The 54,798-nt window shown below is 69.2% G+C and carries 50 protein-coding genes; 24 read left to right on the top strand and 26 right to left on the bottom strand.

Annotation, left to right across the window (positions count from 1 at the left end; translation table 11 throughout):
* From AB0D57_RS31785 to AB0D57_RS31770, 4 genes are all read right to left on the bottom strand, one after another.
* Positions 1–437, bottom strand: a 437-nt coding sequence (locus AB0D57_RS31785; RefSeq protein ID WP_362080787.1) for a phosphoadenosine phosphosulfate reductase family protein, incomplete at its 3' end; no start/stop codon positions are given.
* Positions 434–985, bottom strand: a complete 552-nt coding sequence (gene cysC, locus AB0D57_RS31780) for an adenylyl-sulfate kinase (protein WP_362080784.1) — start codon at positions 983–985, stop codon at positions 434–436. The genes AB0D57_RS31785 and cysC, both read right to left, overlap by 4 nt.
* Before the next feature lie 132 nt (positions 986–1,117).
* A complete protein-coding gene (locus AB0D57_RS31775) occupies positions 1,118–1,939 on the bottom strand; it encodes a PaaX family transcriptional regulator C-terminal domain-containing protein (RefSeq protein ID WP_362080781.1) in 822 nt (273 codons plus the stop codon).
* Between the two features lie 15 nt (positions 1,940–1,954).
* Positions 1,955–3,604, bottom strand: a complete 1,650-nt coding sequence (locus AB0D57_RS31770; RefSeq protein ID WP_362080777.1) for an AMP-binding protein — start codon at positions 3,602–3,604, stop codon at positions 1,955–1,957.
* 185 nt (positions 3,605–3,789) lie between these two features.
* Between AB0D57_RS31770 and AB0D57_RS31765 the strand changes: the two genes are divergently transcribed.
* Positions 3,790–4,926, top strand: coding sequence for an acyl-CoA dehydrogenase family protein (locus tag AB0D57_RS31765; protein ID WP_362080774.1), 1,137 nt, complete (start codon positions 3,790–3,792; stop codon positions 4,924–4,926).
* Positions 4,923–5,321, top strand: a complete 399-nt coding sequence (locus AB0D57_RS31760) for a RidA family protein (RefSeq protein WP_362080771.1) — start codon at positions 4,923–4,925, stop codon at positions 5,319–5,321. Before AB0D57_RS31765 ends, AB0D57_RS31760 begins: the two co-directional genes overlap by 4 nt.
* Before the next feature lie 16 nt (positions 5,322–5,337).
* Here the strand turns inward: AB0D57_RS31760 and AB0D57_RS31755 are convergent, their stop codons facing one another.
* A complete protein-coding gene (locus AB0D57_RS31755; protein ID WP_362080768.1) occupies positions 5,338–5,532 on the bottom strand; it encodes a DUF5999 family protein in 195 nt (64 codons plus the stop codon).
* Positions 5,533–5,776: 244 nt separating this feature from the next.
* Here AB0D57_RS31755 and AB0D57_RS31750 point away from each other — a divergent pair, with 244 nt between their 5' ends.
* Positions 5,777–6,202 (top strand): DUF6299 family protein, encoded by a 426-nt coding sequence (locus AB0D57_RS31750; protein ID WP_362080765.1) that lies wholly within the window; start codon positions 5,777–5,779, stop codon positions 6,200–6,202.
* Between the two features lie 64 nt (positions 6,203–6,266).
* On the opposite strand, the gene AB0D57_RS31745 is transcribed toward AB0D57_RS31750, so the two are convergent.
* The gene (locus tag AB0D57_RS31745; protein ID WP_362080761.1) at positions 6,267–7,067 is read right to left on the bottom strand and encodes an ATP-binding cassette domain-containing protein; all 801 of its coding nucleotides are present in this window, start codon (positions 7,065–7,067) and stop codon (positions 6,267–6,269) included.
* A gap of 2 nt (positions 7,068–7,069) precedes the next feature.
* Complete coding sequence (leuA, locus tag AB0D57_RS31740; RefSeq protein WP_362080758.1) at positions 7,070–8,863, bottom strand: 2-isopropylmalate synthase; 1,794 nt, start codon at positions 8,861–8,863, stop codon at positions 7,070–7,072.
* A gap of 186 nt (positions 8,864–9,049) precedes the next feature.
* Between leuA and AB0D57_RS31735 the strand changes: the two genes are divergently transcribed.
* The gene (locus tag AB0D57_RS31735) at positions 9,050–9,739 is read left to right on the top strand and encodes a FadR/GntR family transcriptional regulator (RefSeq protein WP_362080755.1); all 690 of its coding nucleotides are present in this window, start codon (positions 9,050–9,052) and stop codon (positions 9,737–9,739) included.
* A 164-nt stretch (positions 9,740–9,903) separates the two neighbouring features.
* On the opposite strand, the gene AB0D57_RS31730 is transcribed toward AB0D57_RS31735, so the two are convergent.
* Entirely contained in the window at positions 9,904–10,626 is a 723-nt protein-coding gene (locus AB0D57_RS31730) for a family 43 glycosylhydrolase (RefSeq protein WP_362080752.1), read from the bottom strand.
* A gap of 137 nt (positions 10,627–10,763) precedes the next feature.
* Between AB0D57_RS31730 and AB0D57_RS31725 the strand changes: the two genes are divergently transcribed.
* Both AB0D57_RS31725 and AB0D57_RS31720 read left to right on the top strand, forming a co-directional pair.
* Complete coding sequence (locus tag AB0D57_RS31725; protein WP_362080749.1) at positions 10,764–11,303, top strand: tyrosine-type recombinase/integrase; 540 nt, start codon at positions 10,764–10,766, stop codon at positions 11,301–11,303.
* Positions 11,218–11,616: an integrase gene (locus AB0D57_RS31720; RefSeq protein WP_362080793.1), complete on the top strand. Its 399-nt coding sequence runs from the start codon at positions 11,218–11,220 to the stop codon at positions 11,614–11,616. The genes AB0D57_RS31725 and AB0D57_RS31720 overlap by 86 nt, the downstream gene beginning before the upstream one ends.
* A gap of 218 nt (positions 11,617–11,834) precedes the next feature.
* On the opposite strand, the gene AB0D57_RS31715 is transcribed toward AB0D57_RS31720, so the two are convergent.
* From AB0D57_RS31715 to AB0D57_RS31675, 9 genes are all read right to left on the bottom strand, one after another.
* Positions 11,835–12,266, bottom strand: coding sequence for a tyrosine-type recombinase/integrase (locus AB0D57_RS31715; protein WP_362080746.1), 432 nt, complete (start codon positions 12,264–12,266; stop codon positions 11,835–11,837).
* A gap of 8 nt (positions 12,267–12,274) precedes the next feature.
* Positions 12,275–12,625 carry a hypothetical protein gene (locus tag AB0D57_RS31710; RefSeq protein ID WP_362080743.1) on the bottom strand — a complete coding sequence of 117 codons (351 nt, stop codon included), beginning with the start codon at positions 12,623–12,625 and terminating at the stop codon, positions 12,275–12,277.
* Positions 12,626–13,078: 453 nt separating this feature from the next.
* Entirely contained in the window at positions 13,079–13,654 is a 576-nt protein-coding gene (locus tag AB0D57_RS31705; protein ID WP_362080740.1) for a helix-turn-helix domain-containing protein, read from the bottom strand.
* A gap of 32 nt (positions 13,655–13,686) precedes the next feature.
* The gene (locus tag AB0D57_RS31700) at positions 13,687–14,856 is read right to left on the bottom strand and encodes an aminotransferase class I/II-fold pyridoxal phosphate-dependent enzyme (RefSeq protein WP_362080736.1); all 1,170 of its coding nucleotides are present in this window, start codon (positions 14,854–14,856) and stop codon (positions 13,687–13,689) included.
* Positions 14,857–14,880: 24 nt separating this feature from the next.
* A complete protein-coding gene (locus AB0D57_RS31695) occupies positions 14,881–15,678 on the bottom strand; it encodes an SDR family oxidoreductase (RefSeq protein WP_362080733.1) in 798 nt (265 codons plus the stop codon).
* Positions 15,679–15,731: 53 nt separating this feature from the next.
* On the bottom strand, positions 15,732–16,736 hold the full coding sequence (locus AB0D57_RS31690; RefSeq protein WP_362080730.1) for a biotin-dependent carboxyltransferase family protein: 1,005 nt from the start codon (positions 16,734–16,736) through the stop codon (positions 15,732–15,734).
* Positions 16,733–17,461, bottom strand: a complete 729-nt coding sequence (locus tag AB0D57_RS31685; protein ID WP_362080727.1) for a carboxyltransferase domain-containing protein — start codon at positions 17,459–17,461, stop codon at positions 16,733–16,735. Before AB0D57_RS31685 ends, AB0D57_RS31690 begins: the two co-directional genes overlap by 4 nt.
* A gap of 22 nt (positions 17,462–17,483) precedes the next feature.
* Complete coding sequence (locus tag AB0D57_RS31680) at positions 17,484–18,299, bottom strand: 5-oxoprolinase subunit PxpA (RefSeq protein ID WP_362080724.1); 816 nt, start codon at positions 18,297–18,299, stop codon at positions 17,484–17,486.
* Between the two features lie 30 nt (positions 18,300–18,329).
* Positions 18,330–19,706 carry an MFS transporter gene (locus AB0D57_RS31675; protein ID WP_362080721.1) on the bottom strand — a complete coding sequence of 459 codons (1,377 nt, stop codon included), beginning with the start codon at positions 19,704–19,706 and terminating at the stop codon, positions 18,330–18,332.
* 1,008 nt (positions 19,707–20,714) lie between these two features.
* Here AB0D57_RS31675 and AB0D57_RS31670 point away from each other — a divergent pair.
* Genes AB0D57_RS31670 through gndA form a run of 5 tightly spaced genes read left to right on the top strand, consistent with a single transcriptional unit; the run spans position 20,715 to position 25,760 of the window.
* Positions 20,715–21,353, top strand: coding sequence for an RraA family protein (locus AB0D57_RS31670; protein ID WP_362080718.1), 639 nt, complete (start codon positions 20,715–20,717; stop codon positions 21,351–21,353).
* A complete protein-coding gene (locus AB0D57_RS31665; protein ID WP_362080715.1) occupies positions 21,350–22,417 on the top strand; it encodes a D-2-hydroxyacid dehydrogenase in 1,068 nt (355 codons plus the stop codon). The genes AB0D57_RS31670 and AB0D57_RS31665 overlap by 4 nt, the downstream gene beginning before the upstream one ends.
* Positions 22,418–22,437: 20 nt before the next feature.
* Positions 22,438–23,208, top strand: coding sequence for an SDR family oxidoreductase (locus AB0D57_RS31660; RefSeq protein WP_362080712.1), 771 nt, complete (start codon positions 22,438–22,440; stop codon positions 23,206–23,208).
* Between the two features lie 13 nt (positions 23,209–23,221).
* Positions 23,222–24,256: a zinc-binding dehydrogenase gene (locus AB0D57_RS31655; protein WP_362080709.1), complete on the top strand. Its 1,035-nt coding sequence runs from the start codon at positions 23,222–23,224 to the stop codon at positions 24,254–24,256.
* 52 nt (positions 24,257–24,308) lie between these two features.
* Positions 24,309–25,760 (top strand): NADP-dependent phosphogluconate dehydrogenase, encoded by a 1,452-nt coding sequence (gene gndA / locus AB0D57_RS31650; protein WP_362080705.1) that lies wholly within the window; start codon positions 24,309–24,311, stop codon positions 25,758–25,760.
* Positions 25,761–26,107: 347 nt separating this feature from the next.
* Here the strand turns inward: gndA and AB0D57_RS31645 are convergent, their stop codons facing one another.
* From AB0D57_RS31645 to AB0D57_RS31630, 4 genes are all read right to left on the bottom strand, one after another.
* Positions 26,108–28,480 carry a GH92 family glycosyl hydrolase gene (locus tag AB0D57_RS31645; protein WP_362080702.1) on the bottom strand — a complete coding sequence of 791 codons (2,373 nt, stop codon included), beginning with the start codon at positions 28,478–28,480 and terminating at the stop codon, positions 26,108–26,110.
* 169 nt (positions 28,481–28,649) lie between these two features.
* Complete coding sequence (locus tag AB0D57_RS31640) at positions 28,650–29,093, bottom strand: NPCBM/NEW2 domain-containing protein (protein ID WP_362080699.1); 444 nt, start codon at positions 29,091–29,093, stop codon at positions 28,650–28,652.
* Positions 29,090–31,294, bottom strand: coding sequence for a glycoside hydrolase family 97 catalytic domain-containing protein (locus AB0D57_RS31635; protein WP_362080696.1), 2,205 nt, complete (start codon positions 31,292–31,294; stop codon positions 29,090–29,092). The genes AB0D57_RS31640 and AB0D57_RS31635 overlap by 4 nt, the downstream gene beginning before the upstream one ends.
* A gap of 71 nt (positions 31,295–31,365) precedes the next feature.
* On the bottom strand, positions 31,366–34,491 hold the full coding sequence (locus AB0D57_RS31630) for a discoidin domain-containing protein (RefSeq protein WP_362080693.1): 3,126 nt from the start codon (positions 34,489–34,491) through the stop codon (positions 31,366–31,368).
* Between the two features lie 490 nt (positions 34,492–34,981).
* On the opposite strand from AB0D57_RS31630, the gene AB0D57_RS31625 reads away from it, so the two are divergent.
* From AB0D57_RS31625 to AB0D57_RS31605, 5 genes are read left to right on the top strand one after another with little or no spacing between them, the layout of a single operon-like run.
* Positions 34,982–36,313 (top strand): ABC transporter substrate-binding protein, encoded by a 1,332-nt coding sequence (locus AB0D57_RS31625; RefSeq protein ID WP_362080690.1) that lies wholly within the window; start codon positions 34,982–34,984, stop codon positions 36,311–36,313.
* Positions 36,310–37,260, top strand: a complete 951-nt coding sequence (locus tag AB0D57_RS31620; protein ID WP_362080687.1) for a sugar ABC transporter permease — start codon at positions 36,310–36,312, stop codon at positions 37,258–37,260. Before AB0D57_RS31625 ends, AB0D57_RS31620 begins: the two co-directional genes overlap by 4 nt.
* On the top strand, positions 37,260–38,132 hold the full coding sequence (locus AB0D57_RS31615) for a carbohydrate ABC transporter permease (RefSeq protein WP_362080683.1): 873 nt from the start codon (positions 37,260–37,262) through the stop codon (positions 38,130–38,132). Before AB0D57_RS31620 ends, AB0D57_RS31615 begins: the two co-directional genes overlap by 1 nt.
* Before the next feature lie 3 nt (positions 38,133–38,135).
* A complete protein-coding gene (locus AB0D57_RS31610; RefSeq protein WP_362080680.1) occupies positions 38,136–38,747 on the top strand; it encodes a hypothetical protein in 612 nt (203 codons plus the stop codon).
* An 8-nt stretch (positions 38,748–38,755) separates the two neighbouring features.
* Positions 38,756–40,888, top strand: coding sequence for a hypothetical protein (locus AB0D57_RS31605; protein ID WP_362080677.1), 2,133 nt, complete (start codon positions 38,756–38,758; stop codon positions 40,886–40,888).
* A 58-nt stretch (positions 40,889–40,946) separates the two neighbouring features.
* Here the strand turns inward: AB0D57_RS31605 and AB0D57_RS31600 are convergent, their stop codons facing one another.
* The 3 genes from AB0D57_RS31600 to AB0D57_RS31590 form a co-directional block, all read right to left on the bottom strand.
* Positions 40,947–41,975, bottom strand: coding sequence for a hypothetical protein (locus AB0D57_RS31600; protein WP_362080674.1), 1,029 nt, complete (start codon positions 41,973–41,975; stop codon positions 40,947–40,949).
* A gap of 156 nt (positions 41,976–42,131) precedes the next feature.
* Entirely contained in the window at positions 42,132–42,503 is a 372-nt protein-coding gene (locus tag AB0D57_RS31595; RefSeq protein ID WP_362080671.1) for a hypothetical protein, read from the bottom strand.
* A 101-nt stretch (positions 42,504–42,604) separates the two neighbouring features.
* Complete coding sequence (locus tag AB0D57_RS31590; RefSeq protein WP_362080668.1) at positions 42,605–43,984, bottom strand: glycoside hydrolase family 125 protein; 1,380 nt, start codon at positions 43,982–43,984, stop codon at positions 42,605–42,607.
* Between the two features lie 293 nt (positions 43,985–44,277).
* Here AB0D57_RS31590 and AB0D57_RS31585 point away from each other — a divergent pair, with 293 nt between their 5' ends.
* From AB0D57_RS31585 to AB0D57_RS31575, 3 genes are all read left to right on the top strand, one after another.
* Entirely contained in the window at positions 44,278–45,126 is an 849-nt protein-coding gene (locus tag AB0D57_RS31585; protein ID WP_362080790.1) for a sugar ABC transporter permease, read from the top strand.
* A 20-nt stretch (positions 45,127–45,146) separates the two neighbouring features.
* Positions 45,147–45,290, top strand: coding sequence for a hypothetical protein (locus tag AB0D57_RS31580; protein WP_362080665.1), 144 nt, complete (start codon positions 45,147–45,149; stop codon positions 45,288–45,290).
* A 92-nt stretch (positions 45,291–45,382) separates the two neighbouring features.
* The gene (locus AB0D57_RS31575) at positions 45,383–46,414 is read left to right on the top strand and encodes a LacI family DNA-binding transcriptional regulator (protein ID WP_362080662.1); all 1,032 of its coding nucleotides are present in this window, start codon (positions 45,383–45,385) and stop codon (positions 46,412–46,414) included.
* Positions 46,415–46,430: 16 nt separating this feature from the next.
* Here the strand turns inward: AB0D57_RS31575 and AB0D57_RS31570 are convergent, their stop codons facing one another.
* A complete protein-coding gene (locus AB0D57_RS31570) occupies positions 46,431–47,600 on the bottom strand; it encodes a glycoside hydrolase family 76 protein (RefSeq protein ID WP_362080659.1) in 1,170 nt (389 codons plus the stop codon).
* 241 nt (positions 47,601–47,841) lie between these two features.
* On the opposite strand from AB0D57_RS31570, the gene AB0D57_RS31565 reads away from it, so the two are divergent.
* From AB0D57_RS31565 to AB0D57_RS31555, 3 genes are read left to right on the top strand one after another with little or no spacing between them, the layout of a single operon-like run.
* Complete coding sequence (locus AB0D57_RS31565) at positions 47,842–49,455, top strand: alpha-galactosidase (protein ID WP_362080656.1); 1,614 nt, start codon at positions 47,842–47,844, stop codon at positions 49,453–49,455.
* Positions 49,456–49,475: 20 nt separating this feature from the next.
* The gene (locus tag AB0D57_RS31560; RefSeq protein ID WP_362080653.1) at positions 49,476–50,954 is read left to right on the top strand and encodes a glycoside hydrolase family 76 protein; all 1,479 of its coding nucleotides are present in this window, start codon (positions 49,476–49,478) and stop codon (positions 50,952–50,954) included.
* Positions 50,955–50,992: 38 nt separating this feature from the next.
* A complete protein-coding gene (locus AB0D57_RS31555; protein WP_362080649.1) occupies positions 50,993–52,591 on the top strand; it encodes an FG-GAP-like repeat-containing protein in 1,599 nt (532 codons plus the stop codon).
* Between the two features lie 251 nt (positions 52,592–52,842).
* On the opposite strand, the gene AB0D57_RS31550 is transcribed toward AB0D57_RS31555, so the two are convergent.
* Complete coding sequence (locus AB0D57_RS31550; protein WP_362080646.1) at positions 52,843–53,115, bottom strand: hypothetical protein; 273 nt, start codon at positions 53,113–53,115, stop codon at positions 52,843–52,845.
* Between the two features lie 4 nt (positions 53,116–53,119).
* On the opposite strand from AB0D57_RS31550, the gene AB0D57_RS31545 reads away from it, so the two are divergent.
* Both AB0D57_RS31545 and AB0D57_RS31540 read left to right on the top strand, forming a co-directional pair.
* Positions 53,120–53,464, top strand: coding sequence for a tyrosine-type recombinase/integrase (locus tag AB0D57_RS31545; RefSeq protein ID WP_362080642.1), 345 nt, complete (start codon positions 53,120–53,122; stop codon positions 53,462–53,464).
* Positions 53,465–54,119: 655 nt separating this feature from the next.
* Positions 54,120–54,716 (top strand): reverse transcriptase domain-containing protein, encoded by a 597-nt coding sequence (locus AB0D57_RS31540; protein WP_362080639.1) that lies wholly within the window; start codon positions 54,120–54,122, stop codon positions 54,714–54,716.
* Positions 54,717–54,798 lie beyond the last annotated feature (82 nt).

Here is a 54,798-nt window from a genome sequence, read left to right as displayed (position 1 = left end):
CGGCGGCCGCCGCCGAAGACGGCGTCGAAGCGCTCGGACTGGATTTTCTCGGTCAGTGGCACGGTCTGCAGGGGGTTGCGGGTGCCGTCGGGGCGCTCGCGCAGGACACCGCGGTCGATGTAGTCCTGTACGGAGGCGACATGCAGGCGCAGTCCGTGCTTTTCCACCGTGCGGTCGCGGTACTCGAGGACCTCGGGGAAGTTGTGTCCGGTGTCGACGTGCAGCAGCGTGAAGGGGATCGCCGCGGGGGCGAAGGCCTTCAGTGCCAGATGGAGCATGACGATGGAGTCCTTGCCGCCGGAGAAGAGGATCACCGGCCGTTCGAACTCGCCCGCGACCTCGCGGAAGATGTGGACGGCCTCGGACTCCAGCGCGTCCAGGTGTGACAGGGAGTACGGCTTTTCGGTGCCTTCGTGCACGGTGACGGCGGTCGTCATGCGAGACCCCTCTCGGTGAGCAGCGCATGCACCGAGGCAGCGGACTGCTCCGGGGTCTGCAGATGCGTCTCCAGCGTGAGTGCCGGGTCGAGCGGCGGCTCGTAGGGGTCGTCGACACCGGTGAGCCCGGTCAGCTGACCCGCGGCCTGGCGGGCGTACAGCCCCTTCACGTCCCGCTCGCTGCACACCTCGACCGGGGTGGCGACATGCACCTCGATGTACGGGGTTTTGCTCGCCTCGTGTCGCTTCGCGACGGCCTCGCGGCTGTCGGCGTACGGCGCGATGACCGGCACCACGGCGAGCACGCCGTTGCGCGCCAGTACTTCGGCGACCAGGCCGATGCGCTGGACGTTCGTGTTGCGGTCCTCGCGCGAGAAGCCGAGGCCCGCGGAGAGGAAGCGGCGGATCTCGTCGCCGTCGAGGACCTCCACACGGTGTCCCTCGGCCTTCAGGCGGCTCCCGAGCAGCCGGGCGATGGTCGTCTTGCCCGCGCTCGGCAGGCCCGTGAGCCAGACGGTGGCTCCCTGAGCCCTTGCCGTGGTGGTCATACGTGCGGTCCTCTTCCTGTCCTGGCGTGCGGCTGACGACGCTAGGCAAGAAACATGAGAAGAGGTGAGGAACAGCCTGAGGGTTCCCTTAGTGATGCATGATGTTGCCGGTCGGTCTTAAGGGCGGGCGAACTACGTGGGTACGTCCGTGAAACTCGCCCCCGCGTCCCGGAGCCGCTCGTGCAACGCCCGGAAGACGGCCGCCGAGCGGGCGCCCGGCCAGTCCTGGGGCAGCAGCGCGGCGGGCAGCCCGGGGTCGGTGTACGGCAGGTGGCGCCAGGAGTCCAGGGCGAGCAGATAGTCGCGGTACGCCTCCTCGGGCGGCGTGTCCGCGCGTCGCTCCCAGGCGTGCAGCACCCGCGCGTGCTGGTCGAGGAACGCCTCGTGCTCCTTGGCGATCGCCGCCAGGTCCCACCAGCGCGCGACCGCGTCCGCCGTCGCCGCGAAGCCCAGGTGCTCCGCGCGGAACAGCTCCACATACGGATCCAGGTGAAGCCGTGCCAGGGTGTGCCGGGCCTCCTCGTAGTGCCGCGCCGGGGCGAGCCACACCCCGGGGGCCGCCGTCCCGAAGCCGAGACCGGCGAGCCGCGAGCGCAGTACGTGCCGCTTCTGGCGCTCGGACTCCGGCACGGAGAAGACGGCGAGCACCCAGCCGTCGTCCTCGGCGGGCGGCGCCGTCGCGTACACCCGCCGGTCGCCGTCGTCGAGCAGCTGCCGCGCGTCCGGCGACAGCGCGTACCCCGCCGCGCCCGTCGCCGTGCGGGCCGGTTCGAGCAGTCCGCGGCGCTTGAGCCGCGACACCGACGAGCGTACGGAGGGCGCGTCGACGTCGACCGCGGCGAGGAGCCGGATCAACTCGGCCACCGGCACGGGGCCGGGCATGAAACGGCCGTACGCGCCGTAGAACGTGACGATGAGGGACCGGGGGGCGTGCTGCTCTGACACGTTGATCACTCTAGTGCGCGAAGATCACTTGGGGCCGCCGCCGGTGGACAAGTCGCCCTCCGGGGAGCGCAGCCGGAACCGCTGGAGCTTGCCCGTCGCGGTGCGCGGCAGCGCGTCCAGGAAGACGAACTCGCGGGGGCATTTGTACGGGGCCAGCTCGGACTTGAGGAACGCGCGCAGCGCTTCCGGATCCCGGTGCGCGCCCGGCCGCAGCACCGCGTACGCCACCACCACCTGCCCGCGCGCCTCGTCGAAGCGTCCCACGACCGCCGTCTCGACCACGTCCGGATGGCGCAGCAGAGCGTCCTCGACCTCGGGGCCCGCGATGTTGTACCCGGCGGAGACGATCATGTCGTCGGCGCGTGCGACATAGCGGAAGTAGCCGTCGGGGTCGCGTACATAGGTGTCGCCGGTGAGGTTCCAGCCGTCCCGCACGTACTCCCGTTGCCGCGGGTCGGCGAGATAGCGGCAGCCGACCGGGCCGCGCACGGCGAGCAGTCCGGGCTGGCCGTCCGGCACCGGTGTGCCGTCTGCGTCGACCACGCGCGCGTGCCACCCCGGGACGGGGACCCCCGTCGTACCGGGCCGGATCCGCTCGTCGGCCGCGGAGATGAAGATGTGCAGCAGTTCGGTGGCGCCGATGCCGTTGATGATGCGCAGCCCGGTGCGGGTGTGCCAGGCCTGCCAGGTCGCGGCCGGCAGGTTCTCGCCCGCGGACACACAGCGCCGCAGCGACGTCGTGTCGTACGCGTGCAGCTCCGCCAGCATCGCCCGGTAGGCGGTCGGCGCGGTGAACAGCACGGAGACGCGGTGTGCGGCGATCGCGGGCAGCAGGTGCCTGGGGCCTGCCTGTTCGAGCAGCAGGGTGCTGGCGCCGACGCGCATCGGGAAGACCACGAGACCGCCGAGTCCGAAGGTGAAACCCAGCGGAGGACTGCCGGTGAAGACGTCGTCCTCGTGCGGTCGCAACACATGCTTCGAGAACGTGTCCGCTATCGCCAGCACATCGCGATGGAAATGCATACAGCCTTTGGGCCGACCGGTGGTACCCGACGTGAACGCGATCAGCGCGACGTCGTCGCAGGCGGTGTCGGCGGCCGTGAACGGCTCGTCCGGGGCGCCGGTGATGCGCAGCAGCAGGTCGTCGGGCGAGTCCCCGCCGTACGTCGTGATCCGCAGCCCCGGAAGCCCCGCCCGCGCCAGGTCGTCGACGGACCGCACGTCGCACAGGGCGTGCGTCACCCGGGCGATCTCGCCCATCGTGGCCAGCTCGTGCGGGCGCTGCTGTGCGAGCACGGTCACGGCGACCGCGCCCGCCTTCAGGACCGCCAGCCAGCACGCCGCCAGCCAGGGCGTGGTGGGCCCGCGCAGCAGTACACGGTTGCCGGGGACGACGCCCAGCTCGGCGGTCAGCACATGGGCGATTCGGTCCACGCGGGCGAGGAGCTGCCCGTACGTCCACAGGTCGCCGGACGGTGTGCGGAAGACCGGACGCTCCGGGCGCGCGTGGCCGTGGCGGAGCAGTTCGGCGGCGCAGTTCAGCCGGTCGGGGTAGCGCAGCTCGGGCAGATCGCTGATGAGCTGTGGCCACTGCTCGGAGGGAGGGAGGTGGTCGCGCGCGAAGGTGTCGACGTGGGCCGAGGTCTTCGGCTCCAGGGTGTCGCCGGGGTCCATGGAGGTTCGCCCCCTTGTCGTGGTGGGCTCATCAGCTCGTGGCTCGCAGCTCGCGTCTCGCACATGGAGCGTATCGTGTTGGTGACGACAGTCAATGTCTCACGATAGCCTGGCTTTGCGACCCGACAGGGGCCTTGGGGCCGAACAGGGGGCCTTGCGACCCGGCAGGGGAGAGGGGACCGGCAATGACCGCATTCTCGCTCGATCCGGCGCACACCGCCTGGTGTGCCGAGCTGCGCACGCTGGCGGCGGAGCAGCTGCGTCCGGCGGCGGAGAAGGGCGAGCCGGGCCACGTCAACCGCCCTCTGATCGCCGAGCTGGGCCGGCTCGGTCTGCTCGCCCGGCTGTTCACCTCGGGCGCGCTCGACCTGTGCCTGATGCGGGAGTCCCTGGCCCGGGAGTGCACGGAGGCTGAGACGGCGCTCGCGCTCCAGGGCCTCGGCGCGCACCCGGTGCACACCTACGGCACCCGCGCCCAGCGCGCACACTGGCTGCCCCGTGTCTCGGACGGCAGCGCGGTGGCCGCCTTCGCCCTGAGCGAGCCGGGCGCGGGTTCCGACGCGGCGGCGCTGGCCCTGCGGGCAGACGTCGACGGCGCCGACGACTCCGGCGGCTGGCGGCTCACCGGCGAGAAGTGCTGGATCTCCAACGCCCCCGAGGCCGACTTCTACACCGTCTTCGCGCGGACCACCCCGGGCGCCGGAGCCCGCGGCGTCACCGCCTTCCTCGTACCCGCCGACCGCCCCGGCCTCACCGGCACCCCGCTCGACATGCTCTCGCCGCACCCCATCGGCACCCTCGCCTTCGACGCCGTACGGGTGACGGCCGAGGACGTGCTCGGCGAGACCGACCGCGGTTTCCGGGTCGCGATGCACACGCTCAACCTCTTCCGCCCGAGCGTGGGCGCCTTCGCGGTCGGCATGGCGCAGGCGGCGCTGGACATGACGCTCGCGCACACGGCTGAACGCGACGCGTTCGGCGGCAAGTTGAGGGACCTTCAGACAGTGGCCCACCAGGTCGCCGAGATGGCGCTGCGTACGGAGGCGGCCCGCCTGATGGTGTACGCGGCCGCGGCGGCGTACGACGAAGGCGCCCCGGACGTGCCCCGGCGGGCCGCGATGGCGAAGCTGCTGGCGACCGAAACGGCCCAGTACGTGGTCGACGCGGCGGTCCAGCTGCACGGCGCCCGCGCCCTGCGTCGCGGACACCTCCTCGAGCACCTCTACCGAGAGGTCCGCGCGCCCCGTATCTACGAAGGCGCGAGTGAGGTCCAACGAGCCGTCATAGCCAAGGAGTTGTACGCGTCGGTGGCGGCCTCGTGAGTACCGAGCGGGTCAATCCGCCCGAGCTGTCGCCGCCCACCGGCTTCTCGCACGCCGTCGTCGCCACCGGCACCCGCGTGGTCTTCCTGGCGGGCCAGACCGCGCTCGACACGGACGGGAAGGTGACCGGCGAGACCCTCCCGGAGCAGTTCGAGCGGGCGCTGACGAATCTGCTGACCGCGCTGCGGGCGGCGGGCGGAACCCCGGCCGACCTCGCACGGGTCACCGTCTACGCCACCGACGTCGCGGACTACCGCGTTCACGCTGCCGAACTCGGCCGTGTGTGGCGCCGGTTGGCGGGCCGCGACTACCCCGCGATGGCCGTCATCGGCGCCGCCCGCCTCTGGGACGAACGGGCCCTGGTCGAACTCGACGGCTTCGCCGTGCTGCCGTAGGGCCCTGTCGGAGGGATCAGGCGGCGACGGCCAACTGCTCGGCGAATACCCGCTGCGGAGCGACCACGCGGCCGTCGGGAAGAAGTTCGCCGCTGTCGTCGAAGACGATCGCGCCGTTGCACAGCAGGCTCCAGCCCTGCTCGGGGTGGGCCGACACGATGTGCGGAGCGTTGGAGTCCGCGGACGGGCAGAGAGTTCGGTGGCTACACATGGCGCACCTCCACGTCGGATGCGATGAGTGCCGGCGGCGCTGTCGCCGCCTTGCATACGTAAGACCATGCGCTCGCCGAGAACGCACCGGAACCGCCGGTCGAGAAGCGTGACAACACGCGGACAACTCTCGGACGTCCCCATGACGCATGGAGCGGACGTGCGACCAAAGGGGTGACGCTCACTGCCCGGGCGCGTGCGGCGGGTACGTGTGGAGTGTCTGCCACTCCCCAGGAGGTACTTCCATGTCTGTGCGCCAAGTCATCGGCGCGGCCACCGGTGCCGCGCTCCTGCTGCTGCTCGCCCCGACCGCCGTCGCCCTTTCGGAGCCGTACGAGACGCTCACCGTCGACTCGACCGGTCACATCGCGGCCGACGGGACCATCACCCTCTCCGGCACCTACCGCTGTCTGCCCGGTTCGGGGACGGTGCTGGTGTCCTCGTCGGTGTCGCAGGACGATCCCCGGGCGAGACAGGGCATCGGCGGCACCGCGGCGGTCTGCGACGGCACCGAGCACCGCTGGACCAACTCGGCGAAGCGCGAGCCCGGCACCTTCGAGCCGGGCGACGCCCACGTCCAGGCCACCCTGATGGAACTGCCCTCCGGCGGCCTGCCGATCCCGACCTTCCATGCGACCGAGGAGCAGGACATCACGCTCGTCGAGGGCTGACACGGCGGGCCCGCCGGACGACGCGAAGACGTCCTCCGGCGGGCCCCGTCGTCGCCTGGCGCGCTCAGTTGCCGACCGGGCGACCGGTCCGGACACTCCACCGTCCGTCGGCTCGGCTGAGATGAATCGGATGGTCGAAGCACTTGCTGACCTGATCCCTGGTCAGCACCTCGTCGGCCGGGCCGGAGGCCAGGCAGCGCCCGTCGCGCAGCAGCATCACATGCGTCGTGCCGGGCGGAAGCTCCTCCAAGCGGTGGGTGACCAGCACCGAGGCGAGATCCCGACAGGTGTGCTGGAGCGTGTCGATCAGCTCGATGAGCTGCTCGCGGCCCGCCACGTCCAGGCCGGTCGCGGGCTCGTCGAGCAGCAGGAGCCGCGGACTGGGCATGAGCGCCCGAGCGATCAACGTACGGCCCCTCTCGCCCTGGGACAGGGTCGGCCACCGTGCCTCGTGGCGATCGGCGAGGCCGAGCAGACCGATGAGGCGATCGGCCATGGCGACCTGCTCGGTGGTCGGATTCCAGCGGGGCACGCGCTCGATCGTGTTGGTCAGTCCGGTCAGCACGACGTCCTGGACCTTCAAGGGCGAGCGCAGCGCATGCCGTGGGTCGACATGGCCGACGTAGGAGCGCAGTTGGCGCATGTCGACGCGGCCGAGCTCGTGGCCCAGTACTTCGACGGTGCCGCGGGTGGGGTGGGCGAGCGCCCCGAGAAGGCTGAGCAGCGTGCTCTTGCCCGCGCCGTTGGCGCCGAGCAGGGCCCAGTGCTCGCCGGCCCGTACGGTCAGCGACACGTCGCGCAGGATCGGATTTCCGTCGCGGACGAAGTCCACGTCGTTCACTTGGAGTACCGGGGTCGCGTTCACGTTCAGACTCGCCCGGCCCGGTTGACGGCCGCCATGACCGCGTGCACGGAGGAGGTGAGGACCGAGGTGTCCCAGCCCGCTCCCCAGCGGACGATGCCGTCCACCCGGCATTCGGCGTAGGCGACGGCGGGGCTGCCCGGTCCGGTGGCGGTGGCGTGTTCGGTGTAGCCGAGGATGTCGACGCCGACACCCATGGTGCGGAGGGCGTCCGTGAGGGCCGACAGCGGTCCGTTCCCCGTCCCCCGGCAGGACTGCTCGTGCCCGTCGGCGCGCAGCGTGCAGACGAACTCGTGTTGGCCGGGGGCGGTTTCCCTGGTGCTCCAGTCGAGCAGGGTGACCGGACCGTCCTGGGCCGGGGCGATGTAGGTCGTGCGGAACAGGTCCCACAGCTCCTTGTGGGTGAGCTCCTGCCCGGTGGCGTCCGTGATGTGCTGCACCGTACGGGAGAAGTCCGGACGCATGGCCTGCGGCAGGTCCAGGCCGTGGTGGGTGTGGAGCAGGTGCGCGATTCCTCCCTTGCCGGACTGGGAGTTGATGCGGATGACTTCCTCGTACGTACGGCCGATGTCATTCGGGTCGATGGGCAGATACGGCACCGCCCACGACGCCTCCGCGGCGGGGACGCCCTTCTCGGCGGCGTGCTTGGCGTGGTGGGCCATGCCCTTGGCGATGGCGTCCTGGTGGGTGCCGGAGAAGGCCGTGTGCACGAGGTCGCCGCCGTAGGGGTGACGTGGGTGGACCGGCAGCCGGTTGCAGTGCTCCGCCACCTCGCGCACCGCGTCGATGTCGGAGAAGTCGATCATCGGGTTCACGCCCTGCGCGTACAGGTTGAGGGCCAGGGTGACCAGGTCGACGTTCCCGGTCCGCTCGCCATTGCCGAACAGGCAGCCCTCCACACGCTGCGCACCCGCCAGGACGGCGAGTTCCGCGCAGGCGACGCCGGTGCCGCGGTCGTTGTGGGGGTGCACCGAGAGGATCACGGAATCGCGGCGCGCCAGGTGGCGGTCCATGTACTCGATCTGGTCCGCGTACACGTTGGGGGTGGCGATCTCCACCGTCGCCGGCAGATTGTGGATCACCGGCCGGTCCGGGCTCGCCTCCCACAGCTCGGTCAGGCTGTTGCAGATCTCCAGGACGAAGTCCGGTTCCGTGAGGTTGAAGACCTCCGGGGAGAACTCGAACCGGATGCCGGCGCCCGGCTGTTCCTCGGCACGTCGCATCAGGTGGGTCGCGGCGTCCCGGATCAGTTCGTGGACCTCGGGGCGAGAGCGCCCGAGGACCACGTTCCGCCAGGTGGGCGCGGTGGCGGTGTACAGGTGGACGACAGCGTGGGGGAGTCCCTCGATGGAGGCGATGGTCCGGTCGATCAGGTCCCGGCGGGCCGCGGTGAAGACGGAGATGGTCACGTCGTCGGGTACCGCCCCGCTCTGGGCCAGGTGACGGACGAAGTCGAAGTCCGTCCGGCTGGCCGAGGGGTAGCCGACCTCGATCTCCTTGAACCCCATCGTGACCAGGAGGTCGAACATGCGTCGCTTGCGTTCGGTGTCCATCGGCTCGGCCAGCGCCTGATTGCCGTCTCGCAGGTCGACCGGTACCCACAGGGGGGCCTGCTCGAGCCGGCGTGACGGCCAGGTCCGGTCAACCAGGGGCAGGGCGACCCGCTCCTGCACGGGCTGGTATCGGTGGTGCGGCATCGCGCTCGGGCGCTGGGGGTTCCATCCGGGCGCATCGGCCGGGATGTCACCGGACGGAGTGCGCAGGGTGGGGAACGCCGTGGTCGCGAGGGAGGAAGTCATGTGCGGAACTTCTTTCGATCGGCCATCCGATGACCGGCGCAGCCCGACACCCGCTGCGGGGGGCCGGTCGTGTCAGGCCCCGCAGCGGCAGACGAGGAGGAGAAGCCCGCGCAGCGGCATGCCGGGTACGATAACGGCAGTTGAACTCCTCAGACAACCTGAGAGGTTTGGGAAGGTGAACGTCACATGTCACTAGGAGCCTTGCGGCCGTCCCCCTTGGTCGAGCAGGCAACCGAGCGCCTGCGCGACCAGATCACCAGCGGCGAATGGGCCGTGGGGACGAAACTCCCCGGTGAAACGACCCTGGCCAAGTCCCTCGGCGTAGGGCGGTCGACCGTCCGCGAGGCGCTGCGCGCACTGGCCGGGGCCGGGCTGGTGCAGGCACGCCAGGGCTCCGGCGTCTTCGTCATCGCGACCGAACCCCAGGAGGGCTGGTCCACCCAGCTTCGGCAGGCGGCCATCACCGACGTCTATGAAGTCCGCATGCTGCTGGAGGTCGAAGCCGCGCAGTTGGCCGCGCAACGCCGCACCGACGACGACCTCGACGTCCTCAACGCGGCCTTGGCGAGACGCCGCGAAGCCGCGACGGGAAGCGATGCCGAGTTCGTCGATACTGACATCGCCCTTCACGCGACCGTGGTCGCCGCGGCCCACAATCCCGTACTCACCGGGTTGTTCACCGAGTTCGTACCCGTGCTGCGACGAGGACTGATCGACCTGGTGGCGCTGCTCGACCTACGCTCCGGCGACCCGAACCACGGCGACGACGGTCACACCGCGCTCGTGGATGCCGTCACGCGGGGAGACTCCGAGGCGGCCGGGCGCACCCTGCGAGAAGAGCTGAAGCAGACGCTCGCCCTGCTTCAGTCCCTCTGACGGGAGTTCCTCAAGAGCGGCAGCCATGCTCGACGCCGAAGGTGGATCCGTGGCTTCCCCGCGGAGGCGTCCCCCGCCATGCCCTGGACGGTTCTCTTCGTCCCGCACTTGGGCGGCTCCGCGTAGTCAGCCACAGTCGAGCGCGAGGGGGAGAACGGAACGCATCAGTCGAAGTCCTCCATCCGCCACTCGTCGCGCCAGTCGACGAAGACCATCTCGCCGTCGAAGCGGAGGGGCAGCCAGACGTAGTCGGCGATGGAGGTGTCGGGGTCGAGGAGTTCCGGTGGGAAAGCGGCTTCCGACGCGGGCTGCGCTTCCCCGGAGTGGCGCCTGATCAGTCCGTCCTGGATGCGCCGGCTCACCTCGCGGGTCAGCTGGGGCAGCCACCGGTCGGCCAGGGCGATGTACAGGTCCTTCTTGTGAGAGTGTTTGAAGACCTGGCTGATCTGGGAGCGGTGGGAGGTGCCGAAGACGTCGCCGGGGTGCGGGTCGCCCAGCACGGTCCAGGGGCCGTGGTAGGTGCGGGCGACGGCCACTTCCGAGCGGTTGGGGAAGTAGCCCGAGGTACCCGAAGTGATCAGGTAGTGCAGCCCGTCACGGGTGAAGTGTGCGGGGGCCTCGCGGACGTACGGCGGGTGCGGGTGCGGGAAGTGCGTCGAGTAGTGGCCGGTGACGTCGGTGTAGTCGTCGGTCAGGTCGGCACAGATCAGTTTGCTGTGCACGCGCTCGAAGTAGTAGTACGCCTTGCCGTCGGTGGGGTGGACCGCGAGGTCGAAGTCGCCGGCGTTCATGCCGAGAGGGCGCAGCCCGGTGCGTACGACGCGGTACGGGCCGAGGAAGTCGTCGGCGGCCAGGACGGTGCTCTCCTGCGTATGCCCCTCGCCCATGATCTTGATCCAGCACACGTATCCGTGAACAGGAGCGGGCCGACTCCCGCTCCAGCCCGGCCCTCGATCCGCTCAATGCCTCTCCCCCAGGAGCGGTTCGCCCGCTTGCTGTGCGCCTGACGCGCCCAGCGTCGTGAGTGTCGTCTTCATCCCTTCGTGAAGGAGTTCCACCTGCCCGGGTGACGCTGTCCGGCGTACTGCAGGCTGCTGTCGAAGACCGCCGACTTGCACGCAACCCATGCCGCGCAAGCACCGTCCGCCCTCCGGCAGCCGCACCGGGTCGGGTCGAGGCATGGCCACCCGAGCGAGTCCTGGCGGTACGCGCAGCTCTGTCAGAGCGCTACCGCGTCCTTGTCGAGATCGGCGCGGGCCTTGGCCTTCGGCAGGGAGAGGCGTTCGGCCTGGCGATGGAGGACATTGACTTCGAGGCGGAAGTCATCCATGTCCGGCGCCAGGCCAAGATGGTGCGGACGAAGCTGTGCTTCGCGCTGCCCAAGGGCCGCAAGGTCCGCGACGTGCCCCTGCCCCCAAGCGTGGCCAGAGCCCTGCGGCAGCACACGGAGCTCTTCACATCCGTGCCGGTCACCATGCGTGGGACGATCCGAGCCCGCCGCAGACCCGGTGGAGGCCAAGCATCGTCGGCCCAGGACCTACAACCTCCTGGTGACGGGGCGTGAGCGCAAGGCGATCAACCGGAACTACTACAACTCCTACGTCTGGAAGCCCGCCCTGGCGGAGGCCGGCGTCATCGCGACGTTGGAGGAGAGCGTTCTGGGCGGACCGCGTGTCTGGGAGCCGTCTCGGGAGCACGGCTGTCATGCCTTGCGCCACTTCTACGCCTCCGAGCAGTTGGAGGCCGGAGAGTCGGGCGTCTCTCTGGCCCGGTGGCTCGGCCACTCGGACCCCGGGTTCACGCTCCGGAAGTACGCGCACTTCCTGCCTCGCGCGGGCGCGCGGGGCAGCGGCGCCATCGACGCGGTCTACGCGTAGTCGTAGCCCCAACAACCGGGAGCAGGCCGCTCCCGGCCCAAAGTCCCAGAGATGCCGCCGCACCCCCTCTGAACCCACATCAGTGCAGTTCAGACAGGTTGTGGCGGCATCTGTCATTCAGATGTCCCGGAACTCCTATACAACGCATCTGACCTGCGTAAACGGATCCTTCGAAGATCATCTTGCACGGTTGTTGCACAAGCCGACCAGCGTAGGAGTCATGCGGTCCTCGTGTAGGCGCTCCGGACCGCGATGCGGATCTTGGAACCGGCCCCCACGACCCGGTGCACGTACTTACGTAGAGTGAACGCAGGGTCGGCGTGTCCGAGCCGATCCGCGAGTGTGTACACGTCTACCCCGCCGTTGATCATCATCGACGCGTACAGGTGTCGGAGGGCGTGCATCATCATGTCGCGGGACTTCTCCCAGCGCCGTCCCCTCGCGTTGGGGTCAAGGGGCTTGATGAGGCCGGCCGCCGCCAGAGCAGGCTTCCAGCGGTAGGAGTTGAACCAATTCGACTGAATGGCGGTCTTCTCTCGAGTGTAGAAGATCAGCTGCACCGTGACCGGGTCGCCGCCTTTGCTGCCCCACGGTCGGGTCACCTCGACGGGCGGGTACTTCTCCATATGCTCGCGCAGGGGGATGGCCACGTCGTCGGTCAGTTCGACCCACCGGTCCTTCGGGTCCTCGTCGTCTCCGCCCCTGGGAGGGCGTATGCCAGGAACGAGCCGTCGTGGACTACTTGCCGTTGCACGTGCACCATCGGGCCGTCCGGGTGTGCCCAGTCGACGTCTTCTGGTGACAGGCCGAATATTTCTCCTTGACGAAGGCCCAGGCCGCGACCGCAGTCGACGAGTGCCTTGTAGCGGTCGGGAAGTTCGGCGCGGATCTTCTCGGTGTCCTCCCACGTCAGGGTCAGCTCTGCCCGGCCGCCATCTCCTCGCTTCGGCTTGGCGTCCTGCACCGATTTGGCGAGGCATGGATTTTTGGGTATCAGGCTGTCGTCCACGGCCAGGTCAAAGGCAGCCCGAAGATTGTCGAAGACCAGGCGCAGCGTGGAACTTTCGAGCAGCCGACGACGGTCGTGCAGCCAGCGGGTTCGCAGAGCCGCTCCACGATCCGGGTGTCCGCGTATTCCGGGTGCGCTCGGAGCACGGGGCCTATCGCGTGCAGGACTTCGTGTGCTGCCTGGTGGAACTCCGTTTCTCCGGGGTCCCGTCGGCGGAGGTTGTCGTAGACGGCCTCGATGTGCGCGTTGACGTCCACGTGTGCTGTCTCTCTGTTCGCGTGCGGGCCGGCCCGGTGCCAGAGGGATGTGCTGCGGGAGGAGGGGCGGGCGCGGAGGGATGGCCGGTGTAGTCCGGGGAGGCGCTGTACGGCCGGCCTCACGGCCCGGCCGTACAGCGCGGTTCGGCCCCATCCGGGGAGGAGGCGCCGAACCGGTCCTCTGGCATGCGCCCTGTCAGTGCTCCGGGGTGGACCAGCCGATCAGCGCGCCACGCAGTGCGGCCACGAGGCGGGTGGCGGCCTCGTCCTCGGTGCGTCCGCTCTTGATGAGGTCCAGGATGTCCCGTGGGTCGAACAGGGCGTTCCACAGGTACAGGGCTTCGTCGCCGAGATCTCCGAGGCCCAGTTCCTCGGTGGTCTGCCGCAGCGGATCGGCGAGCGCTTCGGCCTGCGGGGTGAGGTAGCCGGTTCCTTCGCGCAGCCGTTCCAGATAGCCGCGGTGCGAGCGCATCTGTGCCATCGCGCCGCCGTGTTCGAGGACCAGGGACACCCAGTACCGTGACACCGCGTCGAGTTTCGCCATGCCTCGCGTGGTCTGCCGTGCGCTGAAGTCCCGCAGTTCGGAGCCCACTTGGGCGCGGAAGGCGTGCAGGATCTCCTCGACGGAGGAGAAGTGGCGGTAGGCCGTCGCGGTGGACACCTCAGCGTGCTTGGCGATCTCGGCAAGGCTGACGGGCGTCGGCGAGTTCTCGAACAGCCGTGCTGCCGCCTTGATGAGATGCCTGCGATTGCGCTCGGTGTCACTGCGCATGGGGCGACTCCTCGTTGCGTGCGGGACGGTGTTCATCGCAGGGCCGAGAGTCCGTCGGCCAACCGGCGGATGCCCTCGATGATGGACTGCGGGCTGGCAGCGTACGACAGCCGCAGGTGGCTCTCGCCCGCGGCACCGAATTCGCTGCCGGGCCGGACGGCGACGCCGTGCGCGCGCAGTGCCGCGACGACTTCCACGGAGGGCAGGTCGATGTCGTAGCGCGGGAATTGGTAGAACGCGCCTTCCGGTGCGCTGAGGGTGATACCGGGGATCGTGGCCAGTTCCCTCCGCATGATCTCGCCACGTTCTTCGTACGCGGCGCGCATCCGGGCGACGTCTTCGTCGCAGCTCTGCACGGCGACGAGCGCGGCGTCCTGGATGAAGGTGTTGACCGATCCGTTGAAGGTGTTGTGGATGCGCGCGGCCGCCTGGATGAACGACGGCGGCCCCCAGAGGTAGCCGACGCGCCAGCCGGTCATGGCGTAGCTCTTGGAGAAGGTCTGGCAGTAGACGGTGCGGTCGCGCAGGCCGTCGACGGAGATGGTCGAGGTGAACGGCCGCCCGGTGTAGTCGAGGTCGGAGTACGCCTCGTCGGAGATGACGATGGTGGGTGTGCCGTCGAGCAGGTCGGCGAGCGCGTCGAGTTCCTCGCGGCTGTGAACGATGCCGGTCGGGTTGACGGGGTTGCAGAAGACGAAGAGCTTGGCGTCCGTCAGGGCGTCGGCGAGCCGGTCAAGGTCCCAGTGGAGGTCCGGCGCGAGCGGGACGGGGACGACGGTGCCTCCGGCCATGGCGACCAGGTCGGCGTAGAGGGAGTAGGTGGGGTCGGGAACGACCACCTTGTCACCGGGGTTGACGATGCCGAGGATCGCGGCGGCGAGACCGGCGGTGCCGCCCTGGGTGATCAGGATGTCGGCGGCGGACACCGGTGCCCCGGCGATGCCGGTGAGCTTTCCGGCGAGCGCATCGCGCAAGGCCTGTTCGCCGCGCAGCGGTGAGTAATGGGTGCGTCCGGCACGGAGCGAGGCGTGGGCCGCCTCGGTCACTTGAGAGGGTGTGTCGAAGTCGGGTTCGCCCATGGCGAGGGAGACGAGGTCGCCCTGGGACTGTGGCTGCTGCGTCCGGCGGGACGCCGCCTCGATCCGGGCGACGGCGTCTGCCGAGGTGAACAGGGGCGGCTGGGTGGTGATGGTGGGCGGCATGCGTTCCTCCTGGTAGCGGGGTGGTCAGGCCTGCGGTGCGGCGTCGGCGGGGGCGCCCGCCCAACGGCTGATTTCGAGGTCGGCCGAGGTGTCGCGCTGCCGGGTGGGGGCGACGACGATCTCCTGGAGGACGACGCGCTGGGGGAGGCTGACGGCAAGACGGACGGCCTCGGCCACGTCCTCGGGCTGCACCATGGCGGCGCGTTCCTCCGGCAGCGGGGGCCGGGCGCGGTGGTCGAGGATGGGGGTGTCCGCTTCGCCGGGCAGGACGGTGATCGCCCGTAGCCCCTGGTTGCGGAAGGTGTTGTGCAGGAAGGTCATGAAGTTGCGGACGCCGGCCTTGGCCGCGCCGTAGGCGGCGCCGCCGAGCAGGTTGGGGTTGACGGCGGCGAGCGAGGAGACGGTGACGATGGTCCCGGTGCCGCGGCCGAGCATGTCGGGCAGGACGGCCTGGGTGAGCTGGAAGACCGCGGTGAGGTTGACGTCGAGGACCTGACGCCACTCGTCGTGCGGGAGCCACTGCGGGTTGGGCACGGATGAGGCGCTGCCCGCGTTGTTGACCAGGACGTCGACCGGGCCGAGTTCGGCCCGCACCCGGTCGAGGACACGTGCCACGTCGTCCGCGCGGGTGATGTCCGCGGCGAGGGCGAGAGCCGTTCCGCCTTCGCCGCGGATCGTGGCGGCGACGGCGTCGAGCGCCTCCTGCCTGCGGCCGAGCAGGACGACGGCGGCACCGTCCCGGGCGAGCAGCCGTGCGGTCTCGCGTCCCATCCCGCTTCCGGCTCCTGTGATGAGCGCGGTTGTGCCGTTCGGCTTCGTCACCGTTCCTCCTCCATGGGCGATGTGAGGGTAAGGCTTCAATTGAGAATATATTTTCAATTAGTGGGTGGCAAGGGGATCGTGAAGCCGAGGGCGCTGAATGCCTCGGCAGCCGCGTGTCCGAGCGCGCGAACCTCGGCTTCGCGGCGCGCGAAGCGGCGCAGCGAGGTCTCGCGGTCGGTCCAGCGGAACCGGAGCTGCTGCCCCGGTCCGGCCTGTCCGAGCAGCGGCAGGGACGCCCGTGAGGCGACACCGACGATGGGATAGCCCGCGGTCAGGCTCCGGTAACGGCCGAGGACGATCAACTCGTCCGCGTGCGGGATCTGCAGTGCTCCGATGGGCACGCCGTGGGACACGATCTCGGTGTCCGAGGCCGGGTGGAGCACCGGTCCGTCGAGCCGGAGCCCGACGTGGTCGGAGCGGGGTGTGACGGTGTAGGTCGCCTCCTCGATCACCTCGCGGATGCCGGGGATCGTGTGGATTCCGTGGCTGGCGACGACGTCGATGACCCAGGGGCCGTCGTCGAAGCACGGGACGGGTACGGGGAGTCGGAACAGCGGCGGTTGGAACTGCTGGCGACCGAATCCCCGGAACTCCGTCTTGAGCAGGACGCGCGAGCCCCGGGTGACGGCCTGCCCGAATCCCATCCGGGCGTCCGGCGCCGCGCTGCCCAGCAGGGTTTCCGTGCTCAGCCTTCCGTTCACGGCCAGATAGGTGCGGGTGCCCTGCTTCATGTCGCCGCGGACCCGGACCTCGTGGCCCGCCGGCACGACCAGCGGCGACCAACCGTCGGCGGGGCAGCCGGCGACGGTGACCTGGGCGGGGGCGCCGGTCACTGCGAGCAGGACGTCGGCGTCGGGCACGAGTGCCAGCTCGCCTCCGAGGTTCTCGAGCAAGGTCGCGCCGCGGGGGTTGCCCACGAGGAGGTTCGCGACGGTCGCCGAGTGCTGGTCGGCCGCGCCGCCGGTGGGGACTCCGCGCCGCTCCGTGTCGCGGCGGCCGAGGTCCTGGAACGTGGTGATCCATCCGGTGCCGGTGATCTCCAGCGCCACGGTCTTCATGCGGGCTCCTCCGTCGGCAGCAGGAAACCGGCGTCCAGCGCCGCCGCTTCGTCCCGCGTGACGGGGATGAAGCGCACGATGTCGCCGGTGCCGAACGAGACGGGGTCCGGGCGGGAGATGTCGACGATGGTGTGCGGCGTGCGCCCGACCACGCGCCAGCCGGTCGGGCCGGGGAACGGCTGGATGATGGCGTTGGTCCCGGCGATCATGATGGCGCCGGGGGCGACGTCCGTCCGCGGCTCGGCACGCCGGCGCACGGGCCTGGGCATCTTGAGCCCGTCCATCATCGGGGCCATCGCCGCACCGAGGAGAGCGATCGTAAAGGTGGACTCGGCGATCGCCTCGACAACCTCGGCGGGGGCCAGGCCCATCTCCTCGGCGACGGACGCCAGATCGGGGCCGTTCTCGCTGTCGAAGACCACCGGGATGGCGAACGTCCGCACCGCCCGCGGGCCGGCCGACGGCGACGGCGCCCATTGCGCCACCATGCGGGCCGCGTACTCCACGTGCTGGAGTGCGGTCTGCAGCGGGTCGAACTCGATGAGCAGGGATTCGAGACCGGAGACGACGTCGAGCACGCCGTGTGGGCGGTGCGCCAGGAACCGGTCGCGGAAGGCGACGATCTGGGCGCTGCGGATGGCCTGGTCGGTGTGGGGGATGGTCACCATCACCGCCGAGTCCCCGAAGGGCTCGACGGTGACGGCGCCGTACTGTGCTGTGGTCATCGCCTGATCGTGCGTTCGGCCCTCAGTGGGCGAGCGCAGCCTCCGCCTTCTCCGCCTTCTCCGCAAGGACGTCCCGCATGCCCGCGACGCGGATGCCCTCGGCGTCGAGCGCGGCACGCAGCGCGGTGCCGTTCGCGAGGACGGACGGGTGGTCGCCGTGCAGGAGCAGGACGTCGGCGTCGTGGCCGAGCGGCACCACGTTTCCGTTGACCGAGCGCACGGTGCCCTCCCGCACGACCTGCGCGGACCGGCGGCCGATCAGCTCGGGGTCGTGGATCAGGCCGCCTTCGTGTGAGCGGGGCACGGGCATGCCGTCGTCTCCGTATCCGCGGTCGGCCAGGAACACATAGCCGACTTCGAGGCCGCGCTTGCGGGACTCCTCGGCGAGCAGACCGCGCTGACAGATGACGATGTAGTCGGTGTTGTATGCGGCGATCGCGTCGGTGATGGCCCGGGCGTGCTTGGCGTCGGTCTGCGCGATCGAGCCCATCCGGCCGTGCGGGGCGACGTGGCTGATGGTGCCGCCGTGCACCCGTGCGAAGGCGTCGAGCGCACCGAGTTGGTAGAGGACGTCGGTGCGGATCTCCTCCTCGGTCGCCTCGATGAGCCGGCGGCCGAAGCCGACGAGGTCGGGGTAGCCGGGGTGGGCTCCCAGTTCGATGCCGCGCTCGACGCAGTCCGCGACGGTCTGGTCCATGATGCGCGGGTCGCCGGCGTGGAAGCCGCAGGCGATGTTCGACGCGGTGACGAGCCCGAGCAGGGCGCCGTCGTCCCCGATCGTGTAGTTGCCGAAGCTCTCGCCGAGGTCGGCGACGACGGCTACGGAGTTGATTCCCATGGTTTCTCCTGGTGTGTGGGGGTGGGCGGTTCAGCTGGCTGCGAGGGGCCGCCCCTTGGTCTCGCGCAGGAAGGCAACGGTGACCAGGGTGATCAGGGCGGTGATGATGGAGGCGAAGGCCGGGACGAGGTTGGAGCCGGTCGACTCGATCAGCTCGGTCATCAACAGGGGGGCGCTGCCACCGAAGATGATCGTCGAGATGCTGAACCCGATGCTGTAGGCGGAGTAGCGCACGGTCGTCGGGAACATCTCGGCGAGCACGGTGTGGACGACGGCAGCGTGGCCGGAGAAGGCGACCGCCAGGACAATGGTGCCGATGCAGGCCAGTCCGAATTCTCCCGTGGTGATGAGGCGGAACATCGGGTACGAGACGGCGGCCATCGCGACGGCGGAGCCGGTGAGGACGGGTTTGCGGCCGATCCGGTCCGAGAGCCGGGCCATGAGCGGGATACAGATCACGATGGCGACCAGGCTGAACGCGGTGACCGTGAGTGCCCGCAGCATCGAGAAGTTGTGCTCGCCGAGCGAGGTCTTCAGGTAGGTGGGCATGTAGACGAACAGCAGGTAGTAGCCGGGGCCGTTGAGTGCCGGCAGGAAGATCGTGAGTGCGATCGCCTTCAGGTGGCGCGGCGAGGTCAGGGCGTCCCTCAGCGGGTTGCGCGCGACGGTGTTCTGCTCGCGCAGCGCCTCGAAGTGCGGAGTCTCCTCCAGCTGGCGGCGGATGTAGAAGCCGACGTAGCCGAGCGGGACGGCGAGGAGGAAGGGCACCCGCCAGGCCCAGGAGGTCATCGCGTCGTCGCCGAGCGTCGTGATGAGGACGGCGGAGAAGGCGCTGCCGAACATCAGGGCGATGAACGAGCCGACGGCGATGAAGCTCATCGTGTAGTTGCGGCGTGCGTCCGGGGCGTACTCGCCGACGAAGGACATGGCGCCGGCCACCTCGCCGCCGGCGGAGAAGCCCTGCAGCACACGGAGCAGGACGAGAAGGGCAGGCGCGGCGACACCGATGACACCGTGGGAGGGGATGAGGCCGATCGCCGCGGTCGCTCCGGATATCAGCACCAGCAGGGTGGAGAGGAGGGCTTTGCGCCCGAGCCGGTCCCCGAGGTATCCGCAGATCACGCTGCCGAACGGGCGGGCGATGAAGCTGATCAGGAAACCGACGTTGGTGAGGAAGAGCCCTCCGGCCTCGGCTTCTCCCATGATGTTGATCGAGAGGTAGGTGACGAGCAGGCCGTAGATGCCGTAGTCGTACCACTCGACGAACGACCCGACCGCGCCCGCGACGGTGGCCTTGCGGACGACCTTGCCATTGGCGGAGACGACGTCGACCGCTGCCGCGTCGGGCTTCTCCGACGCGGCCTCGTGACGATCTGATGTGGTGCCGAGCCGATCTGACGTTGTCATTCGCGTTCACTTTCGGTGTCGCGGACGCCGGGAACGGTGTCCTGAGAAACGTGCGCTGAACGTGGTCGCTGCCGGCAGTCGCTCCCGTGCCGAGGTGCACCGCACCCATACGTTGTGGGTCCTGGGGGTGGAAGGCGGCTGCGCCTCGGGGAGCTGTGTGGCTTCGGTGTGCCGTGAGGGGCGGGAGAACAACGCCGAAGCCGAGTTGCGACTTGAATCGCGAATGAGAATAGATTCGCATTCTCGGGCGGTCAAGGTTCTGTGTTGCCCCCAAGTTAACCTTCCGATTCCATCGCGCTTCCGGGTCGGCCGCCCGGATGGTCGCGGTGCTGCCCAGCCGCTTTCGCGTGCACGTCGATGCCCGGTCGGCTTGCATCAGGGGCCGGAGCCCGGATCCGCCCGCGTGGCATCTCGTCGTGTCGACCGCTTCGCAAGGCTGCCGCCCCGTCCCGGCCGGCACCTCGCATGCCGCCCCTTGTCTTGCGGCACGGATGCATGCACACTGGCTCTCGCAAAACGCGAAAGATTTCTCGTTTTTCTAGACAGGACGGGACGACCCATGGCCCCACCACCAGAGCTCCGGCGTCGCCGATGCCGGGCTGCCGCATGTGAGACCCGCACCGGCGGCTGAAGCGCGGGGCGGAGGCGGAACGACGCGGTATGCGGCCCGTCCGCCGGAACGCCGCGGGAGCGTGCCGTCTGCGCCGGCCGACCTCGCCGGGATATACGCGACTGATCGGGCAGGCCGGTACCAGGACCCTGTCGAACCGTTCACGCGGAAGTACGGGCGATCAACGCGCCACGGCGCTCGCTCCCACGGCCGTGTCCCGCCGTAACGGTGCGCCGAGCCCCCTCGGCAGACCCGCGCGGACACCGCGCACGGTAGGGCCTCGGGCCCCTCCGGCTTCGGCCGGTGAACAGGAGCAAGCCGGACGCGCCTCCCCGCGGCAGCCGATGCCGGATGCCCTCCATGCCTTCCTCTCCACACCCATCCTCAGGGAGACCGCTATGACCCAGGACAACGTGCGCGTGAACACCTCATGGGAACGCATCGACGACACGGTGCTCGATCGGTTCCGTACCCACTCCGTTGCCAACCTCGGTGACGCCCTCGACCGGCTGAACATCGTCGACGGGGGCATCTCACCCGTCTGGAGCGGTGCCAGGGCCGTCGGCAGGGCGCTCCCGGTCCTGACCGTCGCGGGCGACAACAAGGCCGTGATCGCCGGGCTCGAGCACATCCGCCCCGGAGACATCCTCGTCATCAACGCATTCGGCTACGACGGCCGCGCGATCATCGGCGACAACCTCGCCCAGCGATTCGCCGTGTACGGCGCCGCCGGCGCGGTCGTCGACGGATACGTACGCGACGCCGCGATCATCGAACAGCTCCGCGTACCGGTCTTCGCCCGCGGGCTCACGCCTGCCGGCCCGTTCAAGAACGGCCCGGGCACGATCGGCGAACCCGTCGCCATCGGCGGCGTCGTGGTGAACCCCGGCGACATCGTCGCGGCCGACGGGGACGGCGTCATCGTCATCCCGCCGCACCGCGCCGACGAAGCACTCAAGGCCGTCGAGGAAATCGTCGCCCGCGAGGCAGCACTCGACGCCGAGGTCGAGGCACTGCGGAACAAGGCCGCCCGATGACCGGCCAGGACCGGGTGCCGGGCCGCCTCCGCGTCGCCGTCGCCGCACCGCTGTCCGAGGAGAACTGCGCGCGCATCCAGGAGCTGGAACCGCGGATCGACCTCGTCGTCGACCGCTCCCTGCTCCCGCCGATGCGCTGGCCCGCCGACTTCGCCGGCGACCCGGCCTGGCAGCGCACCCCCCAGCAGCAGCACTCCTACGAAGCCGCCCTCGACTCGGCCGACGCCCTGTACGGCATTCCCGACGTGGACCCGGCCGCCCTGGCACGAGCCGTCCGGGCCAACCCCCGCCTGCGCTGGGTGCACACCATGGCCGCCGGCGGAGGCGGCCAGGTCAAGGCCGCAGGGCTGCGCACCGACGAACTCGACCGAGTCCTCTTCACCACCTCGGCCGGAGTACACGGACGTCCGCTCGCCGAGTTCGCCGTCTTCGGCGTGCTCGCGGCAGCCAAGGACCTGCCCCGCCTGACCCGCCAGCAGCGCAACCACGAGTGGAGCGGCCGCTGGACGATGGGGCAGGTGAACCACCAGACCGTTCTGGTACTCGGCCTCGGTGGAATCGGCCGGTCAGTCGCCACAGCACTCCACGCGCTGGGCGCGACGGTCATCGGCACGAGCAGGAGGAACGTCGGCGTCCCCGGTGTCTCCACCGTGGTGCACCCCGACCGCATCACCGAGGTGGCCCCCACCGTGGACGCGGTCGTGAACACGCTCCCCGGTACCGAGGCAACCGAGCACCTCCTCGGCAAGCGGTTCTTCGACGCCGTCCGACCCGGCGCAGCTCTCGTCAACGTCGGCCGCGGCAGCGTCGTCGACGAGGCCGCCCTGGTCGACGCACTCGACTCCGGCCGCATCGGCTTCGCCGCGCTGGACGTCTTCGAGACCGAACCGCTGCCGGCCCACAGCCCGCTCTGGGATCACGCCCGCGTGCTGCTGAGTCCGCACACCGCCGCGCTCGACACGGCGGAGGACCGCCTCATCGCCGAACTCTTCGCCGCCAACGCCACCCGTCTCCTCGACGGACAGAGCCTGATCAACCGCGTGAACACCGTCGAGTTCTACTGACCAGGAAGACAGCCACGCACATGACCTCCCCTTTCGACCTCACCGGCAAAGTCGCCCTGGTCACCGGATCGAGCCGCGGCATCGGACTCGGCATCGCCACGGGACTCGCGGACGCCGGGGCCACCCTTGTTCTCAACGGCATCGACCCGGGCCGACTCGAAGCAACACGCACGGCACTCGCCCGCCGGTTCGGCGACCACCGTGTCGCGGCACGCGCGTTCGACATTGTCGACGAGGACGCCGTGGCCAAGGCCATTGCGTCGATCGAGTCCGAAGTCGGCGCCATCGACATCCTGGTGAACAACGCCGGCGTCCAGCACCGCGAACCCCTCGTCGAGGTGAGCCTCGACGACTGGCGGCGGGTCGTCGACACCGACCTCACCGGCGCCTTCGTCGTGGGCCGCCATGTCGCCCGCCGGATGCTGCCGCGCCGCACCGGCAAGATCATCAACATCTGCTCGGTCCAGACCGACCTCGCCCGCCCGACCATCGGCCCCTACACGGCGGCCAAGGGCGCTCTGCGCAACCTCACCCGGGCCATGACGGCGGAATGGGCAGGCGAAGGACTGCAGATCAACGGAATCGCGCCCGGATACATCCACACCGAGATGACGCAGAACCTCGTGGACGACGACGAGTTCAACGCATGGATCCTCGGCCGCACCCCCGCCCGGCGCTGGGGAACGGTGACCGACGTGGTCGGCCCCACCGTGTGGCTCGCGTCCAGCGCATCCGACTACGTCAACGGCCAGATCATCTTCGTCGACGGTGGCATGACGGTCGTCGTCTGAGAAGGGAACGTCCATGACCCCCAGCACCACCACCGCGGTCGTCGCCCACGGCGCCGACGACGTCCGAATCGAGCGTGTCGCCGTACGCTCTCCCGAGCCCGGCGAGGCGGTCGTCGCCGTCGCCTACGGCGGCATCTGCGGCTCCGACCTGCACTACTGGCGCCACGGCGCCGTAGGGCAATCCGTCCTGCGGGCACCGATGGTCCTCGGACACGAGGTGGTCGGAACCGTCGTACGGGCGGCGGCCGACGGAACCGGACCGGCCGCAGGCGCCCGGGTCGCGGTCCACCCGGCGACGCGCGAGGACACCGACGTCCGCTTCCCCCACGACCGGCCCAACCTCTCCCCGGGTGTGCGCTACCTCGGCTCGGCCGCGCGGTTCCCCCACACCGAGGGTGCCTTCGCCCGCGAGATCGTGCTTCCCTCGGCGATGCTGCGCGAACTGCCCGCCGGAATCGACCTACGCGTCGCGGCCCTGGCCGAGCCGGCCGCCGTCGCCTGGCACGCCGTGTCACAGGCGGGCGACCTCCGAAGCAAGCGTGTCCTGGTCGTCGGCAGCGGGCCCATCGGCGCTCTCGTCGTCGCGGTGGCGGCGCGAGCCGGCGCCTCAGAGATCGTGGCTGTCGACCTGCACGCGAAGCCTCTCGACATCGCAACCGCGGTCGGAGCAACGCGGACGCTCCACGCCGGTGACGCCGAAGGCATCGCCGCCGTGGACGCCGATGTGGTGATCGAGTCCTCTGGCAACCACCGCGGTCTCGCCTCCGCCATCACCGGTGCCACCCGGGGCGCAACGGTGGTCATGGTCGGCCTCCTGCCGGGCGGCGATCAGCCCGTGCCGATCGCGCACGCCATCACCAGAGAGCTGCGCCTGGTCGGCTCATTCCGGTTCAACGACGAGATCGACCAGGTCATCGCATCCATGGCCGACGGATCCCTGGCAGTCGGCCCGGTCATCACCCACACCTTCCCGCTCGACGATGCACTGAAGGCCTTCGCCGTCGCCGCCGACGCCTCGGTCTCGGGCAAAGTGCTCCTCACGTTCTGATACTGACGACTCGTACGGGCTCGCCCGTCCCCTCTGATCGAAAGAGGTCCAGATGAACACCAGCGCAGCGGCAAACATAGGCGTCGTCGGGCTGGCGGTGATGGGATCGAACCTGGCGCGCAACCTCGCTTCCCGCGAGGGCAACACCGTCGCCGTCTACAACCGCACTCATGCTCGTACCGAAGAACTCGTCAACGGGCACCCTGAGGCGGGCTTCATCGCCGCCGCGTCGATCGACGAGTTCGTCGCGTCACTGGCGAGGCCGCGTACCGCGATCATCATGGTGCAGGCAGGAGCGGGCACGGACGCGGTCATCGACCAGCTCGCCGAGCGCTTCGGGCCCGGCGACATCATCGTCGACGGCGGCAACGCGAATTTCCAGGACTCCATCGCCCGTGAGCAGCGGATGGCTCCCACCGGCATCCACTTCGTCGGCGTCGGCGTCTCCGGCGGCGAGGAGGGTGCGCTCAACGGCCCGTCGATCATGCCGGGCGGCTCGGAGGAGTCCTACCGGACCCTCGGGCCGATCCTCGCGTCGATCGCCGCGGTCGCCGAGGGCGAGCCCTGTGTCACGCACGTGGGCACCGACGGCGCCGGTCACTTCGTCAAGATGATCCACAACGGCATCGAGTACGCCGACATGCAGTTGATCGGCGAGGCGTACGACCTCCTGCGGACGGTGGGCGGTCTCCAGCCGCGGGCCATCGCCGACATCTTCGCCGAGTGGAACAAGGGCCCGCTCGAGTCCTACCTGATCGAGATCACCGCAGAAATCCTGCGCCAGGTCGACGCCACCACCAAAGAGCCGTTCGTGGATGTCGTACTGGACCAGGCCGGCTCCAAGGGCACCGGTGTGTGGACCGTGCAGAACGCCCTCGATCTCGGCATCCCGGTGGGCGGCATCGCCGAAGCCGTGTTCGCCCGTGCCGTCTCCTCCAAGCCGGCGCAGCGCGCGGCGGTGCGACGGCTGGTCACCTCCCGCCCGGAAGTACAGAAGGCCGGCTCCGCTTTCGCGGAGGACGTCGCCAAGGCCCTCTACGCTTCAAAGGTCGTCTCCTACGCGCAGGGCTTCGACGCCATCGTCGCCGGCGCCGAGAAGTACGGCTGGAACATCCACAAGGACAGGATCGCCAAGATCTGGCGCGGCGGCTGCATCATCCGTGCGCGCTTCCTCAACCGTATAGCGGAGGCGTACACCGAGAATCCAGACATCGCCACGCTGCTCGAAGCACCGTACTTCGCACAGGCCGTCGCCGAGGGAGAGGCCGCCTGGCGTCGCATCGTCGCTACTGCCGCACTCTCCGGGGTACCGGTCCCGGGCTTCAGTTCTGCACTCGGCTACTTCGACTCACTGGCCGCCGAGCGGCTCCCCGCAGCGCTCATCCAGGGACAGCGCGACTTCTTCGGCGCCCACACCTACCGGCGCACAGACAAGGAAGGCACGTTCCACACCCTGTGGTCCGGCGACCGCACCGAGATCGAGGTCGAAGGCTCCAGCCACTGACCCGCTCGGGCTGCAGCTCATCGGGCACCCTGACCGCTCGGGCCCACCCTTCGCAGTCGGACACGCCATGGAACAAGCGGCCGCGCACGGCGGTGCTGGAGGACCCCTGTAGGTCATACGTACCAACACACGCTGAGAGAGCGGCCGTTGGGCCTGCGCGGTGTCGTAGTCCGGCCCGGGTGCGCCGGTACTTCTGCGACCGGAGAAGCTGTTCCCGCCGGACGTTCGTCGAGCGGGTCGGCGGACTGACGGAGCGGCACCGCCGACCGAGTATCGGAGGGGCCCGGCCACGCCTGGCCCGACGTCCCGCCCCTCCGAGAGGAGCGGGACTCATGAGGCGTCCGGTGTCACCTCAGCGCAGGTGGCGCGGCCTGTGCGGACGTCCCCCACTCCGAAGGCCGCGGGCCCACAGTGAAGGCGAGCGAGCGCAGGGAGCGCAGCGCGTCGGTCGTCAGGTAGGTCCGGTCGTAGGCGGTCCCGTCCGTGCGCGCCGACTGGATGTAGCGGTCGTCCTCTGAGGTACCGGGTGCCGTCACCGTCAGGGCACCGCGCGGGTAGTAGCGGCGGTCGAGCGTGAGATCGACCCGCTCGAAGACGGGGGTGGACAGGCCCCACGTGTCGTAGCCGGGCTGTACCGGGAAGATCCCGATCGACGACAGCACGTTCCAGGCGGACATCGTCCCCAGGTCGTCGTTGCCGGTCATGCCGGTCGGCGCGTCCGTGAAGAGGGTCAGCGCGGCATGCACCACGTCGGTCGTCTTCCACGGCTGGCCGGTCGACAGGTAGGTGTACGGGGCGATGAGGTCGGGCTCGTTCTGCGGGTTGTACTTGTCGGCGTTGTAGTAGTCGTACGGGCCGTTGACCCACACCTCGCGGGCCGTCTTCGCCGGGTCCTTCAGCAGCTGCTCGTAGGCGAAGAAGGAGTCCAGTCGCTCGTTCGCGGTGTGCGCGCCGCCGATCAGGTCGATCATGCCTGGCAGGTCCTGCGGCACGAGCCACTGGTACTGCCAGGCCGTGCCCTCGTGGAAGCCCTCGCTCTGCGCCGGGTCGGCCGGTCCCGCAAAGGCCCCGGAGGCGTCACGGGCCCGGAAGAAGCCGGTCGAGGCGTCGAAGACGTTCCGGTAGCTCTGGGATCGGGCGGCGTACCGCTCCGCGTCCACCCGGTGTCCGAGATCCCGCGCCATCTGGGCGAGCATCGCGTCCGACAGGGCGTACTCCAGGGTCGCCGAAGCCCCGTGGTCGTAGTCCGAGTCGCCCGGCTTCACGTGCGGGCGGCCCTTGATGTACGGCGCGAAGCCGTTTGCGAGGTACTCCTTGTTGGCCTCCCGACCCACCGCCGGCGAGTTCGCGGGCGGTACCCCGTCGGCGTTCTTCTTCAGGGCGCGGTACGCCTGCTCCTCGTACCCCCCGAGCAGGCCCTGCTGGTAGGCGTTGGTCAGGAACGGTGTGACCGGATCCCCGGTCATGATGTTCGTCTCGACCGTGCCGTAGCCCCACTTGGGCAGCCAGCCAGCCTCCTCGTCGATCTTGATCACGGAGATCGCCATGTCGCGGGCCTCGCGCGGTGCGAGCAGCGTGAGGAGCTGCGACTGGGTGCGGTAGGTGTCCCACAGGGACCAGTTCTGGTAGTACGTGAAGCCCTTCGCGCGGTGGACCTTCTGGTCCCAGCCGGTGTAGCGGCCGTCGGCGTCACTGCCGATGTTGGGCGCGAGGAACGACCGGTACAGGGACGAGTAGAAGGTGCGGCGCAGGCTGTCGCTGCCGCCCTGGGCGCGGACGTCGTCGAGCCGGTCCTCCCACGCCCGGTTGGCTGCACTACGGACGTCGTCGAACGAACGGCCGCCTTCGGCGCGGAGGTTGACCGCTGCGCCGCGCGCGTCGACGTAGGAGAGGGCGGTGGTCGCCTCGACGGTGCGGTCCTTGGCCGTGTCGAAGCGGAGGTAGGCGCCGTCGCGGCCGGTCTTCGAGCCCGCCGTGACGGTGTCGCCGTCCCAGGTGCCGTACGCCGTGAACGGCCGGTCGAAGCGGGTGATCGTGTACACGGTGTACGGCAAGGTGTCCTGGCAGAAGCCGCTGCCGTTGATCGCGGTGCGCACGGTCCGGTTGTCGAGGATCTCGACCTGGGTGGAGACCTTCTTGTGCAGCGACTGGCCCGCGTTGAGCAGGACGTTGGCCTTGTCGGTGGCGGGGAAGGTGTAGCGCTGCACTCCGGTGCGCTCGGTCGCCGTCACCTCGGCGTCGATGCCGGAACCGAGACCCACCTTGTAGTAGCCGGGGCTCGCCTCCTCGTTGTCGTGGCTGAACTCGGCGGCGTACTTGGCGTAGTCCGTCTCGGTGACATCACCCGTGGTCGGCAGCACCGGCAAGTCGCCGCCCAGGCCGCAGCCGACGCCGGAGAGATGGATCAGGGAGAAGCCCCGGATGTGGTTCTGCGAGTAGTCGTAACCGGTGTTGTGACCGGTGTCCGGCGAGAACTGCACCATGCCGAAGGGCACGGCGGCCCCGGGGTAGGTGTTGCCTTCGTTCTCGGTTCCGATGAACGGGTTGACCAGATCGGTGAGTTGGGCGTCGCTCGGCTGGGCAGCCTGGGCAGCCTGGGCAGCCTGGGCAGCCTGGGCAGCCTGCGCAGCCTGGGCAGCCTGGGCGACCGGAACGGCGAACAGCGCGGAGGCTGTCACCGCCCCTGCCACGCACAGGCGCAGGCGCCGGGTCCATCTCATGTCGGAAGACCTCCGGGGGATACACGTCGTTGTCTGCATGGTCAGGGGACAGGGGACAGGGGACAGGGGACAGGGGACAGGGGTCAGGGGCCAGTTCGGTCGCCGGGCACCTCGTAGGGGTCGCCGTGGCGGCCGAGGGCCGGCACTGCCGCCGGCCCTCGAAACGCCGCTATTCAGTGGTGTCAGTGGTGACCTGACGCAGTTGTGCGTCCGCCCAGTCCGCGTGGTCGAAGTTGATGCCGTCGCCGCCGTCGGTGACGCGCAGCGTCAGGCGCTGCACCCCGCGGACGTCGACGTCGAGTGCGCGAGCGGCGTCCGCGGGGGTCATCACCTCGGTCCGTGCGAGCAGTTGCCCGTCACCCAGCACTTCGAAGACGACCGTGGCGGCGCCGCCGACCTCGTCGTCGACGCCCACGTCGGCCCGGAAACGGTCGTACGCGCCACGGATGTCGACGGACACCTCGGCCGTGGCATGCATGCCGAGGCCCTTGTCGTACGCGGTGCCGCGGATGCGCAGGGGACCGCCGTCGCCTCGGGCGCTTTCCCCGTTCGAAGCGTCGCGTTCGACCGGCCCCCAGCCGTTGCGCTCCTCCGCGAACGGCAGATCGCTCACGTAGTCCACTCCCGGCGGCGCGACGAACACCCGTACCGTCCGCTCCTGGCGCAGCGCGGGGACGCCCGCCTTTGGACGCGCACGGTGGCGCGTGTGCTGAGCGCGGCGCCGGTGGCGAGTTCGTCGGCGTGAGCGGTGCCGTCCGTGACCGTCCACCCCTGCGGGGCGCTCACCCGCACGGTGGCGTCGCGTGCCGGACCGAAGTCCTCCACCTGGAACGTGCCTTCGACATCGACCGTTGTCCCCGCGTCCGCCTCCGCCTTCTGCGGTGTGGCCGACAACTCGGTCAACGGCATGCGGTCCACGGGCCGGTCGCACGTGGTGCGGCCAGGCAGGGCACGGCAGATCAGGGCGGCGAAGCCGCCGCCCGCCGACGTGGGGACCGTCAGGACGTCGCGGCGGTCGGCGACCCGGGTCTCGCGGACCAGACCGTCCGGTCCGTCACGCAGGACCTCCAGCCGCCAGCGTCCGGCGCCGAGGAAGTCCAGCGGTACGCGCCGCGTGGCAGACCCGTCGGCGGCGGTGACGTCGCCGACGAACCAGCGGTCGCCGTTACGCCGTGCGAAGGTCGCCCCGTCACCGGGGCGCCCGGACAGCAGCCGCGTCTCGTCCCAGACGGTCGGTACCTGCTCCAGGAACCGTTCGAGTTCAGGACGGGAACGGTACTCCTCCACCGAACCCGCGAAGTTCTGGAAACCGGACTCGTACACGACGGACAGGGCCAGTTCCGCGGCCTCCGAGGTGTTACGGGTGCCGAACTGGAATCCCATGGGCGTGTAGTCCATGGATCCCACCACATTCCGCGTGTACGGCAGTGTGGTGACGTCGGCGAGAGACACGTTGCCCTGCTCGGCACCGTAGACCGCCTCCATCGACATGACGTGCGGCCAGGTTCGCTGGATGCCGTGCGGGATGGTCGATCCGTGGAAGTTGACCAGCAGGTGCCGTTCGGCGGTCGCCTCAAGGATGTCGTCGTACCAGCGGAAACGCTCCTGCGCATCCGAGTCCATGAAGTCGATCTTCAACCCGGCCGCGCCCCACGCCTTGACCCTGTCCAGGGTCTCCTCGCGTTCGGCGGCCGTGTCCAGATCGGACCAGTGCATCCACACCAGGATCTTCACACCACGCCGCTGCGCGTACTCGATGAGCCGCGGCATCCAGTCCTCGGTCTTCCACCCGTCGTCCACCAGCGTGTACTCCCAGCCGTGGGCGGCGCTGTAGTCGACGAACCGCTGCTGGGTCTCCAGGCTGCGCTGCGCCGCGCCGAAGCCGGCCAGCCAGGACCAGGCGACCTTCCCAGGGTGAATCCACGCGGTGTCCGCCACCCGGGAGTCGGGCGCCAGGTCGTCGACGAGGGTGGACTCCGTGACGGTGGCCAGGTCACCGATGACGGCGGTGCGCCACGGCGTGGCCAGCGGGCCCGCCGAGTCGATGCGTCCGTCGGCGAGTTCCACGGCGTAGCGGCCGCTTCCGGCGTCGTGCGCGAGACGGCTGCCGGCATAACGGCCGTCCACGTCCGACTCCGTGAGCAGGACATAGGACTCGCCGACCCGGAAGAGCGAAGGGTACGCGTAGTCGCCCGCCGCGGCGCCTGCAGCGGTGGTTTCGGTGCGGGGCCGTTCGTAGTTGGGTGTGTACGGCATCAGCCACGCCGTGGCCTCATCCGGCACCTGGAAGGCGGAAGCCTCGCCGAGCACCGTCACCTCGTCGTCGCCGGGCAGGACATAGCGGTAGGCGAACCCGTCGTCCGAGACACGGACGACCAGGTCGAGCCGGGCACCATCGTCCTTGGCGAAGGAGAACCGCGCCTCGGTCATATGGGCCACACGCCGGCGCTGCTTGCCGGTCGTCGTGGAGTACTGTTCGGTCACTTTCCGTACGGTGTGGCCACGAAGCCGCAGACCGGCGGTCAGGTCGGAGGCATCGGTGGTGATGCCGACCGGGGCGGGCTCGAGCACGGTGGTGCTGCCTCGACGTACGCCCAGCGACAAGGTGCCTCGTGTGTCGTCGAGTTGCAGATGCGCGGTCAGGTCGTCGCCGGGCTCTCCCGCCCTGTGCGTCAATTTCCACGACGTGGCCGCCGCGCTCCCGGTGGCCGCCGCGGCCGGGGGATTGGGACTTCCGAGTGCCACGGTGGCGCTCACAGCTGCGGCGAGCAACGTCAGCAGCCTGCGTCTGAACCGGTGCGTTCCTGCGTGCACGTAGGCCTCCACTTGAGTCCGACAACGTTGTCAGTTCTGGCGTCCCACTCCTCAGGGGAGTGCTCCTCAGGTCACGAGGTGATGGTGAGGGACGTGAGTGCGGTGTGGCCTTCGGCCGGGGCGGTGACTCGGAGTGCCACATAGCGGGCCGTGCTGTCGGTGCGCAGCAGTCCGCGCGCCGTCAGCCGTGCCGCTCCGGTGTATGTACGGCCGTCCCTGCTGAACTCGGCCTGCGCTGCCGGGATGTGCCCGCCCCGCCACTGAGTGCGGATCTCCGTGATGTGCCGCTCGGCACCCAGGTCGACGACCATCCGACCGTCCGGGCCGGGGGTCCACGCGGTGCCCTCGTCCCCGTCGACCGCGGCGTTCGGGTCCGTCATGCCGGGCGGCAACGGTGCGGTCGGGAAGGCGGGGCGGCCGAGTGCGAGATCGGCAAGCGGGTACGCCGTGGCGCGCGGCACGGTGACCGTGGTCGTACGGCCCGCACGGACCGTGGCGTCGAGGCTCCTGCCCTGAGCGGAGACAGTGACGTGGCAGGAGGGTCCGCCGAGTCGCACCGTGCGGCCGTCGAGCACCTCGGCGCGCAGACCGACGGGAACGCGCTCCCCGGAGAGGACGAAGCGCGCTGGCAGCAACACGGCGGAGGCGGCGGACAGTTCGGCTCGATATGCCGTGCCCGATTCGGTGACGGTCTGGACACCCTCGTACAGGCGGATTCCGTCGGAGTGCGAGCCCGGGATCGTCACTGTGGTGGTCACCGGATCCGAGGAGAGGTTGAACAGGCTCAGGTAGTCGTCGGTGAGAGCGGCCTTCACCTGGGCGGACTGCACCGAGGGGCTCTTCCGGACGGCTGCGGCGCGCAGCCGCTCGGGCGTCGCGCCCGGGAGTCCCTCGACCACAAGCCCCTCGGCCGGTCCGTCGGAGAGGACGACCGTGTTGCCGTACACCGAGATCGGGTTGGTACCGCCGCGCACGACGAGACCGGCACGGCCGTCGATGTCCAGCCAGCCGCCGCGGCTGGTGAGGTCCGCCCGCGGCCAGGCGGCCAGGTCGGCCCACTTCTGGCCGTCGACCGATCCCTGCATCCGGTACGCGCGGCCCGCCGCGGTCTCCCAGCGCAGCGTCACCCGGTCCACGTCCAGGGCCGCGCCCAGATCGACGGTGATCCAACTGTCCACGCGAGGACGGTCCGCACGGGACACCGCCCAACGGGTCGAGCCGTCGCCGTCGACCGCGAGTGCGGGCTCCTTGCCCGGGTCGAAGGAGGACGCGGAGGCCGTCGCCCCGGCGCCGCGCGCCAGATCGGCGCCCGTGGCTCCGTCGCGTATCTCGAAAGCGTACAGCGAATAGCCGTACGAGGGGTCGGGGCGTGTCCCGAGCATCCGCAGATGGCGGAACCGGCCGCGAGGAAAGGTGAGTTCGTCGACTCGCGGGCCGCCGGGAGTCGAGGTGCCGGCCTCTGCCGCGACCGTGGCGCTCCCCTCGGCCGCCCGGTACGTGCGGCTTCCGTCCAGCCCCGGCATCCCGGGCATGCTCAGGTTGTGCACCTCCAGGTGCCCTTCCCCGGCGGCCGTACCGGAGGTCGCGTACACGACGGCGCCGGACGGCAGAGTGGTGAACCCCGCGTACCCGGCGTCCAGGGTGAGCAGGCTCGCGCTGCCGTCGAACCCGTCCCGCAGCCGGGAGTACGCGACGACCGGCCGTCCGGTGACCTTGGCGCTGGTGCTCGGCAGGAACATCGGTGTCGTACCGCTGAGTGCGAACAGCCAGTCGTCATGGGCCGGTTGCCAGGCGAACTTCACGAAACCGGCCTTGCTGACCACACCGGCCCATGCGCCCGGTGACTGATGGGAGACGAGGCCGGGACCCGAGCCGTAGTCGCTGACGCCGCTCGCCTGCTCGAAGAGCTCGCGCTGTGACAGGGGACGCACGGGTGCGTTCCCCGACCGCGCCCGCCACTCGTGGAGCAGATAGCTGATGGCCAGTTCGGCGCGCGCCTCCGGTTCGTACTTGGGCTCGCCCGAGAACTTCGCGAGGCGATACTGCGGCGGGTACGCCTGGTAGGCCTCCAGCCGTTCGGCCAGGGCGAGTTCGCAGCGGGCCGCGGCGCGGTCTCCGACCACCTGCGCGAGGAAGGCGAGCGGAATGACGTCCCGACCGTAGAGGTGTTCGCGGTCGGCGACCATCGGCATCAGGGGCTCTCCCGCATCGCTCATCACCCCGAGCAGGGTGCGCCACAACGGCGCGGCATTCGGCTGCTCCGTGAGCACCTCGGGCAGGGCGCGGCCCGCCACGAGGAAGTGGGCGCTGTTGCGTCCCGACGTACGCCAGAGTTCTTCCTGGTAGTGCGGGCCGAACGAGCCGTGGTTCTCGACGATGAACGTGTCGTACAGGTTCTGCGCGGAGTTCGCGCTGACGGCGACCCCGTCCACGCGGGCCGGGTTGGCGAGGTCGGCGGCCGGCAGCCCCGCCTCGTTGCGGCTCCACCGGCCGAAGGCGGCGCGCCATGCCTCGTACCGCGGATCGTCGCTCGCCCAGGCCAGACCGGGGGCCAGAGACTGGGTATAGACCCCCATCTCCTCCAGCTTGGTGTCGCCTTCGAACCCCCCGCTCAGGCCGTGCGGGGTCCAGCCGGCGGAGTCGGGATCATCGGCCGTGCCCAACTGGGCGGTGTACTGCGCCTGTTCGCGGGCAATGTTGTCGACGTCCCGGCGCGTCGCCTCGTCGAGGTCGTCCCACAACAGGCGGGCCGCGAGCACGAAGTACGACTGGAACGTGGTGTCCCAGAACAGCTTCCGCCCCCACTGGGCGCCGCCGGTCAGCCGGTTGGACGCCGCGAAGTGCTTCACGGTGGCGACGGTCCTGGCGCGCAGGGTGTCCTTGTCGACTCCGGCACGCTCGGCGTCGTACGGGCCCCGGGTCAGCAGGACGGCGTTGCCGAGCACGACCGCGAAGCCGAAGTCCTTGTCGGTGTAATGGCCTTGGGCCGCATCCCACTGCTGTTCCGACCAGCGGGTGTGGGCGAGGAGGACGCGGTAGTACGTGTCGGAGACAGGGTCCGCTCCTGGAGTGGGGGTGGTTGTCGCGGCGGAGGCCCGGCCCGAACCCAGGGCGAGCGGGAAGGCGGCCACGGTGCCGGTGGCGCCGACCAGTTGTATGGCCTGACGGCGGGTGAACCCCACGAGGTGCTGCGACATCGGCGATACCCTTCGACAACGTTGTCAGAGCGTGCGGTCATTCTGTGGCCGCGCCGTGTGCACGTCAAGGCTCTTGGAGCCCCTTGCGGCACTCGGCGGGTCACGCGTGACGACCGATGTGTGCGCGCCTGGCCTAATCAAGCATTTCCTGCCGCCCCATTGACCGACTGCTCGAACGCCGCTTAGGTTCCCCCAAGGCGAAAGCGCTTGCTGTCGCCTACCGTTCACCCCGCGCAGCCCCATCGACTGCTTTCCCGCGCCGCGCCACGTCTCGTTCGCCTGACGGAGAATTCCTCGTGATCACGCGCACACTGCGATCTTCCTCTCGACGCCTGTCGCGATGGCAACGTTGTCATCGCGCCCTGTCGAGGACCACCGTCAACGGCGGCTCGCGGGCTCCTGGTCGCGTACCTCGCACGCTCTGTCGGGAGACCCACCGCTCCTGATTTCTGACAACGATGTCAATTGCCACGCACCAGGGGACACCGCCATGACACGACCCAGCATCCGCCGGAGGCGAGGCACTCTCGGCGCCGCCGCAGGCACCGTGCTCGCCCTGCTCCTCGCCGGCCTCACCAGCTGCTCCAGCGGCAACGGCCAGAACGCGGAAGCGGGCGGGAAAGTGACGCTCACCTTCACCTGGTGGGGCAACGAGGACCGCGCGCAACGCACCAACGAAGCCGTGAACCTCTTCGAGAAGCGACACCCAGGCGTCACGGTTCGCACCTCCTTCGCGGGCTACGAGGCGTATGTGCAGAAGCTCGCCACGCAGGCGGCGGGCGGCGACCTGCCCGACGTGGCGCAGCTCGACTACCGGCAGATCTCCCAGTACGCGGGCAGCGGCACCCTCCTGAACCTCGGCCCCTACATCAAGAGCCGCACGCTACGGACCGCCGACTTCGACAAGGGCCTGACCCGCACCGGTGCCTACGAGGGCCGGCAGTACGCGCTCCCCATGGGCCGGGGATCGACCGGATTCGCCTACGACTCCACGGTCTTCAGGAAAGCCGGAGTCGCGACGCCTCGGCCCGGCTGGACCTGGGACGACTGGGTCGAGGCAGGCAAGAAGGTCAGCGCGCTCGGAATGAAGGGCCCCAACGGTCACGCCTACACCGGCCTTACCGACATCGGTGTGAACGAGGACGCCTTCGAGAACTGGCTGCGCGGCAAGGGCAAGAAGCTCTACGCCTCCCAGCACCAGCTCGGCTTCACCGCCGACGACCTGGCCGATTTCTGGACCTTCACCGACAGGCTGCGCCGCCAGGGCATCGCCTCACAGGCCAAGGACACCGCTCAGATCAGCGGCGCCGTCGAGGACACCCCGATGGGCCGAGGGCTGGCGGCGACCGACTTCAACTGGGACGGCCCCTTCCTCGGATATCCGCCGCTGCTCGGCGAGAACGTCCACCTCGCGCCCGTGCCCACGACCGACGGCAGGGCCGGCCAGTACTTCAAGCCGACCATGCTCATCGGCGCGGGCGCGGCAACCCACCATCCCAAGGAGGCCGCCGAGTTGATCGACTTCTTGCTCAACGACCCCGACGCGGGCACGATCCTCGGCGTCACCCGCTCCACACCTCCCAACCGGAAGGTCGCCGCAGCGATCGGCAAGGGCCTCACCGGCGCGGAGAAGGAGGCCTACGGCTACGGGCGCAAAATCGCCGCCTACGGCACGGAAGCACCGCCGATGGCACCACCCCGTGGCGACGTCGTCCTCCAGGTCTCCTTCACCCGCACCTACCAGCGGGTCATCTACGAGATGCAGAGCCCGCGGCAGGCCGCCGACGAGTTCGTTGCCGAGGCGAAGAGGGAGCTGCGATGACCACCACGGCCATCCCGCCCGTCACCGCACCCGATTCCGCGAGGCCGCGGGAACGGCGTGGGCGCGGTGGACGACTCCGGCCCGCCTACGTTTTCCTCTCCCCGTGGATCCTCGGGGTTGTCCTCCTGACGCTCGCGCCCATGGCCGTGTCCTTGTACCTGTCGTTCACCGACTACAACCTCTTCGACGCCCCCAAGTGGGTGGGGCTGCGCAACTACACCGACATGTTCACCGCGGACCCGCGTTATTGGCGGTCGGTGGGCACCACGCTCCTGTATGTCGTGGTTGCCGTCCCGCTCAAACTGGCCCTCGCACTGGGCGTCGCGCTGCTGCTCAGGAGCACGCGCAGGGCCAAGGGTTTCTACCGCTCGGCCTTCTACGCCCCCTCACTGCTCGGCGCGAGCATGTCGATCGCGCTGGTCTGGCGAGCGCTCTACAACGACGGCGGCACCGTGGACGACGTGCTGTCCTCCATCGGTATCCACACCGGTGGTTGGGTCGCCGACCCCCACCTCGCGGTGTTCGTCGTCGCCCTGCTCTCCGCCTGGCAGTTCGGCGCCCCGATGGTCATTTTCCTGGCCGGGCTGCAGCAGATCCCGTCCGACCTGTACGAGGCCGCGGCACTCGACGGCGCGGGACAGTGGCGGCGGTTCGTGTCCGTGACGCTGCCGATGCTCTCCCCGGTGCTCTTCTTCAACCTGGTGCTGGAGACCATCCAGTCCTTCCAGGTCTTCACACCCGCGTTCGCGATCAGCGGCGGCAAGGGCGGCCCGGCCGACTCGACCATGTTCTACACGCTCTACCTCTACGAACGTGGCTTCTCCGCCTCACACATGGGCTACGCCTCCGCCATGGCGTGGATCCTGCTCCTGGCCATCGGCGCGGTGACGCTCGTCCTTTTCAAGACCTCGCGCTCCTGGGTCTTCTACGCCAACGAGGGGGCCTGATGGCTACGACCGCGCCCGGCCTCAAGAGCAACGACAGCCGAGCTCGCACCGTGACCGTGGTGAAGCACATCGGACTGCTGGCCACGCTGCTCGTCCTTCTCTACCCGCTGGTCTGGCTGCTTGCCACGTCTCTCAAGCCTGCGGACGAAGTCCTCACCAGCCTGAAGTTGCTGCCGAGCCGATTCGAGTGGGCGAACTACACCACTGCCCTGGACGGTGTCAGCGGTGTCACCGTGTCCCGGCTCCTGATCAATTCCCTCCTGATCAGCGTGGGTTCGGTCATAGGGAACGTCGTGTCCTGCTCGCTCGCCGCCTATGCCTTCGCCCGGCTGCGCTTCCGCATGCGGGGCGTGATGTTCGGCTTCATGATCGCGACGATGATGCTGCCGCACCACGCCGTGCTGATCCCGCAGTACATCATCTTCAACAAGCTCGGCATGGTGGACACCTACTGGCCGCTGATCCTGCCCAAGTTCCTCGCCACGGAAGCGTTCTTCGTTTTCCTCATCGTGCAGTTCATGCGCGGCCTGCCACGTGAGCTGGACGAGGCCGCCCGCATCGACGGGTGCGGGCCGTTCCGGATCTTCTGGTCGGTCGTCCTCCCGCTGACCCGGCCCGCGCTGATCACCACCGCGATCTTCACCTTCATCTGGAGCTGGAACGACTTCTTCACCCAGCTGATCTACCTCTTCGACCCGGAGAAGTTCACGATCACGCTGGCCCTGCGCAACTTCGTCGACCAGTCGAGCAGTTCCGCGTACGGCCCGATGTTCGCGATGTCGGTGATCTCGCTTCTGCCGATCGTCCTGTTCTTCTTCGCCTTCCAGCGCTATCTGGTGCAGGGCATGGCGACGTCCGGGCTGAAGGGTTGAGCCGTGCGTTCTCTCGTGCACGAACGCCGGGAGCCGGGTGAGCTGTTCGGCCGTCGCTTCTCGCTCTTCGCCGACATGCTCGCCGTCGGCCTGGCCGCAGCGGTCGCTTCCCTGCCGCTCATCACAGCTCCGGTGGCGCTGGCCGCGGCCAGCGCCGTCCTGCGGCGCGCGATCCGCGAGGACCGTCCGGTGACGCTGGGGGAGTACGTCACCGAGTTTCGCGCCTACGGACTCCTGCGTTCCCTGCTGGCGGGCGTGACGGTCTTCGCGGCTCTGACCTTGGTCGTCCTCGACCTGATGCTCGCAAGGGCAGGCCTTCCGGGCGCCCGCCCGGTGTCGTGGGCACTGACCGCTCTCGCGGCAGTGGGACTCGTCCTTGCCCTGCGCACCGCCGCGGATCCGGAGGCGGCGCGCGGCTGGCGTCCGGCCCTGCGCCGGGCCGTGACACGCTCCATTACCGATCCGGCGGGCTGCGCCCTGATCGCGGCAGCCATCGGGCTGTGCGTCGCGTTCCTGTGGATGCTGCCGCTGCTCGCCCCGCTCCTGCCCGGGCCGCTGGCCTTCGCCGTCACGGCCGTCGAACTCCGTAACGAGCCTCCCTCCGACGAAAGGTGATCTTCGCCATGCCTCCTGTGAGCCGCCGTCTCTTCCTCGGTGCGGCCTCGGCCGCCTTCCTTGCCACAGGCACCGGACCCGCCGCCGCGGTGTCGGACACCATCCGACACAGATCCAGAGACTGGACCTTCGAGAACGACTCCCTGCGTGCCACCGTGACCTACCGGAACGGCCGGATCCACCTCACCCGGATCCTCAACAAGTGCGCCGGAAGCGACTATCTGAGTGCCCCCTCGTTGCTCTTCGCTCACGAACTCGACGGTGCCGACACCGTGCGTGCGGACGACGGAGGGTGGCGCCTGGGAGCGACGACCAGGGAACTCATCACCGTACGCACGAAGGAGAGGTCCTGGCGGGTCGGGGAGCGCGTCCGCATCCCCCTGCGCAGAACCGTGCCCTGCCCGTTCCGCGTCACCTTGGTCTTCGAGATCTACGACGGTGACGCGGGCCTGCGCTACTTCACGCTCGTCCGAAACGAGGACCCGGCCCGCGAACTCACCCTCACTCGCTCCACCGTGATCGACCTACGGCTGCCCTACGAGCCGCACACCCTCCACTACGTCCCGAACATGAAGTGGTTCAGCACCCGCGGGTCGCTGAGCACCGAACCCGTCGGCAGGTCCTGGCCGAAGAAGGCCCTCACCGTGTACGACACCGGGCACGGCTGGAGCGTGAGTCCCGAGCTCAACTGGAAGACTCAGCGTGGCAACGGCAACTACCCGACCGACTACATGCTGCCGCCGTTCGCCGGCATCAACGCCTGGCACGAGCAGGACACCGTCTCCGTGGACACGCACCCCGAATCGCTGCAACTGACGCTGCTGCCGGGGGAGGAGTTCGAGTACCTCGCGGTGAACCTCACGGTCTTCAAGGGCGACGTCGTCGACGGCAAGATGGCCGACGAGCTGCACTTCCGCAAGCGCTTCAAGTACCACCACACGACCACGCTCTTCCACCAGAACGACTGGGACTACCGCGGCGGCCCGGGCCACGAACTGCCCGCCGGCTACTACTACGACACCGTCATCCCGCAGACCAGGCGGGCGGGCCTCGACATGGTGATGCTCGACGACTACTGGAACACCACGCGCGACTCCATCGAACCCAGCGACGCCATGAAGAAGTCCATCACCAGCCTGGCCACGCTCTCGAAGACCCTCAAGGACAACGGACTCGGCTTCGGTCTGTGGTTCTCCCTGTCGGGAGACGGCCACCTCAAGGGCCGCGACCTCGCCGACCCGTCCCAACTCGCCTACAAGAGAGGCCAGATCGAGACACTGCTCAACGACTACGGCGTCACCCAGCACATGATCGACCTCACCGAGTACTGGCAGAACGAGCAGACGACTGCCTACTCGCACGCGAGTGACAACGTCTACCGCAAGGCCGTCCTGACCCGGATGATGCTCAACGACCTCGTGACGAAGAACCCCCAGTACCTGCCCAAGCTCACCAGCGAACTCGACATCGCCCCCACGCAGGGCGACCGCAACAACGGCCTGCTGCACATCGCGTACAACGGCTGGAACACCTCCAACGGAGGCATCACCGGAGAGGACCTGTCGCTGCGCACGGCGCTCACCGCGTTCGGACACCTGCCGATGGGCGCCACCTACATGAACGGCGGCAAGATGACCGGCCGCATGGAGGACTACTACTCCTACATGGCCGTCCGGGCGGTCAAGTTCGGCCAGGATCCAGGCGACCCGAGCAAGTGGCCGGAGGCGGCGGTGAAGCTGATGGGCGTCTTCAACGCCTGGCGCAGGCGGCCCGAGATCACCGCCCTGACGGACGGCCAGTTCTTGCCCGTCCACCTGGGCCAGGGCTGGGACACGACGGAGTGGGACAGCGGCAAGGGCCCGTATGTGTGGATGTGGGCGGACGCCTCGCGCCGCACCGCCCTCCTCATCGCGACCGCGGCCGGAACACCCCAGACCACCGTCGATGCGAAGGTGCGCTGGCTGAAGGGCCGTACGACCTACGCCGTCACCGACATCACGATCGATGACGACGGCAGCCAGGCCCACGCCGCGAAGGGGGAGTTCACGGGCGAGCAGCTGCGCACCGAGGGACTGCCGGTCGACCTGTCCGAGAACACCTCGAAGGGCAAGGCATTTTGGTTGGAGGCGGTGGTGCGGTGAGGCGTCGGGACCAGGGCCGAGCGAAAGACCAGGAGCAGCAGGGGGGGCGTCGGCGCACTCATACCGGCAGGGGCGTCGCTCCCCAGGCTTCGGCCCAGTCGTAGACGAGGGTCTCCGCACCAGCCCGCCAGCGACGAGGAGCCGTGGTGGACAGCCAGTCGAGGGGTTCGACGCCACCGGGCGTCCCGCCGTCCAGCGCGATCCTGATGGCTGCGGCAAGGTCGCTGTTTGTGCGGTCTGTGCGGGCGGCGGGGTCCACCGAGACGAACAGGGCTGTACCGGAGCGCGCCACCAGGTCCAGGAACTGCCGGTTGAGATTCCAGTCCGTCTGCGGTGTGCAGGGCACGCAGTCCGCGTCCACGGTGAAGAACCTGTTGTGCTGGGCCAGCCGGAAGGCGAGTGTGTTCACGCCTATGCGCCGGGTCCGCTCCCAGCTGCGGCCCGAGGTGTCGTCGCCGGACCGTTGCACCCGCACCAGGCCCGCGGACAGATGGCCGACCGTATTGCAGCCGATCACCACCGTGTCCCCGGCGGCCTCGGCGATCGTGCGATACAGGCGGACCAGGATCTCGGCGCTCGTCAAGGACCCGTCGGCCAACGACCAGCCCGGCGAGGCGAGTTCGGCGGGGAAGCCGGGGGCGAAGCAGCCGAACACGTCGTACGTGGAGAAGTCGTGCTTGATGAGTTCGTACCCCCATCGCCGGAACCGGGTCACGTCCCCGGTGACCGTCTCAAGCGCCACGTCCAGTGACGGGTCGAGGGGGAAACCGGCATCCCTCCGTATGCCGGGCCGGACGGCGGCGGTCTCGGTCCGGGAGAGCAGCGGTCGGAACCACAGGCCCGGCCGGGCACCGGTCTCCGTGATCCGGGTGGCCATGTCCTCCATGTCGTCGAACACGCCCGGCAGCCCGGTGTCCCAGGGGCCGCCGGGCGCGGATCCGCCGCCCTCGGTCCAGCCGTCGTCGATCACGCAGTACGGGCGAACGGGATGCCCGTCGGCGTACTCCACGACCGTCCGCGCGTCCCTCAGTACCGCGTCGGGGCCGAAGCCACGTCCGTAGGCGTAGTACCAGTTGTTGCTGCCCACGACGGGGCCTGTGGAAGGCAGTGGGTCCGGGCTCATGACTGTGCTGAGCGCTTGGTGTGCGGCGAACGGTGTCGGGGCCGCAGCGGTCACCACCGTGGCCACGTCCAGTACTCGCTCACCCGACAGCACCGGCAGGCCGCCGCTGCGTACATCCGCTTAGAGGGTGATGCCGTCCTCGTCGACCGTCCAGGAGCACAGGGCGCCAGCTCTGGTCCGCACCCCCCACCCGGTCGTCGTTCCCCCGGACGCACTGGTGATCAGGACGTACCAGGGCAGCGCGCGATTCGGCTGCAGAGTCCGCCACTGAAGATCGCCGTACCCGCGCTCCCAGGCATCTCCGAGGATCCGTGCGCCTTCGGGTGTGTTGTGCCTCCAGCGCAGCACGATCCGCGACAGTCCCTCGGCGCCTGCGCGGGCGCATACCCGCAGACCGCCGGCCGCCCGCTCGGCGGTGACCTGGGTGCCGCGCACCGTCCAGACACCTTCGGTGGCCGGAGCCGCCGTGTGCGGCCGGGTGTCGTCGGTCATGACGTGGACGGTGTCGGGCAGGCACAACACGGCAGGCTCCTCGGGGTGGTTGCAGTGACGGCGCCGGTCCCGGCGGTCGCCGTCTCGGCCACTGACGCAGGTCAGGCGAGTCCGCTGCCCGCGCTCGGCGCGGCGGGCAGGGTCCGCGGGTGCACGGGAAACAGGTGCCGCACGCCGCCCCCGCACAAGTCGAGGGCGAGTTCGCAGAACATGGCGTTGGCCCAGCCGAACCAGTCCCGGGTGAACCGGCCCGGGTCGTCGACATGGAAGCTCTCGTGCATCAGGCCGGTGCCGGCGGTCGTGGCCGCCAGTGTGTCCAGGGCCTGCGCTGCGTGGTTCGCGTCGCCGGTCAGGCCGGCGGTGGCGATCGCCAGCGGCCAGACGTGACTGTCCGGCGTATGCGTACTGCCGAGGCCGGACGCGTAACTGCCGCTGAAGAACGATGGGTTCGCCTCGGAGAGCGCAAGACGCCGGGTCGCCTGATAGAGCGGGTCCTCCGGTGCGCACCAGCCGCTCAGGGGGAGGCTCAGCAGACTCGGGAGGTTGGCGTCGTCGCCGAGCAGCGCCGTCCCGAGGCCGTCGACCTCGTAGGCCAGGACGGATGCGCCGTCGACCTCGACCACCGCGTGCGCCAGGATTCCGGCGTCGATCTCGTCGGCCAACCTCCGGGACTCGCGGGCGAGTTCCGCGTCGCGGAGGGCGGAGGCGGCCAGTTCGGCCAGCCCGTGCAGGCTCGCCGACGCCAGCGCGTTGGCCGGGACGAGATAGCCGTGTCGGCAGGGATCGTCGCTCGGCCGGAAGCCCGACCACGTCATACCGGTCCGCCGGACGCCGGCTCCGCGGCCGCCCTGGGGAAGGCTGTCACCGGCGAAGGGGCCGGACGGCCGGACGAACCAGTAGGGCGAGTCCGTGTGGGACTGTTCCGCCCGCCACATCCGTACGATCGTCCAGGCGGCACGGTGGAAGGCCCTGTCGAGGTGGTCCTCGCGACCGGTCGCCCGCCGGAACGCGTACGCCAACTGCAACGGCGCGCAGAGGGAGTCGAGTTCGTACTTGCGCTCCCACACCCAGTCTCCCGGCGTGGGCCGGTCGGCGGGCTCGCCGTGCGCGCCGGTGGGTCCGTCGTTGAAGGCGTTGGCGTACGGGTCCAGCAGGACGCAGCGGATCTGACGGCGCGATACGCCGACCAGGACGTCGCCGACCTCAGGATCCGTGGCCACGGCGAGGTAGGGCCGGACCTGGGCGGTACTGTCACGCAACCACATCGCCGGGATGTCTCCGGTCTTGACGAAGACTTCCGAGACGTCTGATGGCTCAGTGCCCCAACTCATCGATGTGGTCCACGTGTTGGTCAGGCAACTCTCGACGATGTCCGCTGCCGGGCTGCCCCGCAGTTCGGTGGCCAGTCGTCGTCCGAGTGTCCTCAGCGACTCCGGAGCCGCCCACAGTGTTCCGGATGTTGATCCGGGAAACGTTACCATCGCGCCTCGTGACTCCCTCTGGGGCGTGCGCCACCGTGTGATCAACAGGGAATGGAAACGTTACCTTGAAGGAGCTGGAGACCACCAGACGGTCGGGTCCGCCCAGTCTGAGTCATCGCCAACTCCTCGGAGGGAGAAGGTGAGCGCGTGTGACAGCCACTCCGCACCAAGAGACGCGAACCACCGCACCACCTGTGGTTCGGCCGCCCGAACAGGGACGCCCTGGGCGCCTCGGGCGACCATGGCGCCCGCGAAGGAAGCCGGCGTCGGACACCCTGGCCGCGTACGTGTTCATGGCACCGGCCCTCATCGGCTTCACGGCGTTCGTCGCCTACCCGCTGATCCGGTCGGCCTACTTCGCGCTGACCAGCTACAACGGCCTGTCGGACCCGAAGTTCATCGGTCTCGACAACTTCCGCAGGATGTTCACCACCGACCCGTCCTTCTGGCCCTCGGTGCGCGCCACGCTGCTGCTGGTCGTGCTGTACGTGCCGCTGTCGCTGGCCATCGGGCTGGCCCTGGCGGTGTTCTGCAATCAGCGGATGCGGGGCGTCCGCCTGCTGCGCACCCTGTGCTACCTGCCGGTCGCCCTGCCCGTGGTGGCCACGATCACGCTCTGGAAGTTCGTGTTCAACCCACAAGTCGGCCTGGCCAAGCAGGTGTTGACGTGGCTTCACCTGCCCACCAGCGAGTGGCTGTCCGGTACGAACTCGGCGATGCCCTCGATCGTGATCGTCATGCTGTGGAGCGTCGGCTCCACGGTGATCATCTTTCTCGCCGCGCTCCAGGCCGTCCCCACCGAGCTCTACGAAGCGGCCAGGCTCGACGGCGCCGGCCCCCGCACGGTGTTCTTCCGGATCACCCTGACGCTGATCAGCCCGATCATGATTCTGCAGGTGGTCCTACAGATGGTGACGGCCCTTCAGGCGTTCAACCAGCCGAAGATCCTCTCGCCGGACGGCCTGGGCGGTCCCGGGTTCAGCACCAGGACGCTGATGCTGTCGATCTACGCCAACGGCTACCCCAAACTCGGGCAGGTCTCCCAGTTCGGCTATGCCTCCGCCCAGGTGTGGGTGCTCTTCCTCGGCATCGTCGTCGTGATCGCCGCACGACCGTCGCGACCACCGTCAAAGCGGGACTGAACACGTCGTCCAGCATCGGCGTGCGATTCACCACCCAGTGGGCCGGCCAGTCGAACGACCTGATCACCGCCTACTGGCCGGACATCATCCAGGGCAAGAAGCCGCTCTCCGAACTCCAGACGATGACCGACAAGATCAACGAAGTGATCAAGAACAACAGTTAGCCACCCGGGCCGGGCAGTTGGCCGGGGCTGGAAACGTATCCTGAGGGTGGCCCCGGCCCCGGTACGCGATGGAAAGTTGGTCTTCGCCTCACGTGAGCAGTCGTCCCCCGCACCGCCAGAACGCCAGGCCCACGATGCGCGATGTCGCGGAGCGGGCCGGAGTCGCCGTCGTCACCGTCTCCCGCGTCGTCAACGGCATCGGAACGGTCCGCGAGGAGACGGCCGACCGTGTGATCGCGGCGATCAACGCCATCGGGTACCAGCGCAACGAGATCGCGCGCTCGCTCCGCCCCGGGCAGAACTCCATGACTATCGGGCTGCTGCTCGGCGACCTGACCAACCCCTTCTACGCGTCCCTCGCCAAGGCCGCCGTCGAAGTGGCCAACCGGGCCGGCTACGCAGTCCTCCTCAGCACGGCCGACGAGGACCCGGAGGTCGAACGCCGCGCCGTGGGCGAGCTCATCGGACGACGCGTGGCCGGGCTCATCATCGTCCCCGACCAGGGTGACCACGCCTTCCTCAACGAGATCAACGGCCATGACCACGTACCCATCGTCTTCGTCGACCGGCCGGCCATCGGCGCCGAGGCCGACGTCGTCCTCGTCGACAACGAGGACGGCGGACGCAAAGCCACCCAACACCTCATCGACCAGGGCCACCGCCGGATCGCCATCCTCGTCGCCCCCTCCTACTACAGCACCGGCCGGCGGCTGCGTGGCTACCGCAAGGCCCTCCGCCGCAACGGCATCACCCCCGACAACGACCTGATCGTCACCCTGCGCCGCGGCACCACCGAGGAAGCCTCCGCCGCCACCCACACCCTGCTCGCTTCCGACCGGCCACCCACCGCGGTCTTCTCCACCACGGGCTTCCTCACCGAGGGCGTCCTACGCGCCTGCCGGCAGCTCCAAGCCCCCATCGCGGTCGTCGGCTTCGACGACTTCAAACTGGCCGACATGCTCCCCACCCCGGTCACCGTGGTCACCTCCGACACCGAGGAACTCGGCCGCCGGGCCGCCCACATCCTGCTGGACCGCATCGATGGCGACGACGCCCCCTCCCGCCGCACCGTCCTCCCGGTCCACCTGATCGCGCGCGGCACGGGAGAGATCGGGCACCCGTAGTCAGCAGAGCATCCAGTCAGTAGAGCGTCCGCCACTTGGCGCGGGGCCACGCGAGCACGGCGTAGATCTGCGCGAATGCCGCCTGCTGGATCGCTTCCGTACCGCCGGCCGCATTGAAGTGCACGAGGCCGGTGGCGGGATCGCGCATCGTGGACCACACCTGGTCGGCGTAGTCGGCCATCGCCTGGTGGTACTTGTCCTTCTTGGTCGCGGACTCCAGGAGCAGCAGGTTCTTGAAGAAGATCGAGTTGAAGTACACGGGCTGCGTGAACAGCCGCCCCTGTGTGACGTAGTAGGCGTACGCGGCCTCGGCAATCCGCTCGGCCCGGCGCAGATAGGCACGGTCGCGGGTGACCTCGTAGAGGAGGACGTTGACACCGACCGGCACGCCCTGGTTGTAGGACCAGAAGGTCTTCTCGACGGAGCCCTGCAGGTCGAGGTGGTCCCAGAACAGGCCGCCGGGGCTCTGCAGATGTGTGTTCGTCCAGTCGTAGAAACATCTCGCCCAGTCCAGATAGTCGGCCTTGCCGGTGATCTGGTGGAGGCGCAGGGCGAGTTGGGCGCCCGGCATGTTCGAGACGGTGTTGCGGTCCCGGCTCCAGCCGGCCTGGGTCCAGAAGACGCCGCCGGGGTCGGCGTGGCTCGTGTCGGTGTCCCAGCCGGACCTGACCAGGGCGAAGATCTCCTTTGCGCGTGCCAGGGCGGCGGGGTCCCCGGTCTGCAGATGGCGCTGGACCTTCGCCAGGCCGACCCATTCGTTGTCGTCGTAGAACATGTCGCCGCCCGAGCCGTACGGGGCGACGGGGTAGGAGTCGTATCCGGGAAGCCCGGTCGTGCCTCCGGCGGCGTTCCAGAAGTGCTCCTGCGCCGTTGCCCGTTCGGCCAGCGCCGACTCGTAGGCCGCGTCCACGGCCGTGAGGTCGAGGGCGGCGATGTGCACCTGCGAGAAGGGCCATTCGTACGAGTACGGCTTGTCGTCGGCGGCCGCCGGAACCTGCTCGCGGACCAGCCCGGAACCGTCATTCGTGTCGAAGTGTCTCTCGAGCGCGGCGTACGCGGCGACGGCGCGCGACAACGCCCGGGCCGGGCTGGAGCGTTCCGCTGCGGCCGCCGGTGTGGTGGCCATCGCTGTCATCGCGGCCAGGCCGGAACCGACCATCACTCGCCGAGAGGGATACATGGGCATGGGAGGGCCTCCAGGGATGGGGTTATGGAAACGTTCCCACTGAGCGGTGGGGTCGTCAACGCTCCTGCAGGCATGAGTAGTTAAGCCCGAAGGCAATCTGGTACGGACCATTGACGCCTGAACCTGGCTGATGGGATGTTTTCGATGGTTACGTTTCCAAGATGCTCCGCCCCCCGATCTGGACAACGTTGTCCAGCATGTGAGTCGTCCGGCCCCGCACGGCGAAACAGGAGACATCGGCATGGCTGTCCCGTCACCCCTCATGAGACGCCTGAGCGCCGCCGTCACGATGGTGCTTCTGCTGGCCCTCGCCCCGGCTCTGCTGGTGCTCCGCGCCGCACCGTCCGCGCAGGCCCTCGAAAACGGCCTGGCCAGGACGCCTCCGATGGGCTGGAACGACTGGAACGCCTTCGGCTGCAACGTCACCGAGCAGCTGGTCAAGCAGACCGCCGACCACCTCGTCTCCTCCGGTCTGAAAGACGCCGGGTACCAGTACGTGAACATCGACGACTGCTGGATGTCCAAGGCTCGCAACTCCGCGGGCCAACTGGTGCCCGACCCGGTCAAGTTCCCGAGCGGCATCAGCGGAACCGCCGCCTACGTCCACAGCAAGGGCCTGAAACTCGGCATCTACGAGAGCGCCGGCACCGCCACCTGCCAGGGCTATCCCGGCAGCCTCGGCCATGAGCAGACCGACGCCAACAGCTTCGCCTCCTGGGGCGTCGACTACCTCAAGTACGACAACTGCAACCACCAGAACGTGCCCGACCAGCAGCGCTACACCGCCATGCGCGACGCCCTGGCGAGCACCGGCCGCCCCATCGTCTACAGCCTCTGCAACTGGGGCCTGGCCAACGTGTGGACCTGGGGCGCGGGGGTCGGCAACAGCTGGCGCACCACCGACGACATCAACCTCAACTTCTCCACGGTGGTGTCGATCTTCAAGGCCAACGTCAAGCTCGCCCCGTACGCCAAGCCCGGCGCCTGGAACGACCCGGACATGCTGGAGGTCGGCAGAGGCATGTCGTTCAACGAGGACCGTTCCCACTTCAGTCTGTGGGCCGAGATGGCCGCGCCGCTGATCGCCGGGAACGACATGCGCACGGCCTCCGCGGCCACTCTCTCCCTCTACGGCAACCGGGACGTCATCGCCGTGGACCAGGACTCCCTGGGCAAGCAGGGCACCGAGATCTCCTCGGCAGGCGGTCTGCACGTGCTGACCAAACCCCTCGCGAACGGTGACGTGTCGGTGGTCCTGTTCAACGAGAACGCGAGCGCGGCCACGATCAGCACCTCGGCCACCGCGGTGGGCCTCCCGGCTGCCTCGTCGTACCGGATCGACAACCTCTGGACGCACGTGATCAGTAGTACGAGCGGCAGCATCGCGGCCAACGTCCCGGGGCACGGCTCGGTCATGTACCGGGTGTCCGTCGGCAGCGGAACCAGCGTCGGGACGACGCACCCGCTGATCGGCGCCTCCTCCAACCGCTGCCTCGACGCGTACGACGGCCAGACCGCCCCCGGCACCAAGATCGAGATCTGGGACTGCGGGGGCGGCACCAACCAGGCCGTGACCCTCACCGCCGCCGGTGAACTGCGCCTCTACGGCGGTACCCAGTGCCTGGACGTCAACGGCAGCGGGACCACCGCCGGCACGAAAGTGCAGCTCTGGACCTGCACTGGTGGCGCCAACCAACAGTGGCGCTTCAACGGCAACGGCACCATCACCGGCGCCCAGTCGGGCCTCTGCCTCGACGTCACGGGCGGCGACCAGGCCTCCGGCAACGTCAACGGCACCGCGCTCGAACTCTGGACCTGCAACGGCGGCGCCAACCAGCAGTGGCGCCTGGGCTGACCGACCTCAACGGAGCTGACATGAAGTCAAAGCCAAGAAGGACACGCATGCTTGGGGCCGGCCTGCTCGCGACCGCGGTGTCCCTGGCACTCCTGATCCCGGCGTCCGGAAGCGCCGAAGCAGCGACCACAGCAGTCCAGGCGACCGTCTGCAACAAGTACTGCGACGCGCGGGACCCGGCCCTCAGCAGCCAGGACCGCAAACCCGTCACCGCCACGCTCTTCTCGCGCACGTTCGTGCTGCACTTCGACGACGCCGACGCCATGGGCTGGGCTTCCATAGGCAACGGCAGCCCCGGGGACGAGGTGTGGATGGACCGTTCGTTCGACGGCGGGCGCACCTGGTCCTCGGGCAGCCGGATCGGCGCCACCACGATCCCGGCGGGCCAGACCGGCTGGCGGACGATGATGTACAACGTCGACGACTGGGCGAACCACGGCGTCGGCGCCCTGCGCGCCTGCGGCAAGGCCGCCGACCGCACCGACATCGTCTGCACACCCTGGGCCCGCTCCACCTGGAACGCCTCCGACCGGCGCACCGCGACGGCCACCGCGCAGATGCAGTTCTACAACTACGGCACCGGTCTGTTCGACACCACCGGCTGGTGGAACTCCGCCAACGCGCTGCACGCCGTCATCGACAACGCCCGGGTGACCGGCATGCAGAGCTACACCTACGCCATCGGCCGCACCTACGACCTGCAGGTCAACGCCCAGGCGGGGCAGTTCCGCAACGACTACATCGACGACACCGGATGGTGGGGCCTGACCTGGATCGCGGCCTACGACCTGACCGGCGACCCCCGCTACCTGGCCACGGCCCGGGCCGACGCGGACTACATGGCCTCCTACTGGGACGGCACCTGCGGCGGCGGGGTGTGGTGGAGCACCGCGAAAACGGTGAAGAACGCCATTCCCAACTCCCTCTACATCGAGCTCAACGCCGCCCTGCACAACCGCATCCCGGGCGACACGACCTACCTTGAGCGCGCGAAGGCGGACTGGACCTGGTTCCAGGGCACCGGCATGGTCAACTCCGACCAGACGGTGGGCGACGGCATCAGCCTGAGCACCTGCAAGAACGGCAACGCCACGGTCTGGTCGTACAACCAGGGCCAGCTGGTCGGCGGTCTGACCGAGCTGTACAAGGCCACCAGCGACTCCTCCGTACTCACCGCCGCCCGCCGGATCGCCGACGCCAACACCACCTCGAGCAGGCTCAACACCTCGGCCGGCATCCTCAAGGACCCCTGCGAGAGCGGTGACTGCGGTGCCGACGGACCCTCTTTCAAGGGCGCCGACGTACGCGGCCTGGCGAAGCTCAACGCGGTCCTGTCCGACCGTCCCTACTCGGCGTACCTCAGCAAGCAGGCCGCGCAGGCCTACGCCTCCGACCGCAACGCGCTCGACCAGTACGGGCTGCGCTGGTACGGCCCCCTGGACAAGACCGACGCCGCCCGCCAGCAGAGTGCCCTCGATCTGATGAACGCCGCCTCCTGACCCCCACCAGCCGCCCGCGCCGCCAGAGGAGAAGCTCCATGGCCGTTCGCCGCAGACGCTCACCCGTGCACCCCGACACGCGAATACGGCGCCTGAAGCGGCGGGCATCCGCCGCAGCCCTCGCCGCCGCCGGCGCGGTTCTCCTGGCGCTCGTGTCGGCAGGACCGGTCTCCGCCCAGACACCCGTCCCCCAGTTACGGGTCATGCCCCTGGGCGACTCGATCACCTGGGGCGTCGGAAGTGCCACCACGTCGTCGTACCGGGCGTCCCTCGCGAGTCTGGTGGCCGGCCAGTCCGAGTACACCGTGCAGTTCGTCGGTTCCCAGAACTCCGGCACGCTGGCCGACCAGTCCAACGAGGGCCACAGCGGATACGTCATCTCCCAGATCCGCGACGGCATCGACGGCTGGATGTCCGCGGCCCGCCCCGACGTGGTGATCCTGCACATCGGCATCAACGACCTCGACCGGGGCGTCGACGTCGCGAACGCTCCCGCCCGGTTGACCGGCCTGGTCGACCGTATCTACGCCGACCGGCCGGGCACCAGCGTCATCATGCTGGGCCTCATCCCGACCACCCCGGACCTGGGCTCGCAGGTCGCGACGTACAACGCTGCCGCCAAGCAGCTGCAGAGCACCGAGCAGGCCGCCGGGAACAAGTTTCTCTACGTCGACCCACCCGCCCTGACCTCCGCCCAGTTCGTCGACGACCTGCACCCCAACGACGCCGGCTACCAGCGCATGGCACAGGCCCTCTCCCCGGCCCTCACCAACGCGTTCGACGCCGGATGGGCCGCCGGAAGGCGGCAGTTGAACGCGGGCACCGAGTCCGGCACCACCGGCCGTGTGCGGTGGGCGGACTTCGACGGCGACGGCCGGAGCGACTACGTCATGCTCAGCTCCAGTGGCGCGGTGTCGGTGTGGCTCAACCGGGGCGGTGACGGCCACGGCGGCTGGTCGCCACTGGGGCAGGTCGCCTCGGGCCTGACGGCCGACGCGGGCCGGGTCCGTGTCGCCGACTTCGACGGCGACGGACGAGCCGACTACATCGTCCTCGGCTCCACCGGCGCGGTGACGGTCTACCTCAACCGCGGTGGTGACGGCCACGGCGGCTGGTCCGTCCTCGGTCAGGTCGCCACCGGCCAGACCACCGACCCCACCCAGGTGAAGTTCGCCGACATCGACGGCGACGGCCGGAGCGACTACGTCCTGCTCAGCTCCAGCGGCGCGGTGTCGGCGTGGCTCAACCGGGGCGGTGACGGCCACGGCGGCTGGTCGCCACTGGGCCAGATCGCCTCGGGCCTGACGGCCGACGCCTCCAAGGTGCGCTTCGCGGACCTCGACGGGGACGACCGCGCCGACTACACGTGGCTGAGTTCCACCGGCGCGCTCTCGGCCTACCTCAACCGGGGCGGTGACGGCCGCGGCGGCTGGCTGGGGCGGGGGCAGGTCGCCTCCGGGCTGACGGCTGACGCCACCCGCGTGTCCACGGCCGACTTCACCGGCGACGGCAACGCCGACTACGTCCTCGGGGACAACACGACCAACGCCGCCACCGTCTATGCCTGGCAGGGCGGGGACGGCCACGGCGCCTGGAACGACCTCGGGCGCGTCGCCGGCGGCGTCACCATCGGCTGACCGTTCGCTTGCCCTGGTCGCGTGCGGCACCCGCGCACTCATAGCCGCCGGCTTCGGACCGGAGTCCGAGGGTGAGCTCCCCTACCAAGCGGCTTCTGACCGCCCTGGGCAAGACGATGCTCCTGCTGGCCGACGCGGCCTTCGACGGCAACGAGTTCCTTGAGGCCGTCCATCAGAGCGGGGCGTGGTTGCTGGTGCGCTCCGGGGCCCGCCGCGTCCCCACCCCCGCCGAGCACCTGGGCGACGGCTCCCTAGCCGTCGACGACCGCGCCTACGGCGCCGAAGACCGTCAATCGCTGGGCGAGGTTGTCGCCGATGACGGCGCGGCCGTCGTAGCCGAAGGCGTTGATGACCAGGATGTCGCCGGGGCGGATGTGGCAGAGCGGGGTGATCACGGCCTTGTCGTCGCCCGCAACGGTGCGGACCGGGAGCGCGGTGCCGACGGCCCTGGCCCCGTTCCAGGCCCCGGAAGCGCCCCCACGTGCGACGCCCAGGTGGTCGCGGCTGACCGCCGAAGGCCGCACGGTGATGCTGTCCTCGCATCTGATGAGCGAGGTGGCGCAGACCGCCGACCGCCTGGTGGTCGTCGGCCGGGGTCGGCTGCTGGCCGAGACGACCCGCCGTTGCCCAAGCGGCAGCCGGGTGAGAAGCCGTCGAGTGTTATGGGAGCCGAGCCGCGAGCTCGGATTCCACGTCCTGCGTCATACATACGCTTCGGTGATGCTCGAAGCCGGTGAGTCGATCGTGTCGCTCGCGATGTGGCTGGGACACTCCGACCCGGCGTTCACTCTCCGGACGTACACACACTTCATGCCGCAGGCCGGCGCTCGTGGGCTGTCCGCCATCGAGGCGTGGTTCACGGATCTCGGCTGAAAGTCCCAGAGAAGTCCCAGAGGGAGTAACAACCTGCCGGATCCAGGTAAACATGCAGGTCTTGTGTCCTGAACATGAAAGGGAGTTGGTTGTAGGCCAGCTTCTGGAAATGGTGCTGTGCGGAAGATGAAGGAGTAGTGGCCCTTCGAAGTCGCCCTGCGGGGGGAGGCTTCAAACCACCTCATGCTGCATTGGGTTGAAGACCGTTGTGGTGAGCGATGAGGAAAAGGCGTCGTGAGAGGCGTCAGGTGGGGATCGGGAAGACGAACGAAAGTGAATCGCTGCTGACGTGTCGAAATGTTTCTGAACGACATCAAAACCGGGGTGTGACCTGAATCCCGGGATAAGCCTGGCGGGCGCCCGTCTATTGGCCAGGCGGTGTCCGGCATGTAGGCGACGTGAGCCCGATCTGCGGCTTCTGCATGGAACAGGAGAAGGCAGGCACCGATACGGTCCGCCGCGCTGCGGCGGCAAGAGGGAGCACCCAAGCAGCTGACACTGCAAGGGGCTGAGTACCGAAGCGGAGCCTGCTGGCGGACCGGCTCGTAGTAGTGATGAAGCCCCTGTAACGGGAGTGGAGCGAAGGGGCCGGGTCGTTCGTGACTGTGTTGATCGCATCAACCGGACTGCGTCCGGGAGGAATCCGAGGGACCAGTTGAAGTCTCAGAGCAAGCCGTTTGAAATTTCCAAGTGGGAAGTCAAGGAGGCGTGGGAGGAAGTCAGGGCGAACAAAGGCGCACCCGGAGTTGACGGGCAGAGCATCGACGACTTCGAGAAAGACCTGAAGGGCAACCTCTACAAGGTCTGGAACCGGATGTCGTCAGGCTCGTACTTTCCGCCCCCGGTGCGCGCGGTGGCTATTCCTAAGCCTCACGGAGTCGGCGAAAGAATGCTCGGCATTCCCGCTGTCGCCGACCGGGTGGCTCAGACCGTGGTGGCACGGCATCTGATGCGGCGGGTGGATCCCATTTTCCATCCGGACAGCTATGGATACCGGCCTGGACGGTCCGCGCTGGACGCGGTGGGGAAATGCAGGGAGCGGTGTTGGAAAAGGGGCTGGGTGGTGGAATTCGACATCACCAAGTTCTTCGACAGCGTCCCCTGGGACCTGCTGGTCAAGGCGGTGGAAGCGCACACCGACGCCGTCTGGGTGAAATTGTATGTGCGGCGGTGGCTCGCTGCCCCGCTCGTCATGCCCGACGGCTCCCTGCGGGAACGGGAGTGTGGAACCCCGCAAGGCAATGCCACGTAGATAAGCAGTTCGGTGATCTCTTTCCACATGTGCACAGCGACACGCCCGGGCTGGCTGTGGATAGTCAACGGGTATAACCACT

The sequence above is a fragment of the Streptomyces sp. NPDC048275 genome (assembly GCF_040652275.1).
Classification (GTDB): domain Bacteria; phylum Actinomycetota; class Actinomycetes; order Streptomycetales; family Streptomycetaceae; genus Streptomyces.
This window is presented reverse-complemented; position numbering and strand designations above follow the sequence as displayed.

What these genes read in the sequence shown, in the direction of transcription:
- AB0D57_RS31655 (WP_362080709.1), top strand. Translation starts at nt 23,222, where the DNA reads ATGACCCCCAGCACCACCACCGCGGTCGTCGCCCACGGCGCCGACGAC.
- AB0D57_RS31545 (WP_362080642.1), top strand. Translation starts at nt 53,120, where the DNA reads ATGCTGTCCTCGCATCTGATGAGCGAGGTGGCGCAGACCGCCGACCGC.
- AB0D57_RS31665 (WP_362080715.1), top strand. Translation starts at nt 21,350, where the DNA reads ATGACCGGCCAGGACCGGGTGCCGGGCCGCCTCCGCGTCGCCGTCGCC.
- leuA (WP_362080758.1), bottom strand. Translation starts at nt 8,863, where the DNA reads ATGACTTCCTCCCTCGCGACCACGGCGTTCCCCACCCTGCGCACTCCG.
- AB0D57_RS31690 (WP_362080730.1), bottom strand. Translation starts at nt 16,736, where the DNA reads ATGAAGACCGTGGCGCTGGAGATCACCGGCACCGGATGGATCACCACG.
- AB0D57_RS31670 (WP_362080718.1), top strand. Translation starts at nt 20,715, where the DNA reads ATGACCCAGGACAACGTGCGCGTGAACACCTCATGGGAACGCATCGAC.
- AB0D57_RS31750 (WP_362080765.1), top strand. Translation starts at nt 5,777, where the DNA reads ATGTCTGTGCGCCAAGTCATCGGCGCGGCCACCGGTGCCGCGCTCCTG.
- AB0D57_RS31555 (WP_362080649.1), top strand. Translation starts at nt 50,993, where the DNA reads ATGGCCGTTCGCCGCAGACGCTCACCCGTGCACCCCGACACGCGAATA.
- AB0D57_RS31685 (WP_362080727.1), bottom strand. Translation starts at nt 17,461, where the DNA reads ATGACCACAGCACAGTACGGCGCCGTCACCGTCGAGCCCTTCGGGGAC.
- AB0D57_RS31605 (WP_362080677.1), top strand. Translation starts at nt 38,756, where the DNA reads ATGCCTCCTGTGAGCCGCCGTCTCTTCCTCGGTGCGGCCTCGGCCGCC.
- AB0D57_RS31660 (WP_362080712.1), top strand. Translation starts at nt 22,438, where the DNA reads ATGACCTCCCCTTTCGACCTCACCGGCAAAGTCGCCCTGGTCACCGGA.
- AB0D57_RS31675 (WP_362080721.1), bottom strand. Translation starts at nt 19,706, where the DNA reads ATGACAACGTCAGATCGGCTCGGCACCACATCAGATCGTCACGAGGCC.
- AB0D57_RS31770 (WP_362080777.1), bottom strand. Translation starts at nt 3,604, where the DNA reads ATGGACCCCGGCGACACCCTGGAGCCGAAGACCTCGGCCCACGTCGAC.
- AB0D57_RS31630 (WP_362080693.1), bottom strand. Translation starts at nt 34,491, where the DNA reads ATGTCGCAGCACCTCGTGGGGTTCACCCGCCGTCAGGCCATACAACTG.
- AB0D57_RS31700 (WP_362080736.1), bottom strand. Translation starts at nt 14,856, where the DNA reads ATGCCGCCCACCATCACCACCCAGCCGCCCCTGTTCACCTCGGCAGAC.
- AB0D57_RS31730 (WP_362080752.1), bottom strand. Translation starts at nt 10,626, where the DNA reads ATGGGCGAGGGGCATACGCAGGAGAGCACCGTCCTGGCCGCCGACGAC.
- AB0D57_RS31735 (WP_362080755.1), top strand. Translation starts at nt 9,050, where the DNA reads ATGTCACTAGGAGCCTTGCGGCCGTCCCCCTTGGTCGAGCAGGCAACC.
- AB0D57_RS31595 (WP_362080671.1), bottom strand. Translation starts at nt 42,503, where the DNA reads ATGACCGACGACACCCGGCCGCACACGGCGGCTCCGGCCACCGAAGGT.
- gndA (WP_362080705.1), top strand. Translation starts at nt 24,309, where the DNA reads ATGAACACCAGCGCAGCGGCAAACATAGGCGTCGTCGGGCTGGCGGTG.
- AB0D57_RS31560 (WP_362080653.1), top strand. Translation starts at nt 49,476, where the DNA reads ATGAAGTCAAAGCCAAGAAGGACACGCATGCTTGGGGCCGGCCTGCTC.
- AB0D57_RS31765 (WP_362080774.1), top strand. Translation starts at nt 3,790, where the DNA reads ATGACCGCATTCTCGCTCGATCCGGCGCACACCGCCTGGTGTGCCGAG.
- cysC (WP_362080784.1), bottom strand. Translation starts at nt 985, where the DNA reads ATGACCACCACGGCAAGGGCTCAGGGAGCCACCGTCTGGCTCACGGGC.
- AB0D57_RS31565 (WP_362080656.1), top strand. Translation starts at nt 47,842, where the DNA reads ATGGCTGTCCCGTCACCCCTCATGAGACGCCTGAGCGCCGCCGTCACG.
- AB0D57_RS31585 (WP_362080790.1), top strand. Translation starts at nt 44,278, where the DNA reads ATGGCACCGGCCCTCATCGGCTTCACGGCGTTCGTCGCCTACCCGCTG.
- AB0D57_RS31615 (WP_362080683.1), top strand. Translation starts at nt 37,260, where the DNA reads ATGGCTACGACCGCGCCCGGCCTCAAGAGCAACGACAGCCGAGCTCGC.
- AB0D57_RS31755 (WP_362080768.1), bottom strand. Translation starts at nt 5,532, where the DNA reads ATGTGTAGCCACCGAACTCTCTGCCCGTCCGCGGACTCCAACGCTCCG.
- AB0D57_RS31705 (WP_362080740.1), bottom strand. Translation starts at nt 13,654, where the DNA reads ATGCGCAGTGACACCGAGCGCAATCGCAGGCATCTCATCAAGGCGGCA.
- AB0D57_RS31680 (WP_362080724.1), bottom strand. Translation starts at nt 18,299, where the DNA reads ATGGGAATCAACTCCGTAGCCGTCGTCGCCGACCTCGGCGAGAGCTTC.
- AB0D57_RS31620 (WP_362080687.1), top strand. Translation starts at nt 36,310, where the DNA reads ATGACCACCACGGCCATCCCGCCCGTCACCGCACCCGATTCCGCGAGG.
- AB0D57_RS31590 (WP_362080668.1), bottom strand. Translation starts at nt 43,984, where the DNA reads ATGGTAACGTTTCCCGGATCAACATCCGGAACACTGTGGGCGGCTCCG.
- AB0D57_RS31625 (WP_362080690.1), top strand. Translation starts at nt 34,982, where the DNA reads ATGACACGACCCAGCATCCGCCGGAGGCGAGGCACTCTCGGCGCCGCC.
- AB0D57_RS31645 (WP_362080702.1), bottom strand. Translation starts at nt 28,480, where the DNA reads ATGAGATGGACCCGGCGCCTGCGCCTGTGCGTGGCAGGGGCGGTGACA.
- AB0D57_RS31570 (WP_362080659.1), bottom strand. Translation starts at nt 47,600, where the DNA reads ATGCCCATGTATCCCTCTCGGCGAGTGATGGTCGGTTCCGGCCTGGCC.